A 57013-nucleotide genomic window follows, 5' to 3' on the forward strand; every position below is an offset into this window, starting at 1 on the left:
ACTGGAAGATGCCGGACATGGACGGGCTGGAGACCCTGAGGCGCGCCCAAGAAAAGCATCTCGCTGAATCTTCGGTTATCATCATGGCCTCAGCCTACGATCTGGACGATCTGAAAAAAGACTTGGATGGTGTCCGGGTGGACGCGTTTCTGAACAAACCCTTCACCCCTTCCACCCTATTGGACGCCGTTATTACGGCCTATGCCAAGGATCGGCCCATCGGGGACATGTGCAGACCTGCGGAAGAGGAGACAAGGTCCCGATTCCGCAACCATCTGCGGGGAGCTCGGGTCCTGGTGGCCGAGGACAATCCCATTAACCAGCAGGTGGTCCGCGAGCTGCTTTCTTCCATGGGGGCTGTGGTGGAGATCGCCGGTGACGGGCGGGAAGCGGTGGAGAAGGTGCGTTGCGATCCCTACGACGTGGTGCTCATGGACTTGCAGATGCCTGTTCTGGATGGCCTGGAGGCCACGCGGATTCTCAGGGAGAAGCTGAGTCCCCGGGAGCTTCCCATTGTAGCCCTGACCGCCCACGCCGGGAGCGGGTTCCGGGAAAAGTGTCTGGAGCAGGGCATGAACGCCTTCATCACCAAGCCCTTCAACCCTGAGGAGCTCTTTGAAGTTGTCTGCCGGCACCTGAAGGATCCCAGCGGGAGCAGGGAGGCGGACAACTGCGCGCCGGGTTTCGCGAGCCCACCGATCGGAATCGGAGGGAAGGGGCTGGATCTGGCCGGTCTGCAGGGGATCGATCTCGATCGTTTGTCTGCCAGCCTTGCGGGAAACCGGTCCCTTATGGTGCGGCTGCTTCACGACTTCTGCATCTCTTTTGAAGGAGCCGCGGATGAAGTGCTTTCAGCTATGGCCGCCGGAGATGAGGAGGCGGCTCGACGCACGGCCCATTCCGTCAAGGGCACGGCCGGCAACCTGGGTGCCACGGCTTTGTCCGAAGCGGCCGGTGCCTTGGAAAAGGCGCTGGCGCAGAGGGATTCGCGCTGGAGAGAATTCCATGGAGTTTTCACGCGGGAGCTTCGTCAGGTGCTCGAAAATCGAATGGCGCTACAAAAATGGTTGTCCGCGGAGGCGGGCGAGATCACCAGGGACGTTCCGGAGCCGCTTTCGAGACCACCCGCTGATGTGCATGAGAGATTGGCAGAGGTGCGAAAGGCGGCATTGGAGGCCAGCTTCCGGGCTGGCCAGGTGGCTCGGCGCAATCTCGAGGAACTAAGGGCATGGGCGCCGGAAGTCGTGCAAGTCATGGAAGCGTTGGACAGATTCGACTTCGAGGGTGCGTTGAAGGAGATGGAGGAGTTGGAGAAAAGGCTTTCGGGAGGGAACGTCTGATGGGGCGAATATTGATTGTTGATGATATGCCGGTGAGCATCAAAGTCTTGGGCGAATTCTTGAGCCAGGAATACGAGGTGGCGGTGGCCACCAGCGGCCGTCAAGCCTTGGAGAGCGCAGATCGGAATCCTCCCGATCTTGTCCTTATGGATGTGGTGATGCCGGAGATGGACGGGTTCGAGGTTTGCCGGCGGCTACGGCAAAATCCCAAGCTGGTCGGAGTTCCGGTCATCTTCCTGACGGCGTTGGCCGACAGCGATGACGTGGTGAGGGGATTCGAGGCCGGAGGCCAGGACTACATTCTGAAGCCCTACAAGAAAGGAGAGGTACTCCTTCGGGTGAAAACCCACATGGAACTGAAGCTGGCCAAGGAAAAGCTGGATCAGTACGCGCAGGAACTGGAACGGAAAAACAAGGAACTTCAGCAGGCGATGGAAGAGATCCGGACGCTGCGCGGAATCCTGCCCATCTGCTCCTACTGCAAGAAAATACGAAACGACGAGGGCTACTGGGATCAGGTGGAATCATACGTTACCAAACACACCCACGCAGAGTTCACCCATAGCATTTGTCCGGACTGCCTCCAGAGATATTATCCTGCTGAGTGGGCATCCATACAGCAGCGAAAAGGTAGCGGGTAGGAAAGCGGACCCGTCGCTTGGCTATCGAGGTCTGACCTGCACGATTCTCGCAAAAAGGGCTCGATTATAGCCTTGGGGGATGGGCTTTTGGCCCAGGCAGATGGCCAGGAGATCCAGGTCGTCCAGGGTGAGGATCTGCTCCAGGTCCAGGAGGTCTTGGGCCGTGAGCTGATCGGCGTGTTCCTTCCAAAACCGCATGAGGATGAGCTCCAGCTCCTGGGTGGCCCGCCTGCGGCACAGGTAGTGGAGCTTTCGTTTCAGGTATTCCAAGGATTGCGGATCCATCAGCTTTCCCTTTCAAGACCTTGACATTTTCGGATCAGTTGAAGAACCCGGGCATGGATCCGGGGATGATAAAGCATGGCCACGTGGCTCACGGGTTCGGTCCACTGTACCCGCCAAGCGCCCGTTGGAGGCGCCAGGGCATCCATGGGGAGCACCATGTTGTCCACCGGGGATGCCAGAGCGATGCAGGGAAACGGGAGCGGGGATTCTCCGGCTTCGATCTCCCGGATGATCGGGCCGCGATGGGAAAGGGCACGGCCCAGGCGGCCCAGGGCGAAGACGGAAAGGCGGCTCCCCTGGTGGGGGGATCCCAGAGTGATGATTCCCGATAAGGGAAGTTCAGCCAGGCGCTGAGCCGCGGCTCGGCACAGGAGGCCTCCCAGCGAGTGTCCCACCAGCAGGAGGGGCCGGCTGGGTGCCCGACCGTGGATGGTTCGGACGGTGGCGGCCAGTTCTTCCGCAATCTGCTGAAAATCCGATTTCCAGCTGGAGTATTCGAAGAGAACCACGTCCCTGTAGCCCGCCCGGGCCAGCCGCCGGCGCAGGAACCACCAGGCGCTGCGGTTGTGATAAAGCCCGTGAACGAGAAAGACGATGGGTTCCCGCGCGTCCGGGTCCGGCGTGGGCAGGGTGCGCTTCCTTCCGATCCGGGCCGACGGGAAGGTCAGAATGAGGATCGCCTGGGCCAAAGCCCCCGTCAGCAGGCCATGGAGGATCCAGCGGCCGGGCCGCCCCCCGGAGAGGTCTCGGAGCCTTTCCAAGCCGGGGCCGTTGGCCGTGTCGTACCAGTAGACCACATAGGTGAGTCCCGACGCAGCCAGCAGGAGGGCCGGCAAAAGGACGAGCCACATCATTTCAGATCATCCCCTCCTTCTCAAAAAAGCGGAGGACTTCCCCGAGGGAAGGCACGCACCCTTCGGGGCGGGGTGTCCTTCCGTTGAGGATCTCCACCAGCAGTTCCCTTTCCCGTTCGGGGCGGCACAGGATCCACAGTCCCTTCATGCCGGCCTTCCGGGCGGGAGCGATGTCCAGCTCGTAGCTGTCGCCCACCATCCAGCAGGAGTCGGCTCCCGCCTCTTGGGCGGCCCTCCGGGCCGTTTCATAGACGCTGGGATCCGGTTTCTTCTTTCCGAAGCGATAGCTGAAGAGGCTGAAATCGCTCAACCGGAAGACCTCGCTGCACGTTTGGCGAAAACCTTCCAGAAAAGGATGCCAGATGTTGGAGATGAGGCCCACGGAACATCCGTGGTCCTTGAGGGTCCGGATGAGTTCCGTGGCGGGCTCGATCTCCCGGACGCAAAGAATCTGGTCCTCCCAGATTTCCCGAACCGACCGAAGGATCCTCTTCCGGTCGTGATCGGGAAGGATCCGGCCGATGGCGTCGCTCAAGGTTTCCGGGTCCGTGCACGGAAGGGTCATGAGGAGTTTGCCCACCCGTTTGGTTTGCTTTTCGTCCAGACGGAGGGCCTCGCCCAGCAAACGCCGGGGAGACTGGGCGGCGCCCGTCACCAGGGTGTGTCCGATATCGAAGAAAATGAAGGGCTTGGACGGCACGAGTAAAGGTTCCTTTCTATTCCTGCACGAAGGGTGTTCCGGTGCGAAGGCACCATTCGGCCCGTTCCAACTGGCGGCCCAGGTAAAGGGCGTGGTTGATGTCGGAGACGGCGCCGTCCCGGGCGATTTCGTATTGGAGTCTGGACGCCTTGGAGTGGCGGTATTCCTTGAGAGTCACGTCCCCGTGGCGGTGTTCCACCAGGATGGCATCCCCGTCCAGGGTGATCCGGAAATAGCCCATGGGATCCTCCCGGTAGGTGAACGTGCGCCGGGAGGCGATGTGTGCCGCCCGGTCCAGCTGGGACGCGTCCAGGCTGATGGAATGGCTGAAGACCGTGATGGGGCCGGGCGGGGCTTGGATCTCGGAAGCCACGAAGTCCCGGATGGCCATGAGGCCGTAGAAATTGACGAGCCAGGCGTCCAGAGCGTTGTGGGTGCGAAAGGACGCCGTCAGGGTGAGGGCGTCCTGGAAGGTCCGGAAAAAGAGGCTCGCAAGGCACGGATGTCCTTTCGGGGCCGTGAGATCCCGCCCGGGATCCCAGAGCACCACGTAGGACTTCCGATCCTGCGGGTCTTCCTTGAGCCGGCGGGCGACCTCGGTGAGACCGTCCACGCCGAAGTGGCTGCGAAGCCTGTTCCCGTAGGTGTAGGTTTCATCACCGGCCAGGTGCGGGCTCAGGATGTCTTGCTGGTACCGGCGGAGTCGCTTGGGATCGAAGCCGAAACGCGCCAGCTCTTCATCGGGGATGGGCTCGGGCCGTTCCACCACCACCTTCACGTTCTGGAGCTCCCGGCGCTCGCCCTTGGCAAGACGCACCGGACGGCCGAAACGATGCAGCGTGTAGATGAGCTGGAGCCAGGCGGAAAGAGGGTCATCGGCGCAGATGCTGTGATCCCGGGGATTGCTGGGAAAGGTGCTGACCCGCACCTGCGGCAGCGGAATCTCGAGTCTTTCCATCCCTTCCGGCCCCGAAGGCGTGTACCCGGCCAGGAAGTTCACAAACGCCGCCAGGGCTTCTTCGTCCTGGGGGTTCCCGAAATGGAGGATGCGCGGCGGCCGGGCGAAATCGTCGGGGTGCACCAGGTCGTCCAGAACCCGAGATGTGCCTCGGATTCGAACGGCGGCGGGACGGCGTTCTCCCACGGGGACGTATTCCACGGCCGAGCCCGGGCACGGTTCCAGCCCCTTTTCGAAAAACGCCGTGAGTTCCTCCAGGGAGCCGGAGCGATTGCGGCCCAGCACGGCCAGGGTGTCGATTTGGGGGTTGTAGAGCAGGTTTCGGAGCAGTTCCCGGAGGCCGTTTCCGTAGAGGGTCCCCACGACGGCGATGGGACTGGTTTGCGGGTCAAGATCGGCGCCGGCCTGGCGAAGGCGTCGAAGCACGTAGGCAGGCTGGGACCAGAGGGTGAGAAGCCCCACGGTGCCTCCGGGGCTGATGACGTGAAGGAATTCCCTGAAGAAAAGGGGCACGAACTCTTGGGTCATGGCGTCGCTGCCTGCCTCACGATGAGGTCCTCTTGTGGGAGCGCCGAGAGGTGCGATGAGGCTGGAACCAGCGCAGGGTCCTGGATGGCTGGGCGCTCCCTGGCGGCCTTGCCGGCTACCACGGATATCGCTCCGAAATTTCCGGAATTCCTCTGTAGGGGCGAATGATTATTCGCCCCTACGGTTTCCATGCACGAACAGGATACAGCCATGTTTGACGCAAACATCAGCACGCATCCGGGGGCGGAACGTAAAAATCCGTGGGGGCGCTGCGCCGCCGCGAGGTGATGTTTCGGATGTCCGAAAGGATGTAGTCGTAGGTCTCCGGAGAGATCATGAGCGGCTCGAAGACCTCGATGCCGGCTTCCCGAATGGCTTCCTTCCAGAAGCGATCCCGCTCGGGGGTTGCGGATTCGTACTGGTGTTCGTAGTAGATGGCCCGGATGCGGGCGGTGGCGATGAGCTTGAGGCAGACATAGCAGGGAGCCAGGGTCGTGTAGAGGGTGGCCCCGGCGATGGAGATGCCGTATCGGGCCGCCTGGGCGATGGCGTTGGCCTCGGCGTGGCTGGCCTTGCAGAAGTTGTACTTGTCGATGTCCGGCACCCCCAGGCTTCTCCGATAGCAAAAGGGGGCCCCGTCCACATCGGGCATGTCGATGCAGTGGGGCGCTCCGGGCATGGCCCCGTTGTAGCCGGTGGCCAGAATGTGGTTGTCCTTGACGATCACGGCCCCGGTGGGCCGGGAATTGCACGTGGAGCGGGTGCTTACGATCTTGGCGATCAGCATGAAGTATTCGTGCCAGCTGGGACGCTTTCGTGCCATGCCCGAATGCCTCTCTGTCACAGGGATTCGTCCACCTCGTCGCCGTAGAGGAAGCAGCGGACCCAGTGGCGATCCCCCTTCTCCTTGAGCACCGGCACCGACTTCCGGCACTGTTCCATGGCCTTCGGGCATCGGGGGTGGAAATGGCAGCCCGATGGCGGATTGAGCGGGCTGGGAAGGTCGCCCGTGAGCCCCTTTCTTTCCTTCTTTCGGTCCGGGTCGGGGAGCGGGGCCGCTTCCAGCAGGGCCTGAGTATAGGGATGGAGCGGGTTGCGGTAAAGCTCCTTCTTGTCCGCCAACTCCACGATGCGGCCCAGGTACATCACCGCCACCCGGTCGCTGATGTGGCGAACCACGGAAAGGTCGTGGGAGACGAAAAGGTAAGTGAGCTGGAACTCCTCCTGCAGGTCCATGAGCAGGTTGATCACCTGAGCCTGGATGGAGACGTCCAGGGCGGAGACCGGCTCGTCGCAGATGATGAGTTCCGGCTGCAGGGCAAGCGCCCGGGCGATGCCGATGCGCTGTCTTTGGCCGCCGCTGAATTCGTGGGGATAGCGGTTGATGTGTTCCGGGCGGAGGCCCACCACGTTCATGAGATAGCGCACCCTGTCCATCCGCTCTTCGGGCGTGCCCACGCCGTGAATCACCAAGCCTTCCGAAATGATGCGGCCCACGGTCTGGCGCGGATTGAGGGACGAATAGGGGTCCTGGAAGATGATCTGCATCTTGCGGCGCAGGGGACGCATCTCGTCTCGCGAAAGGGCCAAGATGTCCCGACCGTCGTAAAGGATGCTCCCGGAAGTGGGACGCTCCAGGCGGAGGATCACCCGGCCCAGGGTGGATTTTCCGCAGCCGCTTTCTCCCACCAGTCCCAGGGTTTCCCCCCTGCGGATCGCCAGGCTCACGCCGTCCACGGCCTTCACGGTTCCCACCTGGCGGCGGAAGACCCCGCCCGTGACGGGATAATGTTTTTTGACCTTTTTCAGAACGACCAGTTCCGAAGCGTTTCCGTTTTGTGCCATCTTCGAATCTCTTGCGGATAGGGAGTTCACGGGTTCATCCAAATCGGCGCCTAGGAGGGTGTCCGAAAACGCCACAAATCAGTGCTTTTCTCGTAGCGCAGCCCTTCAGAGCTGCGGAAGAATTCCCGGTTGTCGAACAGGCCTCGCATAGGGCCTGCGACTTCAAGGGGTCACGATGGCCCTTTCCGCGGGGCTGAAGCCCCGCGGCTACGAAGTGATTGGAAATTGCCGACATCTTGAGCCTGAAAACCATTCTCGGGCAGCCTCCTAATGGAAAAGCCAGCACCGCACCGAATGCCCCTCCTTGGGAGTGGTCAAAGGCGGCTCTTCGGCAAGACACCGGTCGAAAGCGTGGCGGCAGCGGTCGTTGAATTTGCATCCCACGGGCAGGGCCAGAAGGCTCGGGACCACGCCGGGAATCACCTCCAGCCGCGTCTTGTCGTCTTCGCTCATGCTGGGAATGGATCTCATGAGCCCGCGCGTGTAGGGGTGGAGAGGATCGTGGAAGAGCTCTCTCACCGGGGCTTCCTCCACCACCCGACCGGCGTACATGACCACCACGTGTTCGGCGGTTTCGGCCACCACCCCCAGATCGTGGGTGATGAGCAAAATGGCCGTACCCGTGGTGCGGCTGAGCTCCTCCATGAGCTCCAGGATCTGGGCCTGGATGGTGACGTCCAGGGCCGTGGTGGGCTCGTCGGCGATGATGAGTTTGGGGTTGCAGGCCAAGGCCATGGCGATCATGACGCGCTGGCGCATACCGCCGCTCATCTGGTGGGGATAGTCCCGCACCCGGGATTCGGGCGACGGAATGCCCACCATGCGAAGCAGCTCCACGGCGCGATCCATGGCGTCCGCCTTCTTCATGTTTTCGTGCAGTTCCAGCACTTCGGCGATTTGATCGCCCACCCGAAAGACCGGGTTGAGCGAGGTCATGGGCTCCTGGAAGATCATGGAGATCTTGTTGCCTCGGATGGAGCGCATGCGGCTTTCGGGAAGGGCCACCAGGTCGGTGCCCTCAAAGAGGATGCGCCCCCCGACGATGCGCCCGGGCGGTTCAGGGATGAGCCGCATGATGGAAAGGGCGGTGACGCTCTTGCCGCACCCGGATTCGCCCACCACGCAGAGGGTCTTTCCCGTATCCAGGGAAAAACTCACGTCGTCCACGGCCTTGGCCACGCCGCGGTCCGTAAAGAAGTAGGTCTTGAGATTTTGAACTTCCAGCAGTTTAGTCATGGACACAATCCTTGATCATTCGCGAAGTCGCGGGTCCAGCGCGTCGCGCAGCCCGTCGCCGAGCAGGTTGAAGCCGAGCACGGAAAAGAGAATCATGAGCCCCGGAAAGGTGACCGCCCACCAGGCGCGAAGGATGAGCGCCCGGCCGTTGGCCAGCATGGCGCCCCATTCCGGCGTGGGGGGCTGGGCTCCCAGCCCAAGAAAGCTGAGCGCCGCGGCTTCCAGGATGGCCGAAGCGAAGCCCAGGGTGGTCTGGACGATAAGGGGTGCCAGGCAATTGGGGAGAATGTGCAGAAAGATGAGACGGCTGTCGCGGGCGCCCAGGGCCCGGGCCGCCTGCACATAGTCCTTGGCGTATTCCTCCAGCACGGAGCCGCGCACCAGCCGGGCGTACCGGGGGATGCTCACCACGCCGATGGCGATCATGGCGTTGCGGAGGCTGGGGCCCAGGAAGGCCACGATGACGATGGCCAGAAGGATGCTCGGAAAGGCCAGGAGGAGATCCATGAAGCGCATGATCACGTTGTCGATCTTCCCGCCGTAGAAACCCGCCAAGGCCCCTGCGATGGTGCCGAAAAAGAGCGAGATGGAAACCGACACCACGCCCACCACCATGGAGATGCGCGCGCCGTAGATGATGCGGCTCAGGAGATCCCGGCCGAAATCGTCGGTTCCGAGAATGTGATCCCAGGTCCCCTTGGCGTCCCAGACGGGCGGCTTGAGCTTGGAATAGAGGGACTGTTCGATGGGATCATGGGGGGCCAGCCACGGGGCGAAGAGAGCCATGACGAGAAAGAGCGATATGATGGCCAGACCGACCATGGCGGTCTTGTTCTTGCGAAGCCGTAGCAGGGCTTCCACCAGAGGACTTCTGGACTTTTCCAGGCCGTCGTTGGCCGGAGCCGGTTGGCTGTTTGGTAGGGTCTGTGCTGCAGCAGTCATTTAACTCACCTTGATCCTGGGATTGATCCACGCATAGAGGATGTCCACCAGCATGTTGATGGTCACGAAGGTGGTGGCGATGAGCATGGTGCCGCCCTGCACGGCGTTGAAGTCCCGGGCGTAGACGGCGTTGAGAAGCCACAGGCCGATGCCGGGCCAGGCGAAGATGGTTTCCGTCAGGATCGCCCCGCCGAGAAGGATGCCGAACTGGAGGCCGATGACGGTGATAACCGGAATCAGGGCGTTCTTGAGGGCATGCTTGTAGTGGACGACCCTGGGGGAAAGCCCCTTGGCCTTGGCCGTTCGGATGTAGTCCTGCCGGAGGACTTCCAACATGCTGGATCGGGTGATTCGGGCGATGATGGCCATCGGGATGGTGCTCAAGGTAAAGGCCGGCATGATGATGTGCCAGACGGCGTCTTTCAGGGCCGGCCAGTTGCGCGTGAGCAAGCTGTCCAGGATGTAGAGGCCCGTGATGGGTTCGATGTGGATGTGGTAGCTGAGCCGTCCCGAAAGGGGGAGCCACCCCAGGTGGACCGAAAAGATGATCATGAGGACAAGGCCGAGCCAGAAGATGGGCATGGACACCCCCACCAGGGAGAGCACCATGCTGGAGTAGTCGAAGACGGAATACTGGCGGGTGGCGGACATGATCCCGGCCAGCATGCCCAGGGTCACTGCGAAGATCATGGCGGCGATGGAAAGTTCCACCGTGGCCGGGAAGCGCTCGGCGATCTCGGTGGTGATCTTTTCGTTGGTGCGGAGCGCCCGCCCCAGGTCCCCCTGGGCGAGTCGGGAAAGAAACCTCCCGTATTGCACATGCAGGGGCTTGTCCAGCCCCAACTGTTCCCGGACTTCCTTCAGGGCCTGCTCCGAAGCACGTTCCCCCAGCATCATCTCCGCCGGGTCTCCGGGAACCAGGTGAATCATGAAAAAGACCAGAACGGAGATTCCGAAGACCGTGGGGATCAGGGCCAAAATGCGGCGAATGATGAAACTCAGCAAAATCCTATCCTCGACAATAAAGCGGCAAGGGCCCGGAGGCCCCTGCCGTCGTCCTTGTTCAAACCATCGGGCCCCTCCGGATCGGGGGACCCGAGTCCGTCAGCCTATTCCACCCACACCTTGTGCAGGCGCACGCTTCCCGTGGGATGCAGCTTGAAGTTCTGAACCCGCTTTTGCATGGGCCAGACCACCAGGGAGTGGGCGATGTTGATGAGAGGCACCTCTTCGTGGATCAGCTCCTGGGCGCGGCGGTACAGCTTGATGCGTTCTTCCTTACTGCTCGCCTGTTTCGCCTTCAGAATGATCTCATGATATTCCTCGTTCTTCCATTGGGTGCGCACGTTGGGATCGGCGTAGCCGTCCAGGAGCACGGCCAGGAAGTTGTCCGGGTCGCCGTTGTCACCCGTCCAGCCCAGCTGGAAAAGATCCATGGACGGATCCTGTTCCCGCTGCTTCTTGAGATACGTCCCCCATTCGAAGGTCACCAGCTCCACATCGATCCCCACCTTCTTGAGGTCCGCCTGGATGGCTTCCCCCACCTTCATGCCGTTGGGGTTGTAGGGGCGGGGAACCGGCATGCTCCAGAGCGTGATCTTGGTCTGGCCGGCTTCCTTCAGCTTTTCGAAAAACTTGGCCTCTTCCAGGAGCTTCTTGGCCATTTCGGGATCATAGGGGTAATCTTCGATGTCGTCGTTATACCCCCACATGTTGGGCGGGATGGTGTTCTTGGCTACCTGACCCAGGCCGTAATAGATGTTGTCCACGATGGCCTTCTTGTTGATGGCGTAGGCGATGGCCTTGCGGATCCTCTTGTCCTGCCACAGCGGCTTGGTGTGGTTGAAGCTCACGTAGCCGATGTTCATGCCCGGCTGGGAAACCAGCTTCAGGTTGGGATCCTTCTTGGCCAGCTCGATGTCTTCCGGGTTGGGGAACTGGCAGATGTCGATGTTGCCGGTCTTCAGTTCCAGGAAGCGCACCGAGTTGTCAGGGATGACGCGGAAGATGGCCTGATCCAGGTAGGGGCGGCCGTCCCAGTAGTCCAGGTTGGCTTCCAGGATGATCCGGTCGTCCTTGATCCATTTGACGAACTTGAACGGGCCGGTTCCCACCGGGTGGCTCTTGAAGTCGGGGCCGTATTTCAGAACGGCGGTGGGGCTCACGATGGCGGCGAAATCCATGCCCATGTTGGCGATGAAGGGAGCTTCGGGCCTCTTGAGCTTGAAGACCACCGTGTACTCGTCCACGGCCTCGATGCTGCTGATGATGTCGTCCATCTCCATGGAGAGCCAGTACTCCGCAGGCGGCTGATCCTTGGGGAATTCCCACTTGTCTTTGAAGAACTTGACGTTCTTCTCCTTCATCATGCGCCCCAGGGAGAAGACCACCGCATCGGCGTTCATAGGCGTGCCGTCGTGGAACTTCACTCCCTTGCGGAGATGGAAGGTGTAGGTGAGACCGTCTTCCGAAACCTCCCAGGAGGTGGCCAGACCCGGAACGATGTCCGTGGACTCGTCGGCGTAGAGAACCAGCTGGTCGTAGACGTTGTCGCAGATCATGAAGGAGTTGCCGTCGGTCTCGAAGGCGGGGTCCAGTCCGACACTGTCACCGCCGCGTCCGAAGACCAGCGTGCCGCCGATCTTGGGCGTGGCCGCCATGGCGACACCGCTCAGGAGAAAAATCGCTGCCAAAGCTGCAAACCACCATCGTCTCATGCTTCTCCCTCCTTGTTCCTGTTCCGTCCATTTGGCTCAAAAAAACGAATGTTGCCCACTCCAAAAACCTGTGCACACTTACCAAAGAATGCTTATTGTGTCAAAGCAATAGGTTGCAAGACCACCGATCAGGCCCTGGATCTTCAAGAAAAGTGACATTAGGGTGAAATCTGCGCATATCCGGTTCGGCACATGGATGTGTGGAGGAGGCGTCATGGCACGGGAACAGCGAGAGGTGAAAGGATTCCAGGACATGATGGATCGCATCAAGGGCTCCATGGGTGGCGGTGGCGCGCCGGATCCCACTCGGCGCAAGATGCATTTCTCCTTCTGGTACTTTCTTTTGGCTCTGCTCGTCGTTTCGTGGCTCCAGGACCACATGCTGGTGCAGCAAACGGTGCGGCTGCCCTACTCACATTTCAAGCAACTGGTGCGGGAGGGCGCTGTCCGTAACGTTATCCTGGAGCCTCAAAAAATCAAAGGCGAAATCGTGGAAGGAGATCTGGCCGGGCGGCTTTTCATGACGGTGCGGGTGGAAGACCCCGAACTGGTGAAGCTACTGGACGAACGGGGGATCTCCTACACGGGCCGGCTGGAAAACAAGTGGCTGGAAGCCATTCTGTCCTGGCTGCTGCCCATGGCTCTTTTCATCGCCTTTTGGAGTTTCCTCATGCGCCGGATGGGCGCGGGCCCCCAGGGGGTTCTTTCCATCGGAAAGGCCCGAATGAAGATCTACGCGGAAAAGGAGGTGGGAATCACCTTCGAGGACGTGGCGGGGATCGAGGAGGCCAAGACGGAACTCCAAGAGATTGTGGAATTTTTGAAAAACCCGGAAAAATTCCAGCGCCTTGGAGGCAAAATCCCCAAGGGCGTGCTCCTGGTGGGAGCCCCGGGGACGGGCAAGACCCTGCTGGCCAAGGCCGTGGCCGGGGAAGCGGGGGTTCCGTTTTTCAGCATGAGCGGTTCCGACTTTGTCGAGATGTTTGTGGGCGTGGGAGCCGCACGGGTGCGGGACCTTTTTTCCCAGGCGAAACAGAACGCTCCCTGCATCATCTTCATCGATGAGCTGGACGCCCTGGGAAAGGCTCGGGGGCTCAACCCCGTGGGAGGCCACGACGAACGTGAGCAGACCCTGAACCAGCTCCTGGTGGAGATGGACGGTTTCGAACCCAATTCGGGGGTGATCATCATGGCGGCCACCAACCGCCCGGAGATTCTCGATCCGGCGCTCCTTCGCCCCGGACGATTCGACCGGCACGTGGCCGTGGACAAGCCGGACATCCGGGGCCGGGAGGCAATCTTGAAGATCCACACCCGCGACGTAGTGTTGGACGACGACGTGGATCTCCACAAGGTGGCGGCCATGACGCCGGGGTTCGTGGGAGCCGACCTGGCGAACTTGGTGAACGAGGCGGCCCTGCTGGCCGCCCGGCGCAACAAGGACAAGGTGGGCATGGCCGAGTTCCAGGAGGCCATCGACCGGATCATCGGGGGACTGGAAAAGAAGAACCGCGCCATGAACCCCAAGGAAAAGGAGATCGTGGCCTATCACGAGGCCGGTCATGCCCTGGTGGCTATGAGCGTGCCCCATGCGGATCCGGTGAACAAGATCTCCATCATCCCGCGCGGCATCGCGGCGCTGGGCTACACCCAGCAGATGCCCACCGAAGACCGTTACCTCATGACCCGCGAAGAGCTGCTGAGTCGCCTGTGCGTGCTGTTGGGAGGCCGCGTGGCCGAGGAGATCATCTTCGGCGATGTGTCGACGGGGGCTCAAAACGACCTGCAGCGGGCCACGGATATCGCCCGCAGCATGGTCATGGAATACGGCATGAGCGAAAAGCTGGGGCCGGTCACCTTCGCCCGCGAGCCGCGTTCTCCCTTCCTGGATTCGGGACTGGCGCCTCGCGCCAGGGAGTTCAGTGAAAAGACGGCCCAGGAAATCGACGAGGAGATCTCGCGGGTCCTGGAGGAGGCCTATGGGAAGGTGCGGCACATCTTGAGCGAAAAACGGCCTTACCTGGAAAAACTCGCCGGGCAACTGCTGGAAAAGGAAGTGGTGGAAGGGGAAGCCCTGCGGGCGTTCGAAAAAGAGGTTCGGGGGACGCCGGAAGAAACGCCCTAGCCAAAACCCGCCCGCATGTAGGGGCGAATGATGATTCGCCCCTACATGTGCGTGGTTGCGAAAGGGTGTTACGTTGTATGTCTCTATCCAAGTCGGTCGCGGGCCTTAGCAGGGATCCCCACGGCTAAGAGATATCCCACCCATCCCAGTTCTTCACCAGCTCCACCAGGGTTCGCACCCCGAAACCGCTGGCTCCCTTGGGGATCCAGCCCAGATCCTTTTCGGCCAGGGCCGTCCCGGCGATGTCCATGTGGGTCCAGGGGGTCTGATCGTCTACGAACTGCTTGAGAAACATGCCGCCGATGATGGCTCCCGCATTGCGGTTGCCCACGTTCTTGAAGTCCGCCACGTCACTCTTGATCTCTTCGAAATAGAAATCATGGAGAGGCAACGGCCAGAAGAGCTCTCCCACGGTCTCGCCGGCTTCCTTGATCTTGTGAAGCATGGCCTCGCGGTTGCCCATGATGCCGGCCACCCGATCTCCCAGGGCCACCACGCACGCACCTGTGAGCGTGGCCAGATCCACGATGCACGCCGGCTGGTACTTCTTGGCATAGCTCAAGGCGTCGCAGAGAATCATGCGGCCTTCCGCGTCCGTGCTGATGACCTCCACGGTAAGGCCGGCGTGGGTCTTGATCACGTCCCCGGGCTTGTAGGCCTTCCCGTCCGGCATGTTTTCCGTGCACGGCAGGAGCGCCACCACGCGGCGACGGAGGCCCAGGCGGCCGATGGCTTCCATGGCTCCAAGCACGGCGGCGGCACCGGCCATGTCGCGCTTCATGTCCTCCATCTTGGCGCTGGGCTTGATGGAGATGCCCCCGGTATCGAAGGTGATGCCCTTGCCCACCAGGACGATGGGGGCCTGAGCTTCGGTCCCCGACGGGGCGTATTCCAGGATGACGAATCGGGCCGGCTCCCGGCTTCCCTGGGCCACGGCGGCGAAAGCCCCCATTCCCAACTCCCGGGCCTTGTCCAGGTCGAAGGCGTCGAAGTGCATTCCGCAAGCCTTGGCGATCTCGGCGGCCCTCTGGGCGATCCGAGTGGGGGTGACCAGATTGGAAGGTTCGGTGGTGAGATCCCTTGCGGTGGTGATGCCCTGAACGACGGCTTCGACTTCCTCCAAGATCTGCGCGGATTCGGGCAAGGGATCTTCCGTCAAGACGGTCAGGCGGGACGGCAGATCCGGTGATTTTTCATTGCCGTTTCGCGTTTTGAGCCGTTCGTTCTTGTAAAGCCCCAAAGCGGCGGCCAGCAGCGTCTCGCGTACCGCGGCGGCCGCGTCGAAGGGAAGTCCCTCAAACCCAAGCGTGGGAAGGCCCACGTGGCTGACCTTGAGATCCCGACAGCGACGGGCGGCGGCCGCCGCCGCCTGCCGAAGCTTTTCCGGCGTGCATTCGGAAACCTTTCCCAGTCCCGCCGTAAGGATCCGCGGAACCTGGGCGGGGGTGGGAGAATAGAGCACGGAGATCTCTTTGTGTTTGCCTTGGATGTCCTCAGCCGCCTTGGTCTGCTTCACCCAGGGAGCGTGCTGTTCCATCCACCGGCGAAACCCCGGCGTAAAGGGGTCCGGATCCTCCAGGCAGAAAAAGACGAGAATGTCTGCTTCCCATTGGAAAGCCGGCGCTTGAACGGTTCTCAATTCCATAAATGCAACCTCCTCAAGGTGTTCTTTTGGTTGAAACTCCGATCCGGTTGATGGAATCGCCGAAACGTTCCATTGACAACAAATCCTGCGGACCTAAGAGCCTGACGGAGAACGGCAGGTTTGCGCCGTTCAATGCCCATCCGTCATCCCCGCGAAGCTTGTCCCCGGCATGAACGGGGAGCAGAGATCCAGGAGTTTCGGGAACCTATGGACTCCCGCTTGCGCGGGAGTGACGGGTGGCGGAGTTTTCAGACGGCCTCCTAGCTGTCCGAAAACGTCGCGGATGATCTCTTTTCTCGTAGCGCAGCCCTTTAGGGCTGCGGATGGGCCTTCGGGCGTCGGGGAGGCTGTCGGGTACTGCCCGCCACTTCAAAGGGTTACGATGGCTCTATCCCGCGGGGCTGAAGGCCCGCGGCTACGAGAGGAACGGAACCCCCCCTGCATCTTGCGCAGGAAAGCGATTCTCGGAAAAGCTCCTTGGCCATACCGTCACCGAAAGCACCAAGGGCTTTCCTCGGCTAAACCCTCTCCTTACCCCCCCCAAACGGTCAGGGAGATGCCCGCCCGCATGGATGAAAGATTGGGCCGATTGGTGTTCATTCGGGTTCATGCACGGTTCCCTTCGACATCGATCGGGTCATTCTCTTGTCGGTTCTTTTTTCACCCCGCCGAAGCTTGGGAATCCAATGGGACCACATGCATCATCCCCGATTCTCCGTCGAAATAGAGGAGCCTACCCGCATGGGCCGGAGGCCGTCCGGCAAGCACCCGGATGGCCTCCAGAGCCTGCAGGCTCCCGATGACGGCCGCCGTGGGTCCCAAGACGCCCAGGGCCTGCTCGGAGGCATGGCGTTCCCGTCGCTCACCGTAGATGTGCTCCAGGCCCAGGGGGGATTCGGGCAAGAAGGTGGTCAACTGGCCCAGCCACCCCGCCACGGCGCCGTGGATGAAAGGGATGCCATAATCCCGTCTCGCCCGGTCCATGAGGAACCGCGCGGGGAGATTGTCCACGGCATCGATCAGCACGTGGGCACCCGCCGCCAGCTCGTGGAGGGTGCTCTCGTCCAGAGTCACTTGGAGAGCCGTGACGCGAACGAAAGGATTGATCCGGCGGCAGACGGCTGCGGCCACCGCCGCCTTGGGCCGACCCAAGGTGTCGGTGCAGGAAAACCACTGCCGGTTCAAATTGGAGAAAGCAAAGGTGTCGCTGTCGCAGAAACGGAGATGGCCCACGCCGGCCCGTGCCAGAAGCTGCAGGATGGTACCGCCGAGACCGCCGCAGCCGCACACGAAGGCGGTGGCTCGAGCCAGCCGCAGTTGTTCCTCCAAACCGAGGGCCCACACGTTTTTGCTGTAGCGGGCCGGCAGGATCCCCTCTTCCAGGGCGCGGAGTTGGGCATCCCAGGGGGCGAGCCCCCGAGACTCTGCCCAGGAAAGAAGCGCGGTGTCCTCTACAACGCGGATCGTCGTGTCTCCGATTTGCTCGGCATGAGCCAAGGACGACAACTGGTCCACCCCGTGGCACCTCCCATCCGATTTATAGGGTTCCCAGAGAGCTTCATATCTCCATCGTGCATGGATCCCTCAATACACAAGAGCCCTGGGATGTTCAATAGAATGTGAGGGCGGGGACCATTCCGCGGGCAGGGGGGATGCATGGTCGTAGAGGAAGAGGATTCGGATCCGGGAAAGAGTGCCGGCTAAAGATGCGCTGTGAGCGCTGGTCGTGCGGTCTGGGGGGAAAAGAGCGTTGACAAAGGCAGACGCCGTGGGTAGCGTGAGCCGCGATAGCCACAGGCACTCCTTGAAGATTTTATTTACCAAAACCATGCATCTGCCGATTTTTATCTATGTGGGAGGACCCAATGAGTTATCGTATTTTCAATTTCAATCCCGGCCCGGCCATGCTTCCTCTTTCCGTCCTGAAGCAGGTACAGGAGGAACTCCTGGACTATAAGGGTTCCGGGATGTCCATCATGGAAGTGAGCCACCGGTCCAAGTGGTTCGAAGATGTCCTTCAGGACGCCATCGCCCGGACCAAAAGGCTCTTGGGCCTGGACGACCGATTTCGGGTGCTCTTCATGCAGGGCGGGGCGAGCATGCAGTTCTGCCTGGTGCCCATGAACCTCGCATTGGGGGATAAGCCGCTGGACTATGTGGATACGGGAACGTGGTCCACCAAGGCCATCAAGGAAGCGAAGATCCAGGGGAAGAAGGTTCGGGTGGTGGCGTCGTCGGAGGACAGGGAATATACCTACATCCCGGAGAGCATACCGATCGACGAGGACGCAGCCTTCCTGCATATAACGTCCAATAACACCATCCGGGGTACGCAGTTCAGGGAGTTCCCCAGGCCGAAGAAAGTGCCGCTCATAAGCGACATGTCGTCAGACATCTTCAGCCGTCGCTTCGATCCCGCCCCCTTCGGTCTCATCTACGCAGGAGCCCAGAAAAACGCGGGCCCGGCGGGCGTGACCCTGGTCATTGTTCGAGAAGACATGCTGGAGCGGGTGCCTGCCGGGCTTCCCACCATGCTCAAATACACCACCTACGCGGAGAAAAATTCTCTCTACAACACCCCGCCCTCTTTTGCCATCTACGTCACCGGGTTGGTGCTCAGGTGGCTGGAAGAGGAGATGGGCGGGCTGGAGCACATGGAAAAAACCAACCGGGAGAAAGCCGAACTCATCTACGGATACCTGGACAGCCAGGATTTTTATCGGGGAACGGCGGAACCCGCATCCCGGTCATGGATGAACGTGACGTTTCGGCTTCCTTCCGAAGAACTGGAAAAGGCCTTCCTTGAACAAGCCCAGCAAAACGGCCTGGGAGGCCTCAAGGGGCACCGTTCGGTGGGAGGATGCCGCGCGTCCATCTACAACGCCATGCCGATCGAAGGAGTGCAGGCCTTGATCGAGTTTATGAAGGATTTTGCTTCAAAGAACGGTTAGGCCGGAATCCGGTCCGGTGTTTCGATAGACGGCGGTTTGACCATGGCGTCGAGGCAGCTCGGCGGTCTGCGTGTGTGGAAGGAGGACGGTTCCGCTTGGCAAAGGAGAAAGGGTCATCCAAGGAACTGCGGCCTGGGTTGAGTGTCGACATCGTTACCAGGGTGGACTTCAACCGGGAGGTCATTGACGTCAGGAGGGCCTCTGTTTTTGATGTAAACGGTGACTACATCATCGTCTCCCGACCCACTCCGGACTTTCAAGAAAAGCACCTGGGCAAGAAATGCACGGTGACTTTTGTGGTGAGGGAGCAAGGACTGAAAAGCAGGTTCGGAGTCTCGGCCCACCTGGAGAGTCTGCGGGACAACTACGTGCTTCGAGAAGGAGTATCGGTTCAGGCGGCGATCCTGCGCGCGGTAGGGCCGGTGGAGCCTTTCAATGTTCGCATGGCGTACCGCGTGAGGCCCCCTATTAACAGCGGTCTCGCCCTGGAGGTGGAGGGCGACCGGGTCAATCTTCTGGACATATCGACGGGCGGCGCAAGGTTTCTCACGACCATGCGACCCGCGCCGCAGTTCCGGCAGCGCCTCAACGTGACCCTGTATCTGGATGGCAAGGCGTACGCATTCAAAGCCTTTGTGGTGCGGGTGGGCGATCCCGGGCCGGAGTCCCCGAAACCGGGAGCCAGTGAGGTGGCCGTGCAGTTTTCAGGGATGGAGAAGAAGGTGAAGGAACTTCTGGCGCGGAGAATACTTCAGATCGAGCGGGAGTTGCGTGCCAAAGGCTTGGAAGATTAGTCGCCTCCTCCGACTCGGCCTGGAGCGGCCGGTGTGAGATCGCGTGCCGCCGGAAGCCCTCCTCGGCTTCGGGCGGCGCGCACCGCTCGGATGACGGCCGCCTCCAAGCACTGGGCGGCCAGGCTCCCCACGATGCTCACCTCCACGTCCTGCAGGTCTCCGCAACTCAAGGCGAAAACCGTGTCCCCGTCGTACTGGGTGTGGCAGGGGACGATGCTTCGGGCCAGGCCGTCGTGGGCCATCTGCGCCACTTTGGTGAGACCCACCTTGCCCATGGCGGCGTTGGTGGCGATCACGCCGAGAACGGTGTTCTCGCCGGCGGAAAATCCCCGCAGGCGCTTTCGTTCCAGCAGAGCCTGTTGGGAATCCAGGATTTCGTCTTTGTCCGGAGCCGTCCGGCAGCCGGCCAGGATGCGGCCCGAAGCGCGGTCCACCACATCGCCGAAGGGGTTCACCACGACCAAGGCCGCCACGCAAAGGCCCGAAGGAGTCCGAAGGAGATGGGAACCCAGTCCGCCCTTCATGGCGTGATCCAAACCCAAGAGTTTGCCCACGGTGGCCCCGCAACCCGCGCCCACACACCCTTCCTCCACCGGGCTTGTCGAGGCGGACTCGCATGCCCGGATGCCCAGGGCCGCATCGGGCGGGGAACCGTGCCGATTGATTCCCAGATCGAAGATCACCGCCCCGCAAACGATGGGAACCACTCCGTATTCCGTCTGAAATCCAACGCCGCGGTCCTTTAGATACCGGCGCACCCCGTCGCCCACGGCCAGGCCGAAAGCGCTTCCTCCCGTGAGGAAGACAGCGTGGACCCGATCCACCAGGTTGAGAGGGTTAAGGCCTTCCGTGCCGTAGGTGCCCGGGGCCCCGCCGCGGATGTCTACTCCGGCCGCGCAACCGCCCTCCAACAGGATCACCGTACAACCCGAAAGGCCGGTTTCCGTTTGAGCATGTCCCACCCGGATTCCCGGCAACGCGGTAAGCGTTTGGTTTTCCATGGACTCCTTCCTGAATTGAGCGGGTTCTATGAAGCTCAGCTGGGGCTGTTCCTTCCCATCATGGGGTTTGGACGGGTGGATGGGGAGCCCGCCCCTGCGAAAGCAGATAGACCTTTCGGGTAGAGACGGGATCGATTCTGCCCCGCTCACCTCTCGGTGATAAACCGATAAGAAAAGGTTCGATTTCGGCGAAAAAAGACATGGAACACAGTGGCGCACGGACCGTCGCGACCTGCGCCTCTTTACGTGTAGCCGAAGGATGGGGATTGCGCAAGGGAGGAGCCGCCGGCCGGTGGAGGCTGGCGGCTCAACAGGGCAGGGGTTCAGTCCGGCGTGCCCATGCTCAGGATTTGTCCGGTGCCATGGGATTCGGCCGTATACGCCCGGGAAACGGAGGTGACCGCTTCGTAGGTCTTGAGCAGGCGGTGCCCCAAAGTCTTGGCCAGGCGTCTGTAGAAGCGCATGGCGCTCTCAGGATGGCTTTCCAGAATCCGCCGCATGGCCTCTCCCGGAATGCGCACCGCACGGGTTTCCGAAAGAGCCGTGGCCGTTGCCGAATAAGTGGGCCTGTCCATGAGGCTGGACCATCCGAAGACCTCTCCGGGTTTGCTCACCAGGTAGGCCACGAAGCTGCCTTCTTCCAGGGTGAGTTTGATATTTCCCTTGAGCAGAACAAAGAAATGGGTGGCGGGGTCCCCTTCCCGGAAGAGGATAGTCCCCGGTTCAATGGTGATCTTCTCCGATTGGTCCATGAACTGGGCGATGATGCGGTTGTCCAGGTCACGGAAGAGATCCGACTGCTGGATAAACATGGCTTTCCCCCTCGATTTCCATGTGTGTTCATCGGGTGCCCCCGCCAGAGAGACGAGGGCGCATGGGCTGTGGCCCCGGAAGCACCGTTGCGAGGTCCTTCCGAGGCGTTATTATGGGCATCTTGAGGGGGAGGCGAACCATGACGACCTCTCCTTTACCGGGGTGAAAGGGCCTGTAGTAGTCGAACAAATCGAGCAGGCCGGGTCAACCTGTATGGGCTAGGAAAGGCACTTGGCAAACGTTTTGGCGATCACCCGCACGTGGGCCTTTTCCTGCTGCGCTAGTTCCAGGAAGATTTCCCGCACCAGGTCGGAAACGGGCAAGGCGGCGGCGTTTCTGTAAAGATCCCAAGCTGCGTATTCAATGTTCAGGGCCAATTCGCCGAACGCTGTGCAGTCGTTGTAAGGCAGGGTTCGTAGCCGGGCCAGTTCGTCGGCCGGATGGGCACCGCTTTCCAGAAGGGCCCCTTCCAGGGAATCGAAGAGCTCATCGAACGGGGCTAAAGGCTCTTCCGGATAGTGGCGGCTGAGGATCCGATAGAGGACGTGGGCATGGTGACGTTCGAGATCCTGGAGGGATCGGGCGGCCTCGGCCATGGGGGAATCCCCCAGGAGTTGCTGGGCGTGTGCGTAGAAGAGCCAAGCACCTTTCTCCAGATCCATGGCCTGCTGCAGCGCACGGCGGGGGTCGGTGACATCCTGAAAGATCTTGACGCGCGGAAAATCGAGGAGCTCCTTCCCGCTCCAGGCGTAGTAACCGCCCACCAGGTTGATGAGGGCCTTGGCGTCGGGATGGGCGTCGGCCGCCAGCAGGGCGGCGGCCTGCGAACGGCCTCCGCTGGCGCAATAGAAAAGAAGGTCCCGCTGCGGATCCAGTTCCGCCAGATGCGCCTCCAGGACGCTCAGGGGAAGAAGCCGGGCCCCGGGGATATGGCCCGCCTCGTATTCGGCCGGTTCCCGCACATCGATCAGCACATAGTCCTTTTCCTTATGGGTCCTGCGGTAATCGTCCAGCTCATCGATAAAAAGGGAGCGGATTCTTTGTGATTTTCGTTGGTCGGCCATGGCCCTCTCTCCCTATTGGATTACGCACTCGTGGATGTGACGTTCCAGGAGCTTTTCTTCCATTCGGACGATCCTCCCGATCATGACATCCAGGATCTTTTCCACAAGCTCCGGAAATTGGCGGAGGATCTTGCGGAAGCTCTCCCTGTCGATCGTGAGGACCTCCACGTCGGTGGTCGCCCGCACGGCGAACAGCCGCTTCACGTCGGCCAGGAGGGCAAGTCCGCCGAAAAAGTCGCCGGGATGCAGCTCGTGGACGAGGAAGCTGTGGTCCTCGTACTGGCGGATTACCTGAGCCGTCCCCTGGATCAGGATGTAGGCCTTGTCGTCGGCTTCCCCCTGCTGGAAAATAAACTGCCCCTTTTCAAAACGGCGCCGCTTGCAAAGGAGCGCGTAAACTTTGAGGCGCTCCAAGGGAACCCCGGCGAAGACATCCACCCGTCGCAGAATCTCCACGTTTTGGTCCAGCTCGCAGGCGCACTCCATACTGCCGGAGGCCGAACCCAAAGATTCCCTATTGGTGTCCTCGTACGAGCTCATAAAACAACCCCTTTCTCTCCAGCAGTTCTTCATATCCTCCGATTTCCACGATCTGCCCGGACTTCATGACGGCGATCAGATCGTAATCGCGGATGGTTTCGAGCCGGTGGGCTACGGAAATGATGGTGGTCTTGCCTCGCAGTTCCACATCCAGGTAGTGCTGGATCCGGTGCTGGCTTGCCATGTCCAGGCTGGCGGTCGCCTCGTCCAGGATGAGCACTCGAGGCTTTTTGAGCAGCGCCCGGGCGATGCCCACTTTCTGCTTTTGGCCTCCCGAGAGCCGATCTCCCTTGCTGCCCACTTGGAATTCCAGCCCCAGATGAAGGACATGGTCGTAAAGATTTTCCTTGTGGAGAATTTCCAGAACGGCTTCCATGACCTTGTCCCACACCCAGGAAGCCTCCTCTTTCAGCCTGCCGAAGAGCAGGTTTTCCAACAAAGTGCGGCTGTAGAGATACTCGTTCTCGCTGTAGTAGATGAAGGCGTCCGGGTCCTTTTGACTGCAGTAGTCGCGAAAGAGCGGCCGGGCTTCCAGGATCTTGGACCGGAGGGCTTGAGGTACCACCACCATCTTGTGCTTTCCGGGAATGGTGCGCAGAGCCAAAGCAAGAAGGGGCTCCGTATCACGCGGGTGGATCGGAACGGAGGGACCTCGGTAGTGCTCCAGGATGTGGCGGTAAAGATCCAATTCATCGGCTGGAATGGGAGACTGCTGAAAGAAGAACGGATCGTCTCCAAGATCGCTCAGAAGGGGCACGGTCCTTCGGGCCACGTCGAGCCCCAGGGCGAGGAGGGGCTCCCACAGCCCGCTTTCCTCCAGGAAGGCACGGAACCGGGGGCTCTTGGGAAGGATCTCACACGGCCGCCCTTCCCCGACCGGGTAGCCGAATACGATGTTGGTGGCGATACTGCTGTAGTCGAGAAAGGTGCCTTCTTGGAAGAACTCCACGGAGTCGCCAAGCTGGGACCCCCAGGTCTGGTGGAGAAGGCGTCGGGCCCGAAGGACCTTGGCCGTCAATTCCTCGCAGCATTCGCGTCCCAGGACGGTGTTGAGCCCGAAGCGGAGAACGTCTTCCGTCAGCCCCACGCGCTCCACGATATCCAGGACCTCTCCGGGGGCGGGTTCCACGGGTTCCGACGTGCCCCCATCGAAGGCCGCCATGGCGCGGAAGCCATAGAGAATGTTTTCGCGGATGGAGCCGTCGAAAATAAAAGGGTATTGAGCCACAAAGCCCAGGTGCGGCGTCAGCTCCGCTTTGGCCAGTTCCTTCAACTCGTATTGGTCCAAATAGACGTGGCCGTAGTCGTAGCGGTACAGCTGGGCCATGATCATGGCCAGCGTGCTCTTGCCGCTCCCCGATAGGCCGACGAGTGCCAGGCGCTGGCCGGGTTTGAGTTCCACGTTGATCTGCTCCAGCAGGCGGATGTGGCCGTCCACCTCGAAGGACAGATCTTCCACCCTCACATGCCCGCTGATGTGTACCGGTTTCGGCTCGGGGGCGGAGATCCGAAACTCGGGTTGCACGTCGAAGGCTTCCTGGATCCTTCGATAGGAAACGGAGGCGTTCTGGTAATCTTGATAGAAATCCATGAGCTCCTTCCATGGGTCGTAGAGCTTTTCATAGGCGGACAGGAACGCCACCAGGGCGCCCAGGCTGAAACGCCCTTGGATGCTCAAGTAGCCGCCGATGAGGAAAAGGAGGAAGGGTCCCAGGCTTTGAAAGAAGTTGTTGGTAAACTTGATTCCGAACTTGTAGAGATTCATCCGGTGGCGCAACTGAAGGAGGTTCCGGGAGAAGCGCGCCACCTTTTCGTTCTCCAAGTCGTAGCTGGCGTTGGCATGGATCTCGTGGATCCCGGACACGGCTTCTCCGACGGCGTTGCTCATGGCCCGGGTCACGGTCACCCGCTCGCTGTTCAGCCGGTTGAAACGCTTCTGGAGAAAGGGGATAATGGCGATTTCGAAGGGATAGGTGGCCAGGCTCAGGACGGCCAGCAACGGGTTGAGATGGAACATGTAAGCGCCGAAGGTGGCCAGCGTGAGAACGTTGACCACGGGGACGGTCACGGCGCTTCCAAGAAAGTCGGCCACGGAAGAAATTTCCGCCGTGAGCGAAGAGATGACCATGCCGGGCGGAGTCCGACGGTAGAACCCGATGGGCAGTTGCAGGATGTGGCGGTAGAGACCCGTGCGCATCTCCACCAGGATTTTCTGGCCGATGTAGCCTTGGAGAACGTTGATGGCGTATTTGAGCAGGCCGGCCAGGAGGACGGCGCCCATGTAGAGGCCGCAATAGACGAAGAGCGTGTGGATCTTTCGAAACCGCACGGCCTCGTTGATGATTCTCTTCTGCATTTCCAGGGGAAAGACCCTGAAAAAGACCGTGAAGACGATGAGCAGCAAGAGCAGGGCCTGAAGGCCCCGGCAACGGGTGAGGGCCCAGGACCAGAGGGATTTTTTTAGGATCATCCGGGTCGCTCCTTCAGACCGGAAACGTCTGTGGCACGGGCGTGTCGAGAAGGCGGATCCGCCGGGTGTTCCTTCGACGGACTCCTGATCTAATCAACACAGGGCACACGAAAAGTCAATCTGACGCGGATCCGAAGCCGCCCACCCAGGCGCATTGGGGACGGCGGAACGACGGGTGGCGGAAGCGGGAGAAAGTGACTAAAGGGGACCTAGATTGGATGAATCTTTTTCGCGGACAGGTCTTGAAGGGCGGGCGTAAAGCCCGTCCCTCCAAAAAAGACCGGACCCCTTGGGTACGGGCGGGGTTTATCCCCGCCCGCTAATCATGCGGTGTAAGGGACACCCGAAGGAAAAAGCGCTCAGTTTACGGGGATATGGATCGAAAGCTCGGGTGAATATTTGAGAGATTGGGAGCAAAAGGTTTTGTGTCACTCACAGGATCGAACACCATCGGAGGTGGGCCGGGATCTCGTGCAATGGTTTCTCGAAAACCAGCGGGACCTTCCGTGGCGCCGCGACTATTCCCCCTACGGGGTGTGGGTCTCCGAGATCATGCTCCAGCAGACGCAGGTGGCGGCGGTGGTTCCCTACTACCTTCGATGGATGAAGCGCTTTCCCGACGTGCCTTCGTTGGCGGCCGCCACGGAGGACGAGGTCCTGCTCTATTGGGAGGGACTGGGGTACTATTCCCGGGCGAGAAACCTGCTCAAGGCCGCCCGGTTGGTGATGGAAAGATTCGGCGGAAGAGTTCCCGACACCGAGGCCGATCTGCGGGTCCTGCCGGGTGTGGGGCCCTACACGGCTTCCGCGATCCTGAGCTTGGCCTACAACCGGGATGTTCCCGTGGTGGACGGGAACGTGGAGCGGGTCGCAGCCCGGCTGCTCGACCTGGACGTTTCCGCGAAATCTCCGGAAGGTCGCCGCGAAGTGCTCCGCGCCGCTACCCAATGGCTCGTTCCGGGAAAGGCCAGGTTTTACAACCAGGCGCTCATGGAACTGGGTGCCGTCATCTGCACGCCCGCTCATCCCAAATGTCTTGCGTGCCCCGTGGCGGCGCGCTGCCTCGCTCTTCGCCACGGCACGGTGGAAAATCGTCCGGTCCGATCCCCGAGGCCTCGGTGGGAGGAACTCCGGGTAGCCATCGGGGTGCTTCGGGAAAACGGGAAGATCTACATTCAAAAGAGGCCGGAAGGGGGACTCTTCGCCGGCCTGTGGGAGTTTCCGGGGGGCAAGGCCCTGGAGGCGGAAACACCGCGAGTGGCCCTGGTGAGGGAAATGGAAGAGGAACTGGGGGTGCGGGTGAAAATTGTGGATAAAATCGGCGTGGTCCGCCACGCCTATACCCGGTTTCGGGTGACTTTGCATGCATACCGGTGCGTGCCGGATCCCCCGGGGCAGATCGTGCGTCCCAGGGCCTGCGCCGCGTGGAAGTGGGTGCGCCCATCGGAATTGGACCTGTTCGCCTTCCCGGCCGCCAATCGTCGACTCATCCAAGCCCTTCGAAAGGCGGCGGATGCCGGATCATGATCACCTTGGCCTTTTCGACACATCGTCCGGAAGTCCTCCCCGCCGTGGAAGATCTCATGGTCGCCCATGACATGGTGGTGCTGGAGGAACCTCCCCACCCGCAATTCCAGGCCATGCTGAGCGGCCGAGTGGGTATCGAGGAGTACCTGGAAGCGACCGATTATGAATTTCCCGTTTTCGCCCGCGCCTGTTGCCGTCTCTATAGGCGCCTGCATAGAGTCGGCATCCGGATCCTGCAGGTGGAACCCTACCTGGAAAAGCTTGCGGAACTCCATGATTTCTTTGCCGACGGGGGGACCGCTCACAGGCTTGATCCCCGGGAGGCCATGGCCCAGGTCTATCGGGCGGAAAGACGGGCATCAGGAGCCCTTCTCCACTACTATCGAGTCTCTGTCACGGAGCCGTTCGATCAGGTGGTGGAGGCGGTCAAGGTTTTCGCCAAGGCGGACGCAGCCCGGATCCGACTGAGGGATCGCCTGCGGGCCGAGGCCTTGGCGAATGCGGCGGAATACGTCCCTCGCATCTATGTGGAGGCGGGTTACATCCACTGGGCCCTCTACACCCATCTGAAAGGAAAGGTTCGGGAACCCGCCCGCATGCGCGCCGTCTGGCCCTTGGCGGCGAGGGCGAGGCGCCTGTTGGGCCGGAAACAGGTCATGGGGCCGGGGGATCTTCTGACGCTGCGCTATATCTTTCGTCCCAACTGGAACGGTAAAGATGCGGACGTGCTTGCCGCCAAGAGTCTGATCTATGTGAAACTGCTGGAAAAGAAGGAAATGGTCCCCGGCCGGGGAGAAACGCCGCACCTGGAAGATGAGGCGAAAGCCTGGCAGGCCGTGCGCGGCCTGACCTACGAAGACTGCCGCCTGCTTTGGCCCCAGGTTCGAAAGTCCTCCAGCATAGGTACACGGGAGGCGGTCCGGCGTTTCCTCGATGGGAGAGGGACTGGAAAGTGAGGTGTGCGGTGAAAAGGATCGAAGCGAATGCGGGCCGGCTGTTTCTCGTCCTCCTCCTCTTGGCGTTGCAAGGGTGCGGCACTCTTTCCATCAAACCCCACGTGCCGTCGCCGACGCCGGGGGAGGCGTACAAGGTGGGGGAGGTGGTGGATCTGGCCACCGGCGAGCGCATCACGTTCCAGGAGATGATCCGGGATCTGGAGGCGGCAAGGGTGGTCTACGTGGGGGAAACGCACGTGAGTCGGGCCGATCATGCGCTCCAATTGAAAGTGGCGCGCGCCTTGCTCGAACGCCATCCCCAGCTGGCCATCGGGGCGGAGATGGTTCCGCGGACACGCCAGCCGGTTCTGGATCGCTGGGTGAAAGGCCTACTAACCGAAGAGGAACTCCTGGATGAGCTCGCCTGGGAGGAAACCTGGGGGCACGACTTTGCCCTCTACCGGCCCCTTTTCCAGCTGGCCCGGGATCACCGTCTTCCCATGGTGGCGCTGAACGCGCCGGGCGATTTGGTGAGGAAGGTGGCCAGGGACGGGCTGGCCGGACTGGATGCCCGGGAGCGATCCCAACTGGCCGTCCGATTCCTGGACGATGATCCGAGACACAGGGCTTTTGTGGAGGAAGAGTTTCGATCCCACGCTCACGGGGGGTTCGAAAATTTTCAACACTTTTACGAAGCCCAGCTGGCCTGGGACGAGACCATGGCGGAGACCCTGGCTCAATGGCTCCGGGACCATCCCGATTTCCAAGTCCTGGTGCTGGCGGGAAAGGGCCATGTGAATTACCGGTTCGGGGTGCCCGAACGGACGAAAAGACGTCTGGAACATCGGTATGCAATCGTGGTTCCCATGCCGGTGCACGGTACGGCGCTCGAGGTGTCTCCGGACATCGGAGACTATCTGGTCGTGACGGAGAAGGAGCGACCGTTTCCGGGCCACGGCCGGCGGCTCGGTATCGTTTTGGATCGGGAAAAGGCGGAGAGCGGCCTCTACGTGAAGGCGGTGCTCCCGGGAAGCCGGGCGGCTCGATCCGGCCTGAAACCGGGAGATCGGATCGTGGCCGTGGACGGCCGAACCATAGGGGACATTCGGGAACTCCACGAAGTGGTGAGGGGAGGCGACGGACGGCGCACCTTCACCGTGGAACGGCGGGGAAACCGGACGGACGTGGTCATTGATCTGGATTGACGGGCCTGCAATCGGTGGGCGTCGAAAGATTAACGGTCATGGTCTCCCCTGCGCCACCCCGCATGGATGAAAGAGCGGGCCGGAGCAAGGGCATTTGTCGGAACGCCGCAATATGCCATTCTCTATGAGTCATTGCGCGCCCATTGCCTTGCCGGGCACCCTCATTGCGGCCTTCGGAGTTTCTACAACTAAAACGATTTGCGTCTATTTGCGTTCATTCGCGGTTCTTTTTCATATCAAGGATTGAAAAAGGCAAAGGACATGTGGCTGGATGGATGGATGCGGGCCCAGGGAATCGAGTGGTGGGGCGTTGCGGATCTTGGCGGGCTGAAGACGCCCGTGGACCGCTGGGCGAGGTCCTTTGCCCGGGCCGTTTCGTGGGTTGTTCCGATGAATCCGGATGTCATGATGCAAATCGAAAACGGGCCTACGCCCGCCTACGCCGAGGAATATGCGCGGGTAAACAGGCTGATCAACTCGCTGTCGCGGGACCTTGTGAAGGAATGGAGTGCCAGGGGAGTCCGGGCCCAGGCCGTGGCGGCTTCGGAACGAACGGACGCGGTAGGCATCCGGGGTGACTTTCCCCACAAGACGGCGGCTACACGTGCCGGACTGGGTTGGGTCGGACGCAACTGTCAGTTGGTGACGCGGCGGTTCGGACCTTGGGTAAGGCTCGCGACGGTCTTCGTGGATGCAGAACTGCCATGCGGCCCGGCGGTGGAAAGGGATTTCTGCGGCCGTTGCCGAAGGTGTGTGGAAGCCTGCCCCGCGGGGGCGCTGAAGGGAGGACGTTGGCGCCCGGGAATTCCCCGGTCTCGACTCCTGGATGCGCGGGCGTGCGACCAATGGAAAAAGACCCATTATCCTCAATACCATGGTGGCCATAATTGCGGGATCTGTTCCTCCGTTTGCCCTTACGGGCGAAAGTGGTTCAAGCGATATGGAGGTTCCCGGGAGCCTTGAGTCGGGTGAGGGTTTTGAGGGAATTGCCAAGCTGCGCGAGGGAAGGCCTTGACAACGCCTCGCTTGTTCTTCTAGAAGGAAGTAATTCTTGGAGCACAATGAGGGTCACAACGATGCCGGCACGCGATTTTTTCTTTTTCGGGTTTTACTTTTTTGCGGAGGAGTCCTTCGGCTGACCCCGTGTGCGCCAGCAGCGTAAGAAAGTATGGAGAATGGAAGGCCGGGGTTCAGCCCACGGCCTTTTTTATTTTTGCGCAGGGAGGAAGGCGAGGTGAAGGAGGTCTGGGTTCGACTCAAGGAGTGGAACAAGGAGGTGGTGACCGCCGCCGTGGAGGCGGGAGTGGACGTGGTGATGGCTCCCCCTGGCGTTGCGCAGCAGGTGCGGCGCCTCGGCCGGGTGGTCGTGGCGGCGGAAGACGGGGACTGGATTCCCGGCCGGGACGTTCACTTGGAGACTCTCCGATCGCCGGAGGACGAAAAGAGGATCTCGGACCTCCTGAGAGTCGGGAAGAAGGTGGTGGTGGAAAACACCGATTGGGAGATCATCCCGCTGGAGAACCTGGTGGCGGGAGGCGGTGAGCTGGTGGTGGCCGTGGAGGACGAGAGCCGGATGGATCTGGCGCTGGGCGTCCTGGAAAAGGGCGTTCACGGGGTTCTCATCCCGGGTGACGACCCTTTAACGGTGTCTTCCTGGACAAGAAAGGTGAAGTCCATGGGGCCCGTGGAACCGCTGGTGGAGGCGGAAATCGTCGGACTGCGGACTGTGGGCCTCGGGGACCGGGTCTGCATCGACACCTGTTCGCTCATGACGGACGGGCAGGGAGCGCTGGTGGGAAACAGCGCGGGATTCCTCTTCCTCGTCCATGCGGAAACCCGCCGGAACCCCTACGTGGCCCCCCGCCCGTTTCGAATCAATGCGGGGGCGGTTCATGCCTACGTGAAGGTCCCGGACGGACGTACCCGGTATCTGTGTGAGCTGGGAGCCGGAGACCCCATCGTCATCGTGGACGCTGCTGGAAAGAGTACCGAGGCGGTGGTGGGCCGCATCAAGGTGGAAAAGCGCCCCCTCGTGGTGGTGGAAGCAAGGTGCGACGCCGGTGGAGGAAGCATCCTTTTGCAGAATGCGGAGACGGTCTGCCTGATGACTCCGAAAGGCGAAGGGGTTTCCGTGACCTCGTTGGAAAAGGGGATGCGGGTGCTGGTGTCTCCCCAGAGCAGGGGTCGGCACTTTGGGATGGCCGTGGACGAATCGATCGTGGAGAAATGATGAGAGATCATTCCTTGGAAAAACTTCGTCGAGGGATCGATGCGCTGGATCAAGAGATCCTGGATCGGCTCAACCGACGCATGCGGCTGGTGGAGCAGATCGGAAGGATCAAGGCGGAAAAGGGCCTGGACACCTTTGATCCCGGAAGGGAGGAGGCCGTGTGCCGGCGGCTGGTGGAAGCCAATCCCGGGCCGCTTCCCGCCGAGTCCGTGCGGGCCATCTACCGGGAGATCCTTGCGGCCTCTCGAAAGCTCCAACAGCCCCTGAAGGTGACCTTCCTGGGGCCGGAGTGGACCTACTCCCATCTCGCGGCGCTTTCCGTCTTCGGTCACACGGCGAGATATGTGCCGCAAGCCGCCCTGGTGGACGTCTTCGACAGCCTGTGCAAGGGACTGTCCCACGTGGCCGTGGTTCCCATCGAGAACTCACTGGAGGGGGGCATCGGGCAGACCATGGACCTCCTCTACGAACGGCCCGTGCGGGTGGTGGGAGAATGCTACTTGGAGGTGGCCCATTGCCTCTGTTCCCGGGCCGCCGATTTCGGCTCGATCGGAAAGCTCTACGCGCACCCGCACGCCCTGGGGCAGTGCCGCAAGTGGATTTCCGAGCATCTGCGCCACGCGGAAATCTTTGAGTGCGCCTCCACGGCCAAGGCGGCCCGGGAGGCTGCGGCCGATCCGGCGAGCGCCGCCCTGTGCAACGTGAAGGCGGCCGAACATTATGGGCTCTCCGTGCTGGCCGAACGGGTGGAGGATCATCCCGGCAACACCACGCGGTTTATCGTCCTGGGGCTCAAGGAAAACACCCCCACCGGAGACGACAAGACATCGATTCTTTTTGCCGTGGCGGACAAGCCGGGTGCCCTGTATCAGGTACTGGACGTCTTCACCCTACACGGCCTCAACATGACGCGGATCGAATCCCGTCCCAATCGCCTGCATCCTTGGCAGTATCTCTTCTTTGCCGATATCGGCGGACACGAAAAGGACAAACACGTGGAGGATGCCCTGAAGGAAGCCGCTTCGCGCACCACCTTCTTCAAGGTCTTGGGGTCCTACCCGCGGGCCAATCCCCGAAATCCCATCCGGTTCGACCTGGAGCGGTCGCGATTCGGCGGGTAGGAGCGTCGGCCCTAAGTTGAAGCATTCTCGCTCATGGTGCGGTCAGTAGACCCGGGGCTTGAGCCCCGGGACCGGCTGGGGGGCGACTGTAGGGGCGAATGATTATTCGCCCCTACAGTCCTCACGCATGCACGGCAGGATGGCATGTCCCCGAACGGAGGGATTTTCCCTTCAGGTTTCTCCACGGCAGCGTTTGGCGGGCGAGTATAGACCCCGAGAAAGTTAATCCATCTTTGCAGAGTGGGGTTGCGAACCGCTCCCGGAGAAGATGGGAGATGCGATAGAACGGATCGAAAATCATGGTCACCAGCGTCCAGCACGCCCTGTACGGAGTCATCGGCAGTCCGGTCCGCCATAGCCTGAGCCCGGCCATGATGAACGCGGCCCTGGCCCATCTCGGGATTCCGGCCTTCTACCTGGCGCTGGAATCGGATGATTTTCGAAGCGACCTGGAAATATTGAAACGGATGGGTGTACGGGGCCTCAGTGTGACGATCCCGTATAAGGAAGATGCCTTCCGATGGTGCGCTTCCGTGGACGAGGCGGCCTATGCCATAGGAGCCGTCAATACGCTACGATGCACGGACGGGGCCTGGGAAGGGATCAACACGGACTGGATCGGCGCCGTGCGGGCTTTGGAAACGGCGACGGAGATCCGAGGCCGTAAGGCCCTGGTCCTGGGAGCCGGGGGGGCGGCCAAGGGAGTCGTCTACGCCTTGGTCCGTTCCGGGGCGCAGGTGGTGGTGGCGAACCGAACCGAAGGAAAGGCCCGCGACCTGGCCCGGCGGTTCGGCTGTGACTGGATTCCTTTGGACCGTATGAGAGGGCTGGAGATAGACATGGCGGTGCACTGCACGGCGGGCGGCATGCACGGAAGGCCCTACGCCTTTTCCCTGGAGGATGTCCCGATCCGTCCAGGGGTGGTGGCCATGGACATCGTCTACGCACCCCTGAAAACACCTTTCCTTGAGGCGGCTCGGGCTAAAGGGGCTCTTTCTCTGGACGGCCTGGAGATGCTGTTGCACCAAGGTGTGGAGCAGCTGACCTGGTGGCTGGGAAGGCCTGCGCCGGCATCCGTCATGCGCCATGCCTTGAGGAAAGCCGCAAAGGAGCGCGAAGATCCATGACAAAGGTACACGAAAAAGACACGGTGGCCGTCCCCTGTGTAGAGCGTGCGAGCGGGCGGGTACCCCTGCCCGGGTCCAAGTCCGTCACGCACCGGGCGTTCATCTTGGCCGCCCTGGGCGATGGCGAGAGCACCATCGAAAACGCCCTGGACGCGGAGGATACGCGGATTACCGCTTCGGCCCTGCAGGCCCTGGGTGCCGACGTGTCATGGCAGGGGACGACGGTGCGAATCCGCCCGCCGCAAAAGAGGTGGCGAAGCCCGGCTGCGGCTGTTTGGGTCGGAAACAGCGGGACGAGTCTCCGCCTTCTCACCGGACTGGCCGCCGCGGGAAGGGGGACTTTCGTCTTCGACGGGACCCAGCGGCTTCGTGAGCGACCCATCGGCGCCCTGGCGGACGCCCTGGAAGCCTTGGGTGTGACGGTACGATTCCCCGAAAGGAGAGGATATCCGCCCGTTGTGATCGAAAGCCGCGGGTTGAGAGGCGGAACGGTCTGCGTGGACGCCTCCCAAAGCAGCCAGTACCTGTCGTCCGTCCTGCTTGCGGTCACCAGGGCGTCCGGCCCGGTGACGGTCTCCTGGAGAGAGGTCTCCTCCTTTCCCTATGTGGAGGTGACCCTGCAGATGATGGCCCGAGCTGGATTGATGTTCCGGAAGACGGGCCCTTCGGAAATCGTGGTGGAAGCCCCGCAGGTTGTGCGGTCTTTCCATTATACGGTGGAGGGAGACTGTTCGTCCGCGTCCTACTTCTGGGCGGCGGCGGCCTTGACTGCGGGAAGCGTTCTGACCTACCCTGTGAGTCACGAGACCCTGCAGGGGGACTGCGCTTTTCTCGACGTCCTGACCTCCATGGGATGCCGCGTGGAATGGACCGAAGAAGGCGTGGGCGTCCACGGCCCGAAAGAGCTTCGGCCGGTGGATGTGGACATGAACCGCATGCCGGATATGGTCCCCACACTGGCCGTTGTGGCTTCTTGCGCGGAGGGAACGTCACGCATCCGCAATGTGGCTCACCTGCGGATCAAGGAGTCGGACCGATTGAAAGCCGTGGCCGCGGAACTGAGCAAACTTGGAGTCCGGGTGGAAGAATGGCCCGACGGATTGGTGATCCAGGGGCCGCCGCGGCACGGGGCCGTGATCGAAACCTACGACGATCACCGGATCGCCATGTCCTTTGCCGTGCTGGGGCTGCGGGTTCCTGGGATGGTCATCCTGGAGCCCCGGACGGTGCGAAAGTCCTTTCCGGGTTTTTGGGACACGCTTTTTGAGCTGGTTCATGGGTCCACATAAGGCGTTGGAGAGCGGTGGAGACGGACGGAGGGGGCCCGGCGGGGGAGCTGCCGGCCGAGGCCGTCGTGGGATACCCGGTGGGGCCGGAGGTCTGTTCTTCCTTGTGACCTTCGGCCTCATTCTTTTCTTGGGCCGGGCGTTGTTGGCAGCCGAAGACAAGGCGGCGGTGTCCTGGAAGTCCCACCTGCAGAGGCTGCGCGGCGTCGCGGCGGAGGTGGGCGTCCATGTGGTTCTGCTTCCGGAAGGGAAGACCCTCTTCGAGATGAATTCCCAGAAGCCTCTGGTGCCGGCGTCCCTGGTCAAGCTTCTCACGAGCTATGCGGCCCTTAAGGAACTGGGCCCTGACTACACCTTTCGAACGGAAGTATGGGCCACGGGACGGCCCCGGGAGGGGATTCTTCCCGGAAGTATTTGGATCAAGGGACACGGCGACCCGTATCTTACGCCGGAACGCTTGTGGCTGCTGGCCCAAAAGGTGCGGGGCCTCGGCGTGCGCCGCATCCTGGGCTCCGTGCACGTGGACAATTCCCAATTCGACCCGCCCTACGAACAGCTGTGCCTGGACGGCCAATGCGAGAGGACCCACAATCCGGTCATCAGCGCCACGGCCGTGAACTTCAACACAGTGACCCTGCAGATCACCTCCCGGCCAGGCGGGAAGGGAACGTCCGTGAGGGCCTTCCCGCCCACGGACTACGCGGCCATTCAACAAAGGTGGCAGAAAAAGCCTTCCCGTAAGGTGATTATTTCCTTGTCGTCATTGGGCGTGGGGGACGACGGGCGGGAAGTCTTCCAGTTGAGGGGACGTCCTCCTGCGGAGAAGGTACTGCCCGTGGAGCGGCGCCTGAATGTCCAGGACCCGGAAAAATTCGTGGCCTTGACCTTTCGCCGCACCCTGGAAGAAGCGGGGGTGCAGGTGACGGGGACGTCCTCACAGGCACTCCCGGTTCCGTCCAAGGCCGTCCTTGTCTGCTCGCTGGAATCGCCTCCGCTGGGGGACTTGCTTTTCGGTTTGAACCGATACAGCAACAACTTCATGGCGGAAATGATCCTGCGCGTGCTGGGCGGCCATGTCTACGGACTGCCGGGAAGCTCCGCAAAGGGATGCCGCGCCGTGGACGATGTCTTGAGAAGGATGGGGGTGTCCCGGTCGGAGGCCGTCCTGGACTCGGGGTCGGGCCTCACGCGAACGACCCGCGTAAGCCCGCGGGTTTTCAGCCTGGTTCTCAAGGAAGCCTACAACGATTTTTCCGTCGGCCCGGAATTCCTGGCTTCGCTGGCCCGCCCCGGAGACGACGGAACCCTGCTCCGTCGCCTCCGGGATCTTCCGGACGGCGCCGCGCTCCGCGGCAAGACCGGAACCCTCAAGGACGTGGTGAGCTTCAGCGGCTATCTCTTTTCCCCCGGCAAGAAAGTCTATGCCGTGACGGTGATTCTCAACGGAGTCCGGGAGATCTGGAAAGCCCGCCGGGAGGTGGATCTCTTGCTGCAAAACCTCCCCGCCCTGGCGGGATGAGCGGGGGGCTCCGCAGCGGTTCACATGCCCGCCAGACGCTGCAATACCTTGTACACAGCCGCCATGTCCTCGTCCCCCCATCCCATGGCCCGGGCGGCGCTGTAGACCTCCCGGCAGGCGGCCGTGGCCGGAAGTGGGCAGCCGAGCGAGCCCGCTTCGGCCAGGACCAGATTCAAATCCTTGAAGACCAGATCCACCGGAAAATGCTTGGTGTAGTCGCCTCGGGTGATGGTGTCTCCCTTTAGGGCGAAGAGCGGGGCGGCCATGGCTCCGGAGGCGATGGTCTCCAGCATGGCATCCGTTTCCAGGCCGAGCCGCGATCCGAAGACCAGGGCTTCGGCGAAATCCACCATCATGGTTCCCAATAGCAGGTTGATCATGAGTTTCATGGCCGTGCCGCCGGGAACCTCCCCGCATCGAACGACCTTCTTGCCCATGGTGAGCAGCAGAGGTTCCATCTCTTGGACGAGATCCGAAGGCCCTCCTGCAAGCACAACCAGGGTGCCTTGCTCGGCAGGGACCTTGCTCCCCGAGACGGGCGCATCCAGAAACCGCCCTCCGGCGGAGCGGACCAGATCGTCGGCCCGTTTGGTGGCCTCCAGAGAAACGGTGCTCATGTTGATCACCACGGTGCCGGGCTTCAATCCTTCCAGCAGCCCCTGTTGGTCCTGGAGGACGCCCAGGAGCTCCTTGGGGCCCGTGACCATGATGATCACCACGTCGCTCTGCCGGGCCAGCTCGGCGGGGGTGTGGGCGGCCGGCACCCCCACCCGACGGAAGGGCTCCGTCTTGGATTCCGTCCGATTGTAGACGACCAGTTCGTGGCCGGCCTTCCGGATGTTCTGAGCCATGGGGCTGCCCATGGTGCCCAAACCGATGAAACCAACGCGCATGGAAACCCTCCTGCTTTTGTTTTGATCGCAAGCCAGAAAATCGGCAACGCCTTGGCGAAGTCCTCAGGCCAAAACCTACACGCCCCCGCATCACGTCTCAAGGGCTTTTGATGACATGAAATTATTTGTGATAAATTTCTTGACCGCTGGGCACCCACTCAGCTATCCGTAGATACGCAGGAACCATCCTCGGGCCGATGTACCTCTTCCCGATCTCTTCTGAAGCCCGCACGGCGCCTGCCGTGCCCTCCAGCGTGTAACCCGAGCAGCAAGGAGTCCCCATGAGCGCGCAGATGGATCCCAAGCCTTTTGAGGAATGGAGTGAAGCGGAGCTGATTCAATGGATCATGGATGGATTGCGTTGCACGATCGTCCACTACGGCTGTTGGTTCCGGGAGGTGGAGCACCAGCTCGGCTTGGAACGGACGTTGCCCATCGAGGCGGATGCCGGGGATGCGGCCTTCGCCATCCTGCTGAAACGCCTTTCCAAGGTGTTGGGGTTCGAGCTGGAAGACGGAGTGCCGAAAGCTCTCAAGGGCATGGGCAAGGACCGGCTTCGCGAGCTGACAACTGCCGTGGCCACCAACTGGCTGGCCACGGACGGTGTGTGGTTCCAGGCGGTGGAAAGGACCTACGGGATGGATGCGGCCAAGCGGTGTAACGACACGTGCTGGTCGCGGTTTTCGCCCTACGAGGCCTACCGCATCAAAAGGCTCTTGGGGCTTCCCGAAAAAGCAGGCTTGGCTGGCCTGAAGGCGGCTCTCGGCTACCGGCTCTACGCCAGGATCAACGAACAGGCGGTGGAAACGCTTGATGAGCACACCCTGATCTTCCGCATGGTGGACTGCCGGGTGCAAAGTGCAAGGAAACGTAAGGGGCTGCCGGACTACCCGTGCAAGTCCGCAGGAATGGTGGAATACCCGTTTTTCGCTCAAGCCATCGACCCGAGAATCGAAACCGAATGCATCGGGTGTCCCCCGGACGCCCATCCGGAAGAGTGGTGGTGCGCCTGGAAGTTCACGCTCAAGCCCTGACGGGGTCCAGGGGGGCAGCCCCAGATTTCCGGCGCAGGAGCGGAGGGGCGAGTTTCTGCGTTCCACTCGAAGGGCCTTGTGGGGGCGAATGTTCGTTCGCCCCTGCGGTTTCCTGCTCTTCCGGGCTTGGCCTTGTTCTTAACGCTCATGGCTCCCCGTGCGCCGCCCCGCCTAAGTGAAACAACCTGCGCCGAGGTGCTGCCCGCGCTGTGGGAGCTGCGCGAAGCGCGATGAACCGGGAGCGGCCGTGTCGCCGTGGAACGGCCCGCCACCCGTTTGGCGGCTTCCGCCGCTCCCGCAGACCGTTCCTGCTCCACCACCGCCCTTTCTGTTCCCCGGCCGTCCCCCTTAAAATGAGATGCCACAAACTGCCGTGCCGTTGGATGCGCCGGAAGAGGACCGTCAACAAACCCGACTGTTGCATGGGCGACACAGTCTGGGATTGGGATGTGTCTTTTCCGGCACACAGTCCAAAGGACGAAAAGGGCAGCCTTGCGGTAGCGTGAAGGTCTTCCCAAGGGAAATGTGTAAGGAGATCCAGCACTAAGACAAGACGCGTCCCCAAAGGTCAAAACTCTCCAATGGTGGTATGATCTTTGCCATTTCATGGGCCCCGAGGAGGAAAGAGACCTTGCACTACGACCTGTTCAACCAGCACACGATTCGAGCGGAAGTGGAATTCGGCGGGACGGGGCTCCATTCGGGGGCTCGGGTGAATGTGAGGCTCCGTCCCGCGCCTCCCCATCACGGGATCGTCTTCTACCGGGTGGACCTGCCCGGGCACCCCGCCATTGCGGCCCGCTACGACAACGTGGTGGACACATCCCTGGCGACGGTGCTTGGAGCCAGCGGGGTCCGCGTGGGAACCGTGGAGCACTTCATGGCGGCGGTCCGGGTGGCGGGCATCGACAACCTGAGCGTGGAAATCGACGGGCCGGAAATGCCGGTCATGGACGGCAGCGCCGTGCCCTTCCTGGAGGTTCTCGGCCGGGCCGGGCTGGAACGCCAGGATGCCTACCGGACGTGCCTGAGGGTGGAATCCGCCTTCACGGTCACTCAAGGGGATGCCTACGTGAAGGTTCGCCCCGCCGATGTGTTGCAAATAGACTACACCATCGATTTCCCCCATCCGCTGGTCGGGCGACAGAGTTATTCCTGGAGCCTGGACGTGGGTTCCTTTCGCCGTGAATTGGCGTCGGCCAGGACCTTCGGCTTTCTGAGGGAAGTGGAATACCTTCAAAGCAAGGGGTTGGCTCTCGGCGGGTCGCTGGACAATGCGGTGGTCTTCGACGATCACGGCGTGGTCAATCACGAGGGGCTCCGTTTTCCCGACGAATGCGTACGCCACAAGGTGTTGGATTTTTTGGGGGACATGGCCCTCTGCCCCTTTCCCATCTTCGGGCGTTTCGAAGCTTACAAGGCCGGCCATGCCCTGCACAACCGCGTGCTGAGGGAAATGTTCCAGCGGCCGGGGCATGCGCAATTCATCCAAGCGGCCACCATGGTTCCCCAAAACCTCATGCGCCAACCCGTTCCCACCCTCTACTGGAAGCCGTTGGCAGTGGCCGGAAACGGGTGATCGCCGGGCCCTGCTGGAGGGACCCGAATCGCTCCGCCCCTCGGGCGGTTGGTCTTGTCAACGCCGGGCGCGTCCGCTAAGATCTGGGCTCTTGAGAACCCCAAATCGCAGAGCACAGGCGGATGCGTCAGGCGTTTTTTTTTGCCGCACTCTTTACGGCCATCTTCTGCACGGCGCCGGTAGGCACGGAAGCGCTGGCGCGGAACAAGGCGGATATCGCCGATCTAGCCGTCTACCCCGACCCGCCCAACCTGAAAGTCCGCTTTCGAATCGACAATTGCTTCAATGACGAAATGATGGAAGCCATCAAGAGCGGGGTGCCCGCCGTCTTCCGCATCCTGGTGGTCCTGGAAAAGGAAGGGTTGCCCCTGCTCCGGGACCGCCTGGTGGATGTGTCCTTCGAACACAGCATCCGATACGACACCTTGCACGGCCAATACCATGTGAAGCTGACGGAGCACCCCAGCACCACGCTGACCACGAAGGATTTCGAGAAGGCCAAGAAGTGGATGAGCGAGGTGGAGGACGTACCCGTCATTCCCTTGTGGCGCCTTCCCAAGGGCCAGGAATATCAGGTGCGGGTCAAGGCGGAACTGTCCAAGGTGCAGCTGCCCTTTTTCCTTCGTTACGTCTTCTTCTTTGTCTCCTTGTGGGACTTCGAAACGGACTGGGCACAGGCGTCCTTTGTGCACTGAGTCGAGGCCATGAATTATCCCAATCCGGCATTGATGAGACGACGCCGTCGGCGGGAGCGGATCCTGCTGATCGTCATTTTGAGCCTGGTGGTTCTTTTCGGGTTCCTGGAAGGATGGTTTTTCCAGTACAGGGCGGAACTTCCCGTTTTCGGAAACATTCTGCTCTTCGCCCTCATCAATCTGAACGTCCTCCTTCTGCTGTTGTTGATCTACCTGGTTCTGCGAAACGTGGTGAAGCTGGTCTTCGAGCGGCGCCAGCGGATCCTGGGTCACAAGCTGCGAACGCGTTTGACTCTGGCCTTTGTGGGCTTGACTCTCATCCCCACGCTTCCCCTGTTCGGACTGGCGACCCAGTTCATTTCCTTCAGCCTGGAGTATTGGTTCAGCAACCAGGTGGAACAATCCCTGGAGCAAAGCGTGCTTCTGGGAAAGGACTACCTGCGCCAGGTTCGCGAGGACCTCCTGGTGGACGCCCAGTTGGTCCAGTGGGAGCTCTTCCCGGGCGGGGTTAAGCCCGAGACGCCGGCCGAGAGCGGGCGGGAAGTTCCCCGGGCCTTCTGGGAACGCTACCATGTGCAGGGGGTCTTCGTTGCGGACGCGCAGGGCACCCTTCTTTGGGAGGCCTGGAAGGATCCAGCCCAGAAGCTGGACGCTTTGGTGCTTGCCGAGCTTGTTCGGGAATGGGCCCTTTCCGACGAGACCGTGGACTACTTTCCGCTGGTTCCCACCAAGGGGCGGATGGAGGCCATGGTCGCCTTTCGGGCCGTGGTGGAGGGGGCCCCTGGAGAGACGGCAGGCGTCTATCTGGGTCTGGTGCGCACCCTTCCCGGCGCCATGGCTTCCCGACTGGACGCGGTGGTGCAGGGCTATGAAAACTACAGCCAACTGAAGCTGCTCAAGGCGCCTCTCAAGACCAGTCACCTCATCACCTTTTCCATCGCCACGCTGCTGGTGCTTTTTGCCGCCGTCTGGTTCGGCCTCTATTTGGCGCGGGACATCACGGGCCCCATCCAGGGGCTGCTCATGGCCACGGAGAGGGTGGCCGAAGGGGATCTGGACGTTTCGCTCGACTGGGAGCGGGACGATGAGATCGGCACCCTGCTGGCTTCCTTCAACCGGATGGTACGAGACCTGCGGCAGAACCGGGAGCAGTTGACTCTGGCCAACGAGGCTCTGCAGGAGAGCAATCGGGAACTGGAAGAACGGCGCCGGTACATGGAGATCGTGCTCCGAAACATCGGGGCTGGCGTGGTGAGCGTGGATGTCCACGGAACCATCCGAACCATGAACAAGGCGGCCGAGGAGATGCTGGGCCTGCAGGCGGAAAAGGTCATCGGCAGAAGCTATGCCGAATTTCTGCAGGCGGACCACATGGAGGTGGTCAAGGCCTTTCGGGATATGTACCAGGTGGGGCGCCAGCCCACGCTGGAGCGCCACGTGCAGGTGATGGTGGGCAACCGGCCCATGGCGCTTCTCATCAAGGTGAGCCTGCTCCGGGACGAAGACGGGCGGGACGTGGGCGTGGTGGTCGTCTTGGACGACCTGAGCGAACTCCAGAAGGCTCAGCGCATGGCCGCGTGGCGGGAAGTGGCCCGGCGGATCGCCCACGAAATCAAGAACCCCCTCACCCCCATCAAGCTTTCCGCCCAAAGAATCCGAAGGAAATATGCCGAGTGGGTGGACGAGGCGGGGAGTGTGCTGGGCGAATGCACCGAGACCATCATCCAGCAGGTGGACCACATGAAGCGGCTGGTAGATGAATTTTCCAGCTTCGCCCGCATGCCGGACGCCAACCCGGCGCCGTGCGACCTGCCGGCCCTGGTGGAGGAGGTGGTGGGCCTTTATCGCCAGTCCTATCCGGCCATTCGCTTTTCCGTGCATCGGGATCCGGTATTCCCCCTGCTACGCCTGGACCGGGACCAGTTTCGGCAGGTTCTGAACAACCTTCTGGAAAACGCCGTGCAGGCGCTGGACGGGGGCGATGGGCGCATCGACGTGCGCCTCTACTACGATTCGATCTTACGGATCGCCCGGCTGGAGTGCGCCGACACCGGGCCCGGCTTGCCGCCGGAAGCGCGGCTTCGCATGTTCGAGCCCTACTATTCCACCAAGGAAAAGGGAAGCGGGTTGGGCCTGGCCATCGTGTCCAAGATCATTACCGATCACAACGGCTTTGTGCGTGTCCGGGACAACGAGCCCCACGGAACGGTCATCGTGGTGGAGCTTCCCGGCGCATGAAAGAAAGGCTGCTGGAAAGATGGCGGAAAAGATTCTGGTGGTGGACGACGAGCCGAGCATCCTGCAGTCGCTCAAGGGCGTGCTGGAAGACGAAGGTTACGAGACGGTCCTCGCCGGGTCAGGGGAAGCCGCCCTGGAGGAGATCGTTCGGGACCCGCCCGATTTGGTCCTCCTGGATATCTGGCTTCCCGGCATGGACGGCATGGAGGTGTTGGAGCGGATCAAGAAGACCCATCCCAGTCTCCCGGTGATCATCATATCCGGGCACGGGACCATCGAAACGGCGGTTCGAGCCACCCGGACGGGGGCCTTCGATTTTGTGGAAAAGCCCCTCTCGGTGGAACGGATCCTGGTGTCCGTTCAGAACGCCCTGCAGGTGTCCCGGCTGGAGGCCGACAACCTGCTTTGGCGCGAGAAGGCGGAACGCCGGCACCGCCTCACGGGCGATAGCCCCGCCATCACCCAGCTTCGGGAGCAGATCCGCCGGGCGGCGCCCAGCAACGCCACCGTGCTGGTGACCGGGGAAAACGGCACCGGAAAGGAACTGGTGGCCCGCTCCATCCACTTTTTCAGCCCGCGAAGGAACCGGCCTCTCATTGAAGTGAACTGTGCGGCCATCCCGGAAGAGCTCATCGAAAGCGAACTGTTCGGGCATGAAAAGGGGGCGTTTACCGGCGCCCAGGAACGGCGGCGGGGCAAGTTCGACCTGGCGGACGGCGGGACGCTCTTCCTGGATGAGATCGGGGACATGAGCCTCAAAACGCAGGCCAAGATCCTTCGCATCATTCAGGAACAGAGCTTCGAGCGGGTGGGAGGATCCAAGACGATCCGTGTGGACGTGCGGATCGTGGCGGCCACCAACAAGGACCTCCAGGCGGAAATCGAGGCGGGCCGTTTTCGCCAGGACCTCTTCTTCCGCCTCAATGTGATCCCGCTGCACGTGCCCCCCTTGCGGGATCGGCTGGAGGACATCCCGCTTCTGGTGGACGATTTTCTCCAGGAACTTTCCCAGGAGAGCACCCTGGGCCGAAAGGAGATCGATCCGGAGGTCCTGGACCTTCTGAAGCGCTACGACTGGCCGGGCAATGTGAGGGAACTGAAGAACTTCGTGGAACGACTGGTCATCATGACGCCGGGAAGAATCATCCGGCGAGGCGACCTGCCGCCCGATTTCGTCCGCCAGCTGGGCCGGGCGCCGGCCGGGGAGGACCCCTTTCGGTACCCGACCCTCAAGGAGGCCCGTTTCTATTTTGAGCGTGAATACCTACTGAGAAAGCTCGAGGAAAACGACTGGAACGTTTCTCTCACGGCTCAGAACGTGGGCCTGGAACGGAGCCACCTGCACCGAAAGATGAAGGTTTTGGGGATCCGGCCCAACAACGGGGCCGCGGCGGCCGAAGGAAATGCATGAGGTGCGGCCATGAAACGCCCGGTTCCGATAAAGACCGACGGGCGCCAGTTCATGGCGGGCGCTTGAAGCACCGGCGCCCGAAGGAATCGGGCTCACAAGCCGTCTCGCCTTTTTGTTGTGCGAGCCGGTGCAAGCCTTGACAGCCCCAGGCTTTGGTGCTAAGTACTGCCAACGCTGTCGGGGCGTAGCGCAGTCTGGTGAGCGCACTAGCATGGGGAGCTAGGGGTCGGCGGTTCAAATCCGCCCGTCCCGACCAGCAGCCAGCCGTTAAAAGGGGACCGCAACCGCGGTCCCCTCTTTCGTTCTTCTCCTCCTCTTTCCAAGATCGGTCTTCACGAGATGCCCATCGGTTGAACGCCGGCTTTTCCCCGGCTATTGTATTTGTGAAAGTGAACATGAACCTTCCATCCACGCCAGCTGTGGAAGCGAATCACCGCCCCGCAGTTCCTGTTGGAGAAGGGGGCGGAGCGGCCATCACGTTTGGGGTCTTTAGTGAGGACCGCTGATGAACCGATGAGAGGAAACCATGAGCCTGGGAGGTGTTGGGCATGGCGATCCCTAACGGAGCCATTCACCGCAAGCTGCTGCTGATCGAACAAGTTGTGATGGAACTTCGGACGCTTGTGCCTGTGACGGTCGCTGATTTGGAAAAGGATTGGCGCACTCGGCGAGCGGTGGAAAGAAGTCTGCAGGTGGCTGTGGAGGCGATGATCGATGTGTGCCAGAGGTTGATTTCCCTCAGGGGCCTGACAGTGCCGGGCACCGGAGCCGAGTCTGTGGGATTGTGTGTTGAACTCGGGGCTCTCACTTCCGTCGAGCCCTACCGGCGCATGGTTCAGTTTCGAAATTACATCGTCCATCATTACGAGATGGTGGATCCAGCTATCCTGGCGGAGATCGTTAATCGTCGTCTTGATGACTTTGAAAACTTTTGCCGCGAGATTCAAGCCTATGATCTTGAAGGAAATCGTTGAAAAGGCTCTGAAGGTTTTTCACCGGCATGACCGTGTGGTGGCCGTGTGGCTTTTCGGCTCCGCCGCCGAGGAACGCATGCGGGTGGGCAGTGACCTGGATCTGGCCGTTCTCTTCCAGGAAAAACCTCCCTTTGAGGTTTGGGCCGACCTCAGGGCCGATTTGCAGGAGGCACTGAAATTCGAAGATATTGATCTCGTAACCCTCAACGAGGCCCATCCCATACTGCGTTTCGAGGCGGTGCGTGGAAAATGTCTCTACTGCGTCGATCCTGAGGCCGTTGCGGCTTTTGTTTCCCTGAGCGCCCGCGAGTATGAGGACACTATGGCCTTCCTGGAGCGGGGCCGGCAAATGACAGCAGAGGTGCGCCAACATGCGGTAGGTGAAAGAGATAGCGGATGAGCTCGGAAGATCTGCGGCGATGGTTGGAAAGCGCTGGCGCATCAAAAGCAGGGGCGTCGGGCGTGATGCGGGGAGCGGCCCCCTATGGCCATGGAAAGAGGCATTCCCTCGAGGCCCAGGGGGCCGCAAATGCGCTCCACCGGGGCTCAGTGGCCCCGAATCGCACCCTCATGGGCTTTCCGCAGTCCGCACGGTGAAGCGGCCGTCCAGGTCTTCCAGCTTTTTCACGATCCCCCCGTATTCCAGCTCGCTGAAAGGCAGCATGGCGTTGCCGAAAAACCCCTGCCTTCGGATTTCCGTGGCCTTGTCCGAGATGCGCTCCCGGATGCGGTCCCAGTAAGGGTGGTCGAAGGCGTCCACCGGGCGGGTCAGGCGCCCGTGGTGTACACAGAAGGCGGCGCACGAAACGATGGGCGGCCCGTCGAAAAAGGAGGTGCCGGTGTTCTGCTTGACGGGCATGAGCGGCCCGGCATGGCTTCCGCGCATGAATCCCGCCACGTAGGCCCCCAGGTGGAAGGGTGCCAGGACTTCCCCGGTGGCGGGAAAACTTCCCTGGACGCGCACCAGCATGATGGGGTCGTCCTTTCCCGTGTATTTTCCGGCGATGTTGTGGAGCCGCGTGGTGCTCACGGCCACCGCCTGATCCCCGGTTTGGCGCGAATGGATGGATTCGACCACGAACCGTTCGGGATCCCTCAGAAGCGCTGCGATGTCGTAGAGATCCTCGGGGGCGTTCAGGGTGATGACGCGGTCGGCTTCCACGTGGGAAACGTCCATGATGGTGAAGGAAAACCCCTGGAACATGCCGGGCGACAGAAGCAGGCCCGAACAATACATGGGATCGGCGAAGGCCTGGTAGAGGGGGAGATTGTAGGCGCCGGGATCCGTCTTGTCGGCGGCGAAGAAGAGAAAAGGTTCCGCCTCCCTTTCCTCGAATTCCATTTCGGCCACCGCCGGTCCCAGCCCCTTTACATTGCCGGCGAAGGCGTCCTTCAAGAGATCCTGTCCCGCTCCGTAGAGTCCTTGGTCCTTGGCCACGTCCGTTCCGGCCTTGAAAGCGTCCCAGGCCAGCTTGTGCACCCCCTCGTGACAAACCCCGCTCGTATGGGTGCAGAGGATGGCGATGTCATCTCCCGTGTAACTCACGTGCCAGTCGATGAGAAGTCCCTTTTGGTGCTGGCGTACATGCCCGATGACCGCTTCCAGCACGCGCCGACTGGGCTGAATGTGTCCTCCGATGCTCCCGATGTCCGCCTTGATGGCCGTAAGCGTGATCTTCATGGCCGGTGCCCTCCTTGCGTCTTCGGGTTGATACCATCTTCGCCCGGTGGTTGTGCGGGCATAAGGGATGTGGAAAAGAACCAAGGAAGTCCGCGAGACGGGGAGGGGGAACGGGAGTGTCATGCGAGGGGGCGGGGAGCAATCCGGTTGCGCATCCGCTGCCGCTTGGTCCAATATGACACGCTCGGATACTTGAAAACAAGAAGGGGCTTTCCGAGGAAACCGATCATCGAGGAAAAGATGAAACGAATCGGAGCGGTTGTCTGCCTGCTTTACGTGTTCCTTTGCTGGGGATGCACCCAGGCTCCCCAGGTGGTGGCCGTCGCAAGGCCCATCATGGGAACCATCGTGGAGATCAGCGTGGCGGCTCAAGATGAGGATGCGGCTTTTCATGCCATCAAGGCCGCTTTTTCGGAAATGGAGCGGATCGAGCGGGAGATGAGCTTCTTTCGGGAAGAGAGCGAGCTTTCCAGGCTCAACCGTCTTGCCGGCCGAGGGCCCGTCCAGGTTTCCCAGGAGCTTGTGGCGCTCCTGCGGACCTCCCTTCGCATTTCCCGGCTCACCCAGGGCGCCTTCGACGTGACCGTGGCCCCGTTGTTGCGCCTTTGGCCCATCTACAGGGCGGAAAAGATCCTTCCCACCGACGACAGGATCCGGGAGGCTCTAAGCCATGTGGGATACCGAAAGCTCATGGTCTCGGAACACGATCACACGGTGGCCTTCGCCGACCCCGGCATGGCGGTGGACCTGGGGGGCATCGCCAAGGGCTATGCCATCGACCGGGCCGTGTCGGTTCTGAAAGGCCTGGGAGTGAAGGCGGCCCTGGTGAATGCGGGCGGGGATCTCTATGCCTACGGACGAAAGCCCAACGGGGATCCCTGGACGATCGGCATCCGCCATCCGCGGCAAAAGGACGGTGTGCTTGCAGCCGCCAAGGTGCAAGATATGGCGATCGTCACTTCGGGCGATTATGAAAGGTTCTTTATCAAGGACGGGAAACGCTACAGCCACATCATCGACCCGCGGTCGGGCTTCACGGCTCAGAAGACCGCTTCCGTGACGGTGACGGCGCCGCAAGCCGTTGTGGCGGACGGGCTGGCCACCGGGGTTCTCGTTTTGGGGGCGGAAAAGGGCCTTTCGGTGGTGGAGTCCATCCCCGGAGTGGAGGCGGCCGTGATTACGGAAGGCCCCTCGGGAGGGCTGGAAATGCGGGTCTCCGCAAATTTCCTCAAAAATCTGGAAATCGATCCGGCGTCCATCCGCCGTCAAGGGATCAGGCTGGTGGAACGGCCTGGGGCGGCTCCGCCGGCTTCAGGTCCAGTATCCGAATGACCGTCGGGGGATCCAGCCGATAGGGGCTGGCCGCACCCTGGTAAAAGCCGTGGGCCTCGATGAAGTGGATGGAAAGATCCGTCCACTGGAGCCGCTCTCCCGTATCGAGCCGCTCCAGTTCCACATGGGTCTTGGGATAGAGGCCCGGATGTCCCCAAGGGCAGGGGAGCTTCCCGCGGGCGGCTTCGACCCGCACGCGAAACCGGTCGTCCACCACCACGGGCTCGCCCAGGGCCCTCTTGGCGGCCTCGGTGAGAGTCCGAAGCCTGCGGGCGATAACGTCGTGGTAGAGGCCCGCTGCCTTCACCGCCTTTTCGTCTTCAGTGAGGATCCGGATGAGCGGCCGCGGGTCCCCTTCCAGATACCCGTGCCGGTGCGGGCCCGGCCGGAGCCTTCGCTCCACCTCATCCAATTCCGGGCTTTGGTAGACGGGAAAACGTCCCATGGTCCCCCCTTCACGCGGCCCTGGATGGGCCGCGCCTCATGCAAACTTGTCATAGAAGATGCGGTCTTCCGGGAGGCCCTTGCTCTTCAGGATGTCCACGGCGGCGTTGATCATGAGCGGGTTGCCGCAAAGATAGGCCTCCATGTCCGAGGCGTCCGCCACCCGGCGGGCCACCGCGTCCGTGACGTACCCGGTTTCTCCCTCCCAGGCGTCTTCGCGGGCCGGATCCGACAAGACCGGCACGTAGGTGAGCCCCGGGATGCGTTCCGCCAGGGTCTGAATTTCCTCCTGATAAAAGAGATCGGCCTTGGCTCGGACTCCGAAATACAAGGTGGCCCGGCGGTCGATCTTTTCGTCGGCCATCTGATGCAGGATGGACATAAGCGGGGCCAGGCCGGAGCCGGTACCGATGAGAATCATCTCCCGCTCGGAATGGCGCAGGTAAAAATCGCCGTAGGGGCCGTTGATGCGCACGGTGTCGCCTTCCTTGAGCAGCGTGTGGATGTAGGTGGTGGCAAGGCCGTGCTCCACGCGGGTGATCACCAGCTTGATCTCGGTCCTGAGGACCGCGGGCGATGCGATGGAATAGGCCCGGTACACCGGTTCCGGGCAGCCGGGGTATTCGGGCACCTGGAACTGGATGAACTGGCCGGGCTTGAAGGTGATCTCCGGCGGATCCACCAGCTTGAGATGCACCTCCTTGATGTTGTGGGTCAGAGGACGAAGCCCGGCCACCACGGCGGTGTATTCCTTGATGAGGAAGAACTCCTCCGGGATGCGGATCAGCAGGTCGTTTCGCACGCGCACCTGGCACGACAGGCGCACCTGCTCGGCGATTTCCTTTTCATCCATGTAGGGTGTTTCGGTAGGCAGGATGGGGCCGCCGCCATCCAGAACCTGGACCTTGCACAGCCCGCAGCTTCCCCGGCCGCCGCAGGCGGAGGGGATGAAGATGCCCTGGTCCATAAGCGTGCCCAGGAGTTTTCCTCCTCCCTGGACGGTGAGCTCCTTTTCCCCCTCGTTGATGGAGATGCGGCATTCGCCGTAGTCGGCCAGAACCGCGTGGGCGGCTTCCAGCAGCAGGGCCAGAAAGGCCGCCAAGGCGCTTATGGAAAGGAGACCCAAGGCGAGTTGTACCATGGTATGTCGACCTCAACCGATCTGGATCATGCCGCTGAAGGCCATGAACGAAAGGGCCATGAGGCCCGCGACGATGAGACTGATCCCAGGGCCCTCCAGGGCCTTGGGGATCGGAGCCTTCCGAATCTTTTCCCGGATCCCGGCCAAGGCCGTAATGGCGAGAAGCCATCCCAAGCCGCCGCCGAACCCGTAGGCCACCGACTGAATGAAATTGTAGTGACGGATGATCATGAAGAGACAGACGCCCAGGATGGCGCAGTTGACGGTGATGAGCGGCAGAAAGACGCCCAGAACCACGTAGAGCGCCGGCGAATAGCGGTCGATGACCATCTCCACCAGTTGGACGAAGGCGGCGATGACGATGATGAAGACAATGTAACGAAAGTGCACCAGGCCGAAGGGAACGAGCAGGTGATGGTAGACCAGGAAATTGATGGCCGTGGTGCAGGTCATGACGAAGGTGACTGCGAGGCCGAGGCCCACGGCGGACTTGAGCTCCCTGGAGATGGCCAAAAAGGAGCACATGCCCAGGAAGTTGGCCAGCAGGATGTTGTTGGTGAAGATGGCGGCGAAAAAGATCACCGGAGCGCTCAAGGTGGTTTCCATGCCGGTGGGGCCCTCCTAGCGCGGCGCTTTCTTTTCTTCGGGTTTTTCGAACTGGTAGGCCACCCAGATGAAAAGGCCCAGCATGAAGAAGCCGGCGGGGGCCATGACCATGATGGTCCAGGGGACCCACCAGGAAGGCATGACGGGGTGGCCGAAAACGGTGCCGAAGCCCAGAAGCTCGCGGACGAACGCGATGACGAGAAGCACCAGGGCATAGCCGGTTCCCGACGCGATGCCGTCCAAAAAGGACAGCCAAACGGGATTGTTACGGGCATAGCCCTCGCACCTTCCCATGATGATGCAGTTGGTGATGATGAGTCCCACGTAGGGGCCCAGCGCCTCGCTGATCTCCGGCAGGTAGGCCTTCAGCACGATGTCCACGATCATCACGTAGGAGGCGATGATGAGCACCTGCACCATCATGCGGATGCGGCCGGGGGTGATGCGCCTGAGGGCCGAGACCGTGGCGTTGGACATGGCGGTGACGAAGATGAGGCTCACTCCCATGATGAAGGTGTTGGTCATGAGGTTGGTGACGGCGAGGGCGGAGCAGATCCCCAGGATTTGACGAAAAACGGGGTTTTCTCCCCAGACGCCTTTTCGAAAGAGACTCTTGGCCGTATCCGCTGCCATGACGATGATCCTTGCAAGGAGTGCGGTATCTTCATCCCTATTGGGATCGGGTCATTTCCATTTGCGTCTATTGGCGTGCATTCGCGGTTCTCTTTCCCATCAAATCTTTCCCAGCTTGCGTTGCTCCAGCAGGAGCGGGATGGTGCGTTTCAGCTCCTGATCCAGAAAGGCTTCCAGACGCCGGCTGGTTTCCGTGGCTCCGGTGATGCCGTCCAGTTCGTTGGGGGCCGCGGACGTGCCGGCCGGCTTGAGGTAGAAGAACCGCATGCCGGGACCGGGAACCTGCAACTCTTTTCCTCGGAACTGGTCACGGAACCATGCTTCGGTGATGCGGCCACCCAATCCGGGGGTTTCGCTGTGCCGGTAGAAGGCGATGCCCAGGATCTTTTGCACCTGAGCATCCACGGCGATCATTCCGTAGATGGGGCCCCAAAAACCGGGGCCGGAAATGGGAAAAGCGTATCCCAGCACCTGGGTTCCGTCCTGATCCAAAGCCACATAGAGCGTTCGGTCCCCCAAGGACAGGGGGCGAATACGCCGCTGGAAGGCTAGCTGCATCTCCTGCTTGCCCGCGGACTCGGCGGGCAGAAGGTCCAGCACCGAAAGGACGATGCGCTGGAGCTTGGTTTCTTCGTTCAGGCGAATGCGCTCCTGACTCACCCAATTCACCCCCCCGACCACCGAGGTGAAGGCGAGAGCCAGAACAAACATGAACAGGACCGAAAAGAGCCGCTCTTTCATGACGCCGTGGCCTGTGCTTTCTTCTTTTCTTGAAAGAACTTGACCGCCCGATCGAGCAGCGGCACGAATGTGTTCATGAAAAGCACGGAAAACATGACGCCTTCCGGAAAGTTGGAATAGCGTCGCAACAGGATGGTGAGGGAGCCGATGCCGACTCCATAAACCCACTGGGCGGGTTTAGTCTTGGGCCCGCTGATGGGTTCGGTGACCACGAAAAAGGCGCCGAACAACAGAGATCCAGCCAGGAGATTGGTGAGGGGGTCGGGGACTCCGGGAACCCGCAGGATGTAGAGAATGGAAGCGGTGGCGGCGGCTCCGAAAAGGCACGAGACGGCCAGTCGCCACTGGGCGGCCTTCTTATAGATGATGTAGACGCCGCCGAGAAGAACAAGCAGGGCGCTGGTTTCTCCCATGGACCCGGAAATGTTGCCGAAAAAGAGCGGCCCCAGGGGAACGTCCTGCCCGGCCTGGACCAGGCGCAAGGGCGTGGCGGACGTGACCGCGTCCAAGGGCGGAAGCCAGCCGCGGACCCCCTCGGCCAGGGAACCGAAGGGCGGCACCCATCGCGCCGTGAGGAAGATGGGAAAGCTGATATAAACGAAACAGCGCCCCACCATGGCCGGGTTGTAGACGTTGTAGCCGAATCCGCCGAAGGCCATCTTGCCGAATACGACGCCGAAAACGATGCCCACGGCGACGATCCAAAGGGGCACCGTGGGAGGGAGACTCAGGGAATAGATGAGACTGGTCACAAAGACCGCGGAGGTGACGGGCTTGCCCTGCCGAAGGGTGAAAGCGGCTTCCGCCAGGGTGCCGGCCGTGAGGGCCACCAAGGTGACAAGGATCGGGCGCCAGCCGAAGAAAAGGACCGATCCGGCAAGACACGGCAGCAAACCCACAACGACCCGCATCATCACCGGTTGCACCAGAAGATACTTCTTGGGAACCAAGCCACCGCTGGGCATCATTTCTTCCGATCGTCCGCCTAGATTGCAGAATCCGAAACCACCACCGTCCGTCACTTTCGTGCGTGCCCTCATAGCTAACCGATTAGGAGAAGTAGTTCAAGAGAGCTGATGCCGTTGCCACGGCGGTTGCCGCTGGGGTGGTAGGTGGTTTGTCCGCAGAGGTTGCCGTCCCTCAAGTCTTTTTTAAAAAAAACCGAAGGGGTGAATGAAAGGTTGCAATTGGATGTCCGGATCGCTATAAGGCCGCAATTTTCAGGAACGGGGGATCGCCGTTCCATCTATCCTGTGGAAGGGGATATCACCATGGTCTGCTGCGACCTCAAGCCAACATGCTGCTTTTTTCTCACCGAGTGCCGGAAATCGTGTAACGGGCGCATGCGCGAACGCTATTGCGATGGAGATTACACGGGCTGCGCCCGCTACATCACGGCGCGGGCGGTGGGCAAGGGGCAAGTGCCCGACGATCTCCTGCCGGAAGAGGTGGATCGGTTGCGGGATCTCTTTTCCCGGCTCGAAAAGGACCCGGGCGCGCTGAGAGCCCAAGAAAAGTGCGGATGAGCGGGAATAGATCCTAAACGCGTAGGATCCCAGGTGGAACCTGAAGCAGGGGTTCGTAGGGCGCCGTGTCGGTTCACCGCTTCCAGAGCGCCCGTGGATCTTTGAGTTTCTCCCCTTCCCCGGGATACACCCTCTTTTCGTCTTCCGGGATGGGCGTGCCGGGATGCGGCCAGACATGGCCCACTGGATCGGGTCCCTCCAATGTGACGGCGGACGGGTGGGGATCCACGAGCCGCGGCCGGCGGCGCACATCCACATCGGGCAGCGGATAGCTGAACTCGATGGGGATGCCGTTGGGATCGAAAGAATAGAGCGACCAGATGAAGCCGTGATCGATCACCTCGGACGCCCAGAAGCCGGCGGCCTCCAGCCGCGCCTTCAATTCCCAAAGATCGTCCGCTCCTTCGAGCGAAAAGGATACGTGATCGAAGACGACGGGACCGCGCACCGGCACGCCGTGGTCTTTTTCATCCACCGGGGCCGCATCGGGCCATTCGAAAAAGGCGATGGCATCGGTTCCGGAGATGGAAAAGAAATAGTGACGGTAACCGGGCCGTCCCATGGCCACCACGAGTGGCATGCCCAGAAGATCCCTCCAGAAGCGAATGGTTGCGTCCATATCTCGTGTCACCATGGCCAGGTGGTTGATCCCGTTGTAGCGGATGGGTTTCATGGAGAAGTACTCCTTGCAAGAGCGAGTTTGATCGGTGTGCTTCGGGCTGATGTAGGGGCGGTTCGCGAACCGCCCCTACATGCCTTGGCTTTGCGCGTGCGCGTTCAGTGAAATTCACGGGGGCCGCTTTCTGCATCCGCACGAAAAGAAGGAAGCGGCTGTGGGCAAGCAATCCCCTTTATGGTAGCCTTGGCAGAATGATGCGACGGTCCCGGCCGGCCCCTCTTCTCCCGGCCGAAAAAACGTTGCCCCCAGTGTCTATCGGGAGCGAATCGGTGGCCAAAGTCATCGTGAAAAGCCTAGCCGATTATGATCATCGGCTCAAGGAAACGATCTCCTCCCTGCTGGAGCCCCTTCTCCCGGCCGGGAGACTGCGAAACGCCCGGGTTCTGGTAAAACCCAACCTGCTGGCTCCCGCCGCGGCGGAACGGGCGGTGGTGACCCACCCGGCTATCGTGAAAACCGTTTGCCAATGGGTTCTGGATGTCTCCGACGGCACGGCGCGCATCCTGGTGGCCGACAGCCCCGCCGTGGGACCCTTTGGCGCCGTCCTTCGCCGGAGCGGCCTGGAAGAAGCCCTGCGGGACTTGCCCGTTCAAGTGCAGGAGTTCAAGGAATCGGTGAGCGTCTCGGCGGCTCCTCCCTTCCATAGGCTGGAGCTGGCCCGAGAAGCCGTGGAAGCGGACGTGGTGGTGAATGTGCCCAAATGGAAGGCGCACTCCCAGATGTTACTCACCCTGGCGGTGAAGAACCTCTTCGGCTGTGTGGTGGGGGTCCGAAAGCCCCAATGGCATATGCGTGCGGGCGTGGATGCGGAGTGGTTTGCCCGGCTCCTGGTCACCATCTGCCGAACCATCGACCCGGCGGTGCATCTGCTGGACGGCGTCCAGGGGCTGGAAGGGGACGGTCCAGGATTGGGAGGGACCCCCAGGCCCATCGGGTACCTTCTCGCCTCAAGCAGCGGGGAGGCCCTGGACTGCGCGGTATGCCGAATCCTCGGGATCGACGCCGTGGAGCTACCCACCTTGCGGGCGGCCATGGACCAGGGCTTTCAGCCGTCCGCCGTGGAAATCGAAGGAAAAGTCGAGCCCGTCACGGACTTCCGTCTGCCGAAAATGGGTTCGCTGCTCTTCGGACCCCCGAAGCTTCATGGGCTGCAAAGGCGATACCTGCTGCGGCGCCCCGAGGTCCTTCCCGGCCGGTGTCGAGCGTGCGGCAAGTGCTGGGAGATCTGCCCGGCCGGGGCGGTTGCAGAATCCCATCCCGAACCACGCTTCGACTATGAAAAGTGTATTCGTTGTTACTGCTGCGTGGAAGTCTGCCCCTTCGGGGCGCTGATGCCGCGTGAGTCGGCCTTGGGCCGCCTCCTTTCCCTGGCCACGCGCCGTGCGTGGTAGCCTGTCTCGCCCTGGGGCTGGAAGAAAGATGGCCGCGACGCTTGACTTACCATCCGGGGAGCACTAGGGTTGCCTCAAGGATTACCGAGAAACGAAACAGTAAGGAGAAACAGATGAAGAAAGCGGAAAAGGGCGATTTCGTCAAAGTGCACTACACGGGCAAGCTGGATGACGGCCAGATTTTTGATTCCAGCGAGGGGGGGCAGCCCCTGGAATTCCAGCTCGGTTCCGGACAAGTCATTCCGGGTTTCGAAGAGGCCATCACGGGGATGGCCGTGAACGAAAAGAAGAGCTTCCGAATTCCCGCCGAGGATGCCTACGGGGAAAGGGACGAGCGGTTGACCCAGTCCTTCGCCCGATCGGAACTGCCTCCCAATTTCGAACCGCAGCTGGGCCAGGTGCTCTCACTCACCACCCACGACAACCAGACGGTGTACGCCACCGTGACCGATGTGAACGATGAGGCCATCACCCTGGACCTGAACCACTTCTTGGCCGGCAAGGCCTTGAATTTCGACGTGGAACTGGTGGAAATCAGCGACCAACCGTCCCAGGGCGGTTGTGGTTGCGGCTGCAGCTGCTGACGAGATCGCCCGTTTGAGATAGATTCTGTTTGAGAACGAGAGCGAGGGGCGGGATGGCATCCATCCCGCCCGTTTTTTTCAGCCGGTCCGGTAGTTGGGCTCTTCGCCGACCCGGCCCACCACGAAGAGCTGCCCTCCGCATTCGGGGCAAAACAGATTCTGAACCAGTCGCCTTTCCCCCGGCCCAGCCTCATCGTAGGAAAGATCCGTGACCAGGAAGTGGGAAGAGATGCCGCAATCCTGGCACATGCATTCCATATGATCCGCCATGGCCTCTGCTCACCTCCCTTCCCGCCAAGCCTTGAGCGCATCTTGCCCGGGCGGACGTTTTTCCGCATGAGCTGGGAGCTTGTCTGAGTATAGGCCGAGAGCGCCTTACGGAAGATTTCGCCATCCCCGCGAAGCTTGTCCCCGGCTTGAACGGGGAGCGGGGATTCAGAATTCCCGGCAAGTTAGAGGCTCCCGCTTCCGCCCGGCATATTTAGCACGGTGCAGGACGGTTGCCAACGCTGCCGTTGCTTCATCCCAGGAGGGCTGTGAATGGGAGTGGAGGGTTATTGGGTCCTCAGCGGAAGACAGTCGGGGAGCCCGGCATGAGCCGGGTGCGGGCCGCATGGCGAATGGACGGCATGCCGGTTCCTGCGCAAAAGACGTTTCCCGCACGTAGACTAGCGCATGGGCGGAACACCATGATGGTATGCGGCAAATTGGGATGCATGAAGACCTGGACTGTAGGGGCGAAAGATTTTTCGCCCCTACAGTTCGCGTCCCCCATGTTCTTGTTGGCGTTCACGGGTCCCAAGGGGCCGGCCCCCGGGAAGGGACGGGGAGCACCGCGACGGGCTTCCGGTTGGGGCGGGGCAGGAGGAGCCTGTCCGAAACCGTTCCGGATGAGCGCTTTTCCCGTAGCGCAGCCCTTCAGGGCTGCGCAAGAAGCCCCGGACGTTGGATAGGCCATCGCTCACTTCCCGTCACTTCAAGGGGCTGCGATGGACCTTTCCGGGGGGCTCAAGCCCAGCGGCTACGAGGAGG

52 protein-coding genes and 1 tRNA gene (1 of these 53 cut by a window edge) are annotated in these 57013 nt (G+C 61.4%); 26 read left to right on the forward strand and 27 right to left on the reverse strand.

Features of this window, described 5'->3' with window-relative positions:
- Together BUB04_RS01595 and BUB04_RS01600 are read left to right on the forward strand one after the other, a co-directional pair.
- On the forward strand, nt 1–1340 hold the 3' portion of the coding sequence (locus BUB04_RS01595; protein ID WP_073036308.1) for a response regulator. The gene continues 2017 nt to the left of window position 1, outside the view; 1340 of the gene's 3357 nt are visible here — the last part of the coding sequence; the start codon falls outside the window, past its left edge; the stop codon is at nt 1338–1340.
- Complete coding sequence (locus BUB04_RS01600; protein ID WP_073036310.1) at nt 1340–1981, forward strand: response regulator; 642 nt, start codon at nt 1340–1342, stop codon at nt 1979–1981. Before BUB04_RS01595 ends, BUB04_RS01600 begins: the two co-directional genes overlap by 1 nt.
- Before the next feature lie 21 nt (nt 1982–2002).
- Here the strand turns inward: BUB04_RS01600 and BUB04_RS01605 are convergent, their stop codons facing one another.
- The 10 genes from BUB04_RS01605 to BUB04_RS01650 all read right to left on the reverse strand — a co-directional run bounded on the left by BUB04_RS01605 (nt 2003) and on the right by BUB04_RS01650 (nt 12046).
- Entirely contained in the window at nt 2003–2266 is a 264-nt protein-coding gene (locus tag BUB04_RS01605) for an FAD assembly factor SdhE (protein WP_073036312.1), read from the reverse strand.
- Nucleotides 2266–3120: an esterase/lipase family protein gene (locus BUB04_RS01610; protein WP_073036314.1), complete on the reverse strand. Its 855-nt coding sequence runs from the start codon at nt 3118–3120 to the stop codon at nt 2266–2268. The genes BUB04_RS01605 and BUB04_RS01610 overlap by 1 nt, the downstream gene beginning before the upstream one ends.
- A 1-nt stretch (nt 3121) precedes the next feature.
- Nucleotides 3122–3820 (reverse strand): HAD family hydrolase, encoded by a 699-nt coding sequence (locus BUB04_RS01615; protein ID WP_073036316.1) that lies wholly within the window; start codon nt 3818–3820, stop codon nt 3122–3124.
- A 16-nt stretch (nt 3821–3836) separates the two neighbouring features.
- Nucleotides 3837–5306, reverse strand: coding sequence for a thymidylate synthase (locus BUB04_RS01620; protein ID WP_073036318.1), 1470 nt, complete (start codon nt 5304–5306; stop codon nt 3837–3839).
- Nucleotides 5307–5532: 226 nt separating this feature from the next.
- The gene (locus tag BUB04_RS01625; protein ID WP_073036320.1) at nt 5533–6129 is read right to left on the reverse strand and encodes a deoxycytidylate deaminase; all 597 of its coding nucleotides are present in this window, start codon (nt 6127–6129) and stop codon (nt 5533–5535) included.
- A gap of 17 nt (nt 6130–6146) precedes the next feature.
- The gene (locus BUB04_RS01630) at nt 6147–7151 is read right to left on the reverse strand and encodes an ABC transporter ATP-binding protein (protein ID WP_073036321.1); all 1005 of its coding nucleotides are present in this window, start codon (nt 7149–7151) and stop codon (nt 6147–6149) included.
- A gap of 267 nt (nt 7152–7418) precedes the next feature.
- Nucleotides 7419–8387 (reverse strand): ABC transporter ATP-binding protein, encoded by a 969-nt coding sequence (locus tag BUB04_RS01635; RefSeq protein ID WP_073036323.1) that lies wholly within the window; start codon nt 8385–8387, stop codon nt 7419–7421.
- A 15-nt stretch (nt 8388–8402) separates the two neighbouring features.
- Nucleotides 8403–9329 (reverse strand): nickel transporter permease, encoded by a 927-nt coding sequence (gene nikC / locus BUB04_RS01640; RefSeq protein WP_084075876.1) that lies wholly within the window; start codon nt 9327–9329, stop codon nt 8403–8405.
- Nucleotides 9330–10334: an ABC transporter permease gene (locus BUB04_RS01645; protein ID WP_178371867.1), complete on the reverse strand. Its 1005-nt coding sequence runs from the start codon at nt 10332–10334 to the stop codon at nt 9330–9332. It abuts the gene before it with no gap.
- A gap of 104 nt (nt 10335–10438) precedes the next feature.
- A complete protein-coding gene (locus BUB04_RS01650) occupies nt 10439–12046 on the reverse strand; it encodes an ABC transporter substrate-binding protein (protein WP_073036325.1) in 1608 nt (535 codons plus the stop codon).
- Between the two features lie 214 nt (nt 12047–12260).
- Between BUB04_RS01650 and ftsH the strand changes: the two genes are divergently transcribed.
- Complete coding sequence (ftsH, locus tag BUB04_RS01655; RefSeq protein ID WP_073036327.1) at nt 12261–14171, forward strand: ATP-dependent zinc metalloprotease FtsH; 1911 nt, start codon at nt 12261–12263, stop codon at nt 14169–14171.
- Nucleotides 14172–14295: 124 nt separating this feature from the next.
- On the opposite strand, the gene BUB04_RS01660 is transcribed toward ftsH, so the two are convergent.
- Nucleotides 14296–15816: a leucyl aminopeptidase gene (locus BUB04_RS01660; protein WP_073036328.1), complete on the reverse strand. Its 1521-nt coding sequence runs from the start codon at nt 15814–15816 to the stop codon at nt 14296–14298.
- Nucleotides 15817–16476: 660 nt separating this feature from the next.
- Complete coding sequence (locus BUB04_RS01665) at nt 16477–17331, reverse strand: HesA/MoeB/ThiF family protein (RefSeq protein ID WP_178371868.1); 855 nt, start codon at nt 17329–17331, stop codon at nt 16477–16479.
- 350 nt (nt 17332–17681) lie between these two features.
- On the opposite strand from BUB04_RS01665, the gene serC reads away from it, so the two are divergent.
- Complete coding sequence (gene serC, locus BUB04_RS01670; protein ID WP_073036330.1) at nt 17682–18767, forward strand: 3-phosphoserine/phosphohydroxythreonine transaminase; 1086 nt, start codon at nt 17682–17684, stop codon at nt 18765–18767.
- Nucleotides 18768–18862: 95 nt separating this feature from the next.
- Nucleotides 18863–19561 carry a PilZ domain-containing protein gene (locus tag BUB04_RS01675; RefSeq protein WP_073036332.1) on the forward strand — a complete coding sequence of 233 codons (699 nt, stop codon included), beginning with the start codon at nt 18863–18865 and terminating at the stop codon, nt 19559–19561.
- Here BUB04_RS01675 and BUB04_RS01680 read toward each other — a convergent pair.
- The 5 genes from BUB04_RS01680 to BUB04_RS01705 all read right to left on the reverse strand — a co-directional run bounded on the left by BUB04_RS01680 (nt 19558) and on the right by BUB04_RS01705 (nt 25449).
- Nucleotides 19558–20562, reverse strand: a complete 1005-nt coding sequence (locus tag BUB04_RS01680; protein WP_073036334.1) for a P1 family peptidase — start codon at nt 20560–20562, stop codon at nt 19558–19560. The two genes, BUB04_RS01675 and BUB04_RS01680, sit on opposite strands and share 4 nt — an antisense overlap.
- Nucleotides 20563–20885: 323 nt before the next feature.
- The gene (locus BUB04_RS01685; RefSeq protein ID WP_073036335.1) at nt 20886–21374 is read right to left on the reverse strand and encodes a cyclic nucleotide-binding domain-containing protein; all 489 of its coding nucleotides are present in this window, start codon (nt 21372–21374) and stop codon (nt 20886–20888) included.
- A 219-nt stretch (nt 21375–21593) separates the two neighbouring features.
- On the reverse strand, nt 21594–22439 hold the full coding sequence (locus tag BUB04_RS01695; RefSeq protein WP_073036339.1) for a rhodanese-like domain-containing protein: 846 nt from the start codon (nt 22437–22439) through the stop codon (nt 21594–21596).
- 12 nt (nt 22440–22451) lie between these two features.
- The gene (locus tag BUB04_RS01700) at nt 22452–22979 is read right to left on the reverse strand and encodes a cyclic nucleotide-binding domain-containing protein (RefSeq protein ID WP_178371869.1); all 528 of its coding nucleotides are present in this window, start codon (nt 22977–22979) and stop codon (nt 22452–22454) included.
- Entirely contained in the window at nt 22954–25449 is a 2496-nt protein-coding gene (locus BUB04_RS01705; protein ID WP_073036343.1) for an ABC transporter transmembrane domain-containing protein, read from the reverse strand. The genes BUB04_RS01700 and BUB04_RS01705 overlap by 26 nt, the downstream gene beginning before the upstream one ends.
- A gap of 471 nt (nt 25450–25920) precedes the next feature.
- On the opposite strand from BUB04_RS01705, the gene mutY reads away from it, so the two are divergent.
- From mutY to dacB, 9 genes are all read left to right on the forward strand, one after another.
- Nucleotides 25921–26976 (forward strand): A/G-specific adenine glycosylase, encoded by a 1056-nt coding sequence (gene mutY / locus BUB04_RS01710; RefSeq protein ID WP_218588348.1) that lies wholly within the window; start codon nt 25921–25923, stop codon nt 26974–26976.
- Entirely contained in the window at nt 26973–27932 is a 960-nt protein-coding gene (locus BUB04_RS01715; RefSeq protein WP_073036346.1) for a hypothetical protein, read from the forward strand. The genes mutY and BUB04_RS01715 overlap by 4 nt, the downstream gene beginning before the upstream one ends.
- Nucleotides 27929–29116, forward strand: coding sequence for a ChaN family lipoprotein (locus BUB04_RS01720; RefSeq protein ID WP_073036348.1), 1188 nt, complete (start codon nt 27929–27931; stop codon nt 29114–29116). The genes BUB04_RS01715 and BUB04_RS01720 overlap by 4 nt, the downstream gene beginning before the upstream one ends.
- A gap of 261 nt (nt 29117–29377) precedes the next feature.
- Nucleotides 29378–30079: a 4Fe-4S double cluster binding domain-containing protein gene (locus BUB04_RS01725; protein WP_073036350.1), complete on the forward strand. Its 702-nt coding sequence runs from the start codon at nt 29378–29380 to the stop codon at nt 30077–30079.
- A 271-nt stretch (nt 30080–30350) separates the two neighbouring features.
- Entirely contained in the window at nt 30351–31346 is a 996-nt protein-coding gene (locus BUB04_RS01730; RefSeq protein ID WP_073036352.1) for a 3-dehydroquinate synthase II, read from the forward strand.
- Between the two features lie 14 nt (nt 31347–31360).
- The gene (gene pheA / locus BUB04_RS01735) at nt 31361–32467 is read left to right on the forward strand and encodes a prephenate dehydratase (RefSeq protein ID WP_178371870.1); all 1107 of its coding nucleotides are present in this window, start codon (nt 31361–31363) and stop codon (nt 32465–32467) included.
- A gap of 299 nt (nt 32468–32766) precedes the next feature.
- On the forward strand, nt 32767–33594 hold the full coding sequence (aroE, locus tag BUB04_RS01740) for a shikimate dehydrogenase (RefSeq protein ID WP_073036355.1): 828 nt from the start codon (nt 32767–32769) through the stop codon (nt 33592–33594).
- Complete coding sequence (aroA, locus tag BUB04_RS01745; RefSeq protein ID WP_084075884.1) at nt 33591–34883, forward strand: 3-phosphoshikimate 1-carboxyvinyltransferase; 1293 nt, start codon at nt 33591–33593, stop codon at nt 34881–34883. The genes aroE and aroA overlap by 4 nt, the downstream gene beginning before the upstream one ends.
- A 103-nt stretch (nt 34884–34986) precedes the next feature.
- Nucleotides 34987–36399 (forward strand): D-alanyl-D-alanine carboxypeptidase/D-alanyl-D-alanine endopeptidase, encoded by a 1413-nt coding sequence (gene dacB, locus BUB04_RS01750; protein WP_073036357.1) that lies wholly within the window; start codon nt 34987–34989, stop codon nt 36397–36399.
- A gap of 20 nt (nt 36400–36419) precedes the next feature.
- Here the strand turns inward: dacB and BUB04_RS01755 are convergent, their stop codons facing one another.
- A complete protein-coding gene (locus BUB04_RS01755; protein ID WP_073036359.1) occupies nt 36420–37292 on the reverse strand; it encodes an NAD(P)-dependent oxidoreductase in 873 nt (290 codons plus the stop codon).
- A 281-nt stretch (nt 37293–37573) separates the two neighbouring features.
- Between BUB04_RS01755 and BUB04_RS01760 the strand changes: the two genes are divergently transcribed.
- The 8 genes from BUB04_RS01760 (at nt 37574) to mntA (ending at nt 45623) form a co-directional block, all read left to right on the forward strand.
- Nucleotides 37574–38326, forward strand: coding sequence for a DUF6125 family protein (locus tag BUB04_RS01760; RefSeq protein WP_073036361.1), 753 nt, complete (start codon nt 37574–37576; stop codon nt 38324–38326).
- A 631-nt stretch (nt 38327–38957) separates the two neighbouring features.
- Nucleotides 38958–39905 carry a UDP-3-O-acyl-N-acetylglucosamine deacetylase gene (gene lpxC, locus BUB04_RS01765; RefSeq protein ID WP_073036363.1) on the forward strand — a complete coding sequence of 316 codons (948 nt, stop codon included), beginning with the start codon at nt 38958–38960 and terminating at the stop codon, nt 39903–39905.
- Nucleotides 39906–40027: 122 nt separating this feature from the next.
- On the forward strand, nt 40028–40600 hold the full coding sequence (locus BUB04_RS01770; RefSeq protein WP_073036365.1) for a DUF4390 domain-containing protein: 573 nt from the start codon (nt 40028–40030) through the stop codon (nt 40598–40600).
- A gap of 9 nt (nt 40601–40609) precedes the next feature.
- Nucleotides 40610–42838, forward strand: a complete 2229-nt coding sequence (locus BUB04_RS01775; RefSeq protein ID WP_073036367.1) for a sensor histidine kinase — start codon at nt 40610–40612, stop codon at nt 42836–42838.
- A gap of 19 nt (nt 42839–42857) precedes the next feature.
- Complete coding sequence (locus BUB04_RS01780) at nt 42858–44249, forward strand: sigma-54-dependent transcriptional regulator (protein WP_073036369.1); 1392 nt, start codon at nt 42858–42860, stop codon at nt 44247–44249.
- Between the two features lie 178 nt (nt 44250–44427).
- Nucleotides 44428–44505 (forward strand) — tRNA-Pro (locus tag BUB04_RS01785).
- Between the two features lie 292 nt (nt 44506–44797).
- Complete coding sequence (gene hepT / locus BUB04_RS01790) at nt 44798–45223, forward strand: type VII toxin-antitoxin system HepT family RNase toxin (RefSeq protein WP_073036371.1); 426 nt, start codon at nt 44798–44800, stop codon at nt 45221–45223.
- Entirely contained in the window at nt 45201–45623 is a 423-nt protein-coding gene (gene mntA / locus BUB04_RS01795) for a type VII toxin-antitoxin system MntA family adenylyltransferase antitoxin (RefSeq protein WP_073036373.1), read from the forward strand. The genes hepT and mntA overlap by 23 nt, the downstream gene beginning before the upstream one ends.
- A gap of 168 nt (nt 45624–45791) precedes the next feature.
- Here mntA and fbp read toward each other — a convergent pair whose 3' ends face one another.
- Complete coding sequence (gene fbp, locus BUB04_RS01800) at nt 45792–46904, reverse strand: fructose-1,6-bisphosphate aldolase/phosphatase (RefSeq protein ID WP_073036374.1); 1113 nt, start codon at nt 46902–46904, stop codon at nt 45792–45794.
- A 240-nt stretch (nt 46905–47144) separates the two neighbouring features.
- Here fbp and BUB04_RS01805 point away from each other — a divergent pair, with 240 nt between their 5' ends.
- A complete protein-coding gene (locus tag BUB04_RS01805) occupies nt 47145–48236 on the forward strand; it encodes an FAD:protein FMN transferase (protein WP_178371871.1) in 1092 nt (363 codons plus the stop codon).
- On the opposite strand, the gene BUB04_RS01810 is transcribed toward BUB04_RS01805, so the two are convergent.
- From BUB04_RS01810 to BUB04_RS01835, 6 genes are all read right to left on the reverse strand, one after another.
- Entirely contained in the window at nt 48178–48681 is a 504-nt protein-coding gene (locus BUB04_RS01810; protein WP_073036378.1) for a hypothetical protein, read from the reverse strand. The genes BUB04_RS01805 and BUB04_RS01810 overlap by 59 nt on opposite strands.
- Before the next feature lie 36 nt (nt 48682–48717).
- On the reverse strand, nt 48718–49821 hold the full coding sequence (locus BUB04_RS01815) for an NADH:ubiquinone reductase (Na(+)-transporting) subunit F (protein ID WP_073036380.1): 1104 nt from the start codon (nt 49819–49821) through the stop codon (nt 48718–48720).
- 12 nt (nt 49822–49833) lie between these two features.
- A complete protein-coding gene (locus BUB04_RS01820) occupies nt 49834–50427 on the reverse strand; it encodes an NADH:ubiquinone reductase (Na(+)-transporting) subunit E (RefSeq protein WP_073036382.1) in 594 nt (197 codons plus the stop codon).
- Nucleotides 50428–50442: 15 nt separating this feature from the next.
- Nucleotides 50443–51060: an NADH:ubiquinone reductase (Na(+)-transporting) subunit D gene (locus BUB04_RS01825; protein ID WP_073036384.1), complete on the reverse strand. Its 618-nt coding sequence runs from the start codon at nt 51058–51060 to the stop codon at nt 50443–50445.
- A 99-nt stretch (nt 51061–51159) separates the two neighbouring features.
- On the reverse strand, nt 51160–51801 hold the full coding sequence (locus tag BUB04_RS01830) for an RnfABCDGE type electron transport complex subunit G (protein WP_073036386.1): 642 nt from the start codon (nt 51799–51801) through the stop codon (nt 51160–51162).
- Nucleotides 51798–52769: an RnfABCDGE type electron transport complex subunit D gene (locus tag BUB04_RS01835; RefSeq protein WP_218588349.1), complete on the reverse strand. Its 972-nt coding sequence runs from the start codon at nt 52767–52769 to the stop codon at nt 51798–51800. The genes BUB04_RS01830 and BUB04_RS01835 overlap by 4 nt, the downstream gene beginning before the upstream one ends.
- A gap of 303 nt (nt 52770–53072) precedes the next feature.
- Here BUB04_RS01835 and BUB04_RS01840 point away from each other — a divergent pair, with 303 nt between their 5' ends.
- Nucleotides 53073–53327 carry a hypothetical protein gene (locus tag BUB04_RS01840; protein WP_143156313.1) on the forward strand — a complete coding sequence of 85 codons (255 nt, stop codon included), beginning with the start codon at nt 53073–53075 and terminating at the stop codon, nt 53325–53327.
- 73 nt (nt 53328–53400) lie between these two features.
- Here BUB04_RS01840 and BUB04_RS01845 read toward each other — a convergent pair whose 3' ends face one another.
- A complete protein-coding gene (locus BUB04_RS01845) occupies nt 53401–54000 on the reverse strand; it encodes a VOC family protein (RefSeq protein ID WP_178371872.1) in 600 nt (199 codons plus the stop codon).
- A 275-nt stretch (nt 54001–54275) separates the two neighbouring features.
- Here BUB04_RS01845 and BUB04_RS01850 point away from each other — a divergent pair, with 275 nt between their 5' ends.
- Both BUB04_RS01850 and BUB04_RS01855 read left to right on the forward strand, forming a co-directional pair.
- Complete coding sequence (locus BUB04_RS01850; RefSeq protein WP_073036392.1) at nt 54276–55397, forward strand: DUF362 domain-containing protein; 1122 nt, start codon at nt 54276–54278, stop codon at nt 55395–55397.
- Nucleotides 55398–55510: 113 nt separating this feature from the next.
- A complete protein-coding gene (locus BUB04_RS01855) occupies nt 55511–55981 on the forward strand; it encodes an FKBP-type peptidyl-prolyl cis-trans isomerase (protein WP_073036394.1) in 471 nt (156 codons plus the stop codon).
- A gap of 78 nt (nt 55982–56059) precedes the next feature.
- Here BUB04_RS01855 and BUB04_RS01860 read toward each other — a convergent pair whose 3' ends face one another.
- Nucleotides 56060–56251 (reverse strand): hypothetical protein, encoded by a 192-nt coding sequence (locus tag BUB04_RS01860; protein ID WP_073036396.1) that lies wholly within the window; start codon nt 56249–56251, stop codon nt 56060–56062.
- Nucleotides 56252–57013 lie beyond the last annotated feature (762 nt).

Source organism: Desulfacinum infernum DSM 9756, from assembly GCF_900129305.1.
Taxonomy (GTDB): domain Bacteria; phylum Desulfobacterota; class Syntrophobacteria; order Syntrophobacterales; family DSM-9756; genus Desulfacinum; species Desulfacinum infernum.

Bases quoted from the DNA above. Each gene is read 5' to 3' on its own strand.
- aroA (WP_084075884.1), top strand. From the start codon at position 33,591: ATGACAAAGGTACACGAAAAAGACACGGTGGCCGTCCCCTGTGTAGAG.
- nikC (WP_084075876.1), bottom strand. From the start codon at position 9,329: ATGACTGCTGCAGCACAGACCCTACCAAACAGCCAACCGGCTCCGGCC.
- BUB04_RS01725 (WP_073036350.1), top strand. From the start codon at position 29,378: ATGTGGCTGGATGGATGGATGCGGGCCCAGGGAATCGAGTGGTGGGGC.
- BUB04_RS01810 (WP_073036378.1), bottom strand. From the start codon at position 48,681: ATGGGACGTTTTCCCGTCTACCAAAGCCCGGAATTGGATGAGGTGGAG.
- BUB04_RS01780 (WP_073036369.1), top strand. From the start codon at position 42,858: ATGGCGGAAAAGATTCTGGTGGTGGACGACGAGCCGAGCATCCTGCAG.
- aroE (WP_073036355.1), top strand. From the start codon at position 32,767: ATGGTCACCAGCGTCCAGCACGCCCTGTACGGAGTCATCGGCAGTCCG.
- BUB04_RS01605 (WP_073036312.1), bottom strand. From the start codon at position 2,266: ATGGATCCGCAATCCTTGGAATACCTGAAACGAAAGCTCCACTACCTG.
- BUB04_RS01610 (WP_073036314.1), bottom strand. From the start codon at position 3,120: ATGATGTGGCTCGTCCTTTTGCCGGCCCTCCTGCTGGCTGCGTCGGGA.
- ftsH (WP_073036327.1), top strand. From the start codon at position 12,261: ATGGCACGGGAACAGCGAGAGGTGAAAGGATTCCAGGACATGATGGAT.
- BUB04_RS01835 (WP_218588349.1), bottom strand. From the start codon at position 52,769: ATGATGCCCAGCGGTGGCTTGGTTCCCAAGAAGTATCTTCTGGTGCAA.
- BUB04_RS01700 (WP_178371869.1), bottom strand. From the start codon at position 22,979: ATGAGCTCGTACGAGGACACCAATAGGGAATCTTTGGGTTCGGCCTCC.
- BUB04_RS01845 (WP_178371872.1), bottom strand. From the start codon at position 54,000: ATGAAACCCATCCGCTACAACGGGATCAACCACCTGGCCATGGTGACA.
- BUB04_RS01620 (WP_073036318.1), bottom strand. From the start codon at position 5,306: ATGACCCAAGAGTTCGTGCCCCTTTTCTTCAGGGAATTCCTTCACGTC.
- BUB04_RS01820 (WP_073036382.1), bottom strand. From the start codon at position 50,427: ATGGAAACCACCTTGAGCGCTCCGGTGATCTTTTTCGCCGCCATCTTC.
- hepT (WP_073036371.1), top strand. From the start codon at position 44,798: ATGGCGATCCCTAACGGAGCCATTCACCGCAAGCTGCTGCTGATCGAA.
- BUB04_RS01805 (WP_178371871.1), top strand. From the start codon at position 47,145: ATGAAACGAATCGGAGCGGTTGTCTGCCTGCTTTACGTGTTCCTTTGC.
- BUB04_RS01680 (WP_073036334.1), bottom strand. From the start codon at position 20,562: ATGGAAAACCAAACGCTTACCGCGTTGCCGGGAATCCGGGTGGGACAT.
- BUB04_RS01760 (WP_073036361.1), top strand. From the start codon at position 37,574: ATGAGCGCGCAGATGGATCCCAAGCCTTTTGAGGAATGGAGTGAAGCG.
- BUB04_RS01815 (WP_073036380.1), bottom strand. From the start codon at position 49,821: ATGGTACAACTCGCCTTGGGTCTCCTTTCCATAAGCGCCTTGGCGGCC.
- BUB04_RS01635 (WP_073036323.1), bottom strand. From the start codon at position 8,387: ATGACTAAACTGCTGGAAGTTCAAAATCTCAAGACCTACTTCTTTACG.
- BUB04_RS01685 (WP_073036335.1), bottom strand. From the start codon at position 21,374: ATGTTTATCCAGCAGTCGGATCTCTTCCGTGACCTGGACAACCGCATC.
- BUB04_RS01840 (WP_143156313.1), top strand. From the start codon at position 53,073: ATGGTCTGCTGCGACCTCAAGCCAACATGCTGCTTTTTTCTCACCGAG.
- BUB04_RS01770 (WP_073036365.1), top strand. From the start codon at position 40,028: ATGCGTCAGGCGTTTTTTTTTGCCGCACTCTTTACGGCCATCTTCTGC.
- BUB04_RS01650 (WP_073036325.1), bottom strand. From the start codon at position 12,046: ATGAGACGATGGTGGTTTGCAGCTTTGGCAGCGATTTTTCTCCTGAGC.
- BUB04_RS01860 (WP_073036396.1), bottom strand. From the start codon at position 56,251: ATGGCGGATCATATGGAATGCATGTGCCAGGATTGCGGCATCTCTTCC.
- BUB04_RS01830 (WP_073036386.1), bottom strand. From the start codon at position 51,801: ATGAAAGAGCGGCTCTTTTCGGTCCTGTTCATGTTTGTTCTGGCTCTC.
- BUB04_RS01625 (WP_073036320.1), bottom strand. From the start codon at position 6,129: ATGGCACGAAAGCGTCCCAGCTGGCACGAATACTTCATGCTGATCGCC.
- BUB04_RS01630 (WP_073036321.1), bottom strand. From the start codon at position 7,151: ATGGCACAAAACGGAAACGCTTCGGAACTGGTCGTTCTGAAAAAGGTC.
- BUB04_RS01775 (WP_073036367.1), top strand. From the start codon at position 40,610: ATGAATTATCCCAATCCGGCATTGATGAGACGACGCCGTCGGCGGGAG.
- BUB04_RS01855 (WP_073036394.1), top strand. From the start codon at position 55,511: ATGAAGAAAGCGGAAAAGGGCGATTTCGTCAAAGTGCACTACACGGGC.
- mntA (WP_073036373.1), top strand. From the start codon at position 45,201: ATGATCTTGAAGGAAATCGTTGAAAAGGCTCTGAAGGTTTTTCACCGG.
- BUB04_RS01600 (WP_073036310.1), top strand. From the start codon at position 1,340: ATGGGGCGAATATTGATTGTTGATGATATGCCGGTGAGCATCAAAGTC.
- BUB04_RS01705 (WP_073036343.1), bottom strand. From the start codon at position 25,449: ATGATCCTAAAAAAATCCCTCTGGTCCTGGGCCCTCACCCGTTGCCGG.
- BUB04_RS01825 (WP_073036384.1), bottom strand. From the start codon at position 51,060: ATGGCAGCGGATACGGCCAAGAGTCTCTTTCGAAAAGGCGTCTGGGGA.
- BUB04_RS01755 (WP_073036359.1), bottom strand. From the start codon at position 37,292: ATGCGCGTTGGTTTCATCGGTTTGGGCACCATGGGCAGCCCCATGGCT.
- fbp (WP_073036374.1), bottom strand. From the start codon at position 46,904: ATGAAGATCACGCTTACGGCCATCAAGGCGGACATCGGGAGCATCGGA.
- BUB04_RS01660 (WP_073036328.1), bottom strand. From the start codon at position 15,816: ATGGAATTGAGAACCGTTCAAGCGCCGGCTTTCCAATGGGAAGCAGAC.
- serC (WP_073036330.1), top strand. From the start codon at position 17,682: ATGAGTTATCGTATTTTCAATTTCAATCCCGGCCCGGCCATGCTTCCT.
- BUB04_RS01695 (WP_073036339.1), bottom strand. From the start codon at position 22,439: ATGGCCGACCAACGAAAATCACAAAGAATCCGCTCCCTTTTTATCGAT.
- BUB04_RS01715 (WP_073036346.1), top strand. From the start codon at position 26,973: ATGATCACCTTGGCCTTTTCGACACATCGTCCGGAAGTCCTCCCCGCC.